Raw genomic sequence first — 57,671 nt, forward strand, 5'->3', positions numbered from 1 at the left:
CCCGCGGCGCGAGAGACCATTGGCTATATTCACCGCCATACGTTCGGCGCCGGCAGCAATCAGGGAATCAATGAGTGTGAGTACCCGCATCGACTTTACAACAATTTAATAAGCGCTTCTTCAAAGGCCTCCAGGTGATAACGGTGCGACCAGTCCATCGCCGCACGGCACCTGTCGTAGTAATCTTGTGACTGCGCCAGCAGTCCCTGAATGGCTTCAGCGACCTGGTCGGGATCGGCCGACACCAGCACCCCTCGTTCAGCGGTGTTGAGCATCTGACGCACGCACGAAACTTCGGTGGTCAGTGGTAAACAAGCCCACCACATGGCCTCGGCCACCACCTTAGGCCAACCTTCCGAGCGCGACAAAAAAACCAGAAAATGAGCCGCACGAAAATATTCTTCCACCACTTCCGGCGCCTGCCGGCCGTGAAAGTGAACGACAGCAACCAAGCCCTTTTCCGCACAAAATTGCTCCAGGGCGACCCGTTGGCGACCGTCCCCAAACAAATCAAGACGGACCTCCAGACCTCTGCCCCTCAGCAGCTCCACAACCTTAATGGCGGTCAGAGGCCCCTTATTCGGCGTGAGTGTCCCTACAAAAATCAAACGCAAAGGCAACTCAGTTAACGAACGGGGCTCCAGGGGAAGGGCCTGCGTTTTGGAATAAGAGGCCGTAAAAAACGGAAGGATGTTTCGACTACTTTCGCCCCAATCGCCATAAACCATAACCTGCATGCGTCTCGACCAAAAGCGCGAACGCAAGAGCCGCTGTTGCAGTCGGTACGATCGGGGCTGACGACTGTTCCAGTCCCAGTTGTTGGCATACTTGGCCGTTTTTCGGGTAAAAGGAAAAAAAACCTGTACCAGAAGTCCCAACAAACCCATATTGGAGGGACAGCGCAGATGAATGTGACTGGCCCATGCCATGCCCTGCAAAAGACGATAAAGCACAAGGGGCAATTTCGAAAGAGAACTCAGTACGTCCTTTTTGTTGGTAAAGCACAGGGCCGGTACGGCGACAAACTCAAGATTGGGATGCGCATAAAAAGTCTCCAAAGCATCGGGTGGCTGCTGCGACAAAGGAGCTATAATGCGGACCCGGTCGACGTGGCGCAACCAAAGATTCATTTCACGCACATAAGGGGTATAACCGCCATAGCGTCCCTCACTGTGCACATGCACCACCGGCGAAACAATCAGAAATTTAAGCATCTTGACCTTCCCCGGCCTCCTCCTTCCCACGTGAAGCCACCCACATAAAGGCCGCTCCAAACACCACGCCGGGCAAAGCCAGGCGCATGGCCGCATGAAACATGGTGAACATACTCAACAAATAAAAAGCAACAAAGAAACATCGCGTCATGGGATCTCGATAGCGAAAAAAGAAGTACAGCGGCAAGCCCAACATGCCCACCAGCATAAAGATCAAGCCTACAACCCCGTGTTCGGACAAAAGTCGGGCAAACTCGGTGTGGGCCGCAGCTTCCGAGCCATAATACCGCGCCCGGTAAATGGCCCCCATTCCGTAACCCACCCCAAACCCAGGATGCTCGGTAAAGACTTTAATGTCGGCCGCAATGATCTTGTCTCTGCCCGTGAGCAAACTCCCTCCCGAACTGCGTTCGCCGGTCAAGGCCTCCGTTGTACTTAACCCCTGATACCGATACAACAAATAATTATTGGTCAGGTGATTGGCAAACAAAAACACCCCCACAAAAAATGCCAGTCCCACCAGCACCCAGGGCAAGGACTGCACCAATCGCCTACGAAACCCGTAGTACGAAAAGTAGAGCACCGCAACAGCTCCCAAAAGAGCCAGCACACTGCCCAGAACGCCGCCCCGCGAAAAGGTCAGCAGGGCCCGGAGCACCAAATAAAAAAGCATCAGCCAGTCGAGCCACTTAAAAGGTGTTATGGCCGCCCCATTGATTTTATAGAGCAAGGCCAGCAGAATGAACCAGCCCAGCACCGTACTCACCTGATTGGGTCCGAAACCACCCGAGGCTGCAGCGCTGGATTGCACACTGGTGAACTCGATGGTGGCCAGACTGGCTACGGTACTTAGGGCCATGATGATGGCGAAGGCCGGCAGAAAGGCCCATTTCAATTGGTGGAAAAAGGTTACAGCGGGTAAGCGGCGCCCGAAAAAATACAAGCCGGAGGCGATGAGACTCAAGGGCCCGGAGATGTTGAACATGATCATGTCCAGTCTGCGTTCCGGATCGCTGTGCTCGGTAAAAAAAATGGCCGGCAGCAACAACACCAGCAAAAAAATAAAAATCCAGGGAAAATACCTGCGGCCCCCTATGACCAAACCCGTAATCAACAAAATAATACTTGCGTACTTTCCCAACTCCCAGGAATAAGGTGCCCCGGCCATGCGGTACAGCATCTCGTACCCCACCAGGTAAAGGGCATAAAAACCCGCCCGGGCATCGCTGTCGAGCCGATACACCACATCCAGCCAAAAAAGCACAAAGAAAAGCGGATAAGCCAGCGCAACAATTCCCGGCGCATACTTTAACATGGACCCCAAGAACAAATGAAGGACAATCAAGGCCACATAGCCGCTTTTATAATCCAACAGTTTAATCACTTCAAAGAACGATAAAATTCAATATTCTTAGCAACAAGTCCCTCCAGTCCAAACATTGCCCGGGCATCTTGCTGGCCCTGCAAAGCCAACTCCTTCATCCGGTCGGGATGCTCAAAGGCATAAATAACCTGCTCCGCAATATCCAGAGGTTCGTAGGGATTACACAAGAGCCCGTTTTCTTTGTGGCGAATGGTCTCCGGACCGGGTCCCTCACGGGTAAAAAGCACCGCTTTGCCCATAAACATAGCCTCAGGGGCCACCAGTCCCTGGGTTTCCATGTGCGAAGGAAAAACGCAAAGCTCAGCTTGTTCGTAACGAGCAGGCATTTCGGACAGGGGAAGGGACCCATGAAAATGAAGGTGCTGCAGTATTTCCTCAGAAAATTGTTCCTTCAGCCACGCTGTGTAGGAACGCTTATCGGGAAAAAACCAATCGCGCCCGTACACATCGAGCTGCACCTCCGGAAACCGCGGAATAACGAGCTCGAGGGCCTGAATCAACTGACGTATACCCTTTTTCTCACACACCGTACCGGCAAAGACCAGGCGATGCTTTTGAGCCAGACCAGGGTCGGACTGCCGAAACAAATCCCCGTCGATGGGAATACGAATGGTGGCAAGCGGTCGCCCTTCGGTCGACAAGTACTTAGCTGTGTGTCGTTTTACATACTCCGAAACCGCAACAAAGGCATCGGCCCTGGCGTAGGAACGGCGCTCCAAAAAGCCCTTCCAGGCGTCGATGGGCCGCTGTTCCGATTCGGCAAAAAAGTGATGGCCCCCATGCATACGTACCACCTTAACGTAAGGGGTTTTGGCGGGCAACATAAACATAAGGGACTCAGTCGATTCAACCACATCAAGAGGCTGTATATCGTGCATCTCCCTCAACTTCCGCCTTATCCGCCAGGCATTCTCAGCAAAGCTGGCCTTTTTGAAAAGACGAGGTGCCGGTAAGCGGTAAATGTCCACCCCCCGATCCTGGAAATACTCCTCCTGTGGCCCTTTGCCGATGCCTACTACCGAGACACGGTGACCGGCACGTACCAGGGCACGGGCAATGGTTTGAATAAAACTGCCGATGCCCCCGGTTCCCCACAAGGGGTATTCGTAGGACAAATAGCAAATATTTAGTGTCTCCATAAGTGAGGAAAGTTTTCTTTAAACAGCGGTCATGATCCGGGCAATCCTTTCGGAAGCCTCCTCCAGTGGGTGCAGCGCCACCACCTTAAACCAGCGGGAGCGGACTTCGGCCGACGGCAGGGGGCCGTACAAGGCACGCCGCACACAGTCGGCGATCTCCGCCCTGCTGTTGAGCCAAACCACACAATCGCGGGTAGGCATGCTTCTGAAATGCTGGTATTGATTATTGACAACGGCCGACCAATGGGTAATGGCGGGCTGATCGTAATTGATGTAAATGGCCGGTTTGTCGTACACCGCAAAATCGTGTGCCATGGTCGACCCTACATTGATTACCGCGTCGGCGTGCAAGGCCACATTAACCAAAAGCCGGATATCATCCAGCGTCGGCACATTAAAATCCCAGCCCCCCCGGTATTTTTTCCAAAGCGGATCGGAGACTTTAATGAGGTCGGGGTAGCGTGCTACCACAGGTTTAAAGCGGCCCGACAAATCTACGGGACAGCGGCGAAGAAGAATCTGGGGCCTTTCCGCTTCCGGCATCTGCATCAGTGCCTCTGCCAGGTCGGACAAATACAGTTCGTCGCAGGGGAAAGTCATATCGTTGCCCGAAAAACACAGCACCTTTTTATTGGGGTCGAGGCCCCATTCGGCAAAAAAATCCCCCCGCTCCTGACGCAGCGAAGGGTTAAAATAAAACTCAAACTGGGGCGTTCCGGTGACAAAGAGGCGGGTCTCGGCAATCTCGGGATAGTAAGTCGCCATCTCCTGCTTCATAAATTCGGACCACAGCACATAACGATCGGTCCGCACCAGCAAACGCGCCTTGGGCAGATTGTCCCAGGAATAGACAGCCCCCAGGGTTGGAATCTCCAGCGAACGCGCAGCCTCTACCACCACCGAACCGTCGAGCGAGCGCTGGTGCGTACTGAACAGCACATCGGGTTGCAGTTGACGCAGCACGCTTTGCTGCTCCTTAAAATAGGCGGTACTGCGCAAGTGTTTTCGGTAACGCTTTTCCAATCGCACTATGCGCCGGTACCTCAAAGAGGCCCACCAGCCCACCAAGGCTGCCAGTGCAAAAAAGAGGCGGGTTAACCAGGCGTATTGTTTGCGGGTCCAGTTGATCATGATGGTGGAATTATCCACCTTGCGGGTGTTGTAGCGCAAGCGCGCATAGGTGATGCTCTCCTTGAGCAATTTCCCCCAAAACGCTTCGCGATAAGTCGTCATGGCTACATGCCTGATCTCTTTTTGGTGAACTTGCTGCACCTCCTGCACCACCTCGGGGGGCAAAACGGTCAACAATATAAGCTCGGCATCCTTAGGAAGCCGGTCGATGAGACTGCTGTACAAATAATTGCGCAGGCCTACCCCGTCGGGTACCAAAAAACAAATCCGCATAAATCCTTAGTATTTTAGCTGCTTAAGTCCTTCCGGCCAAAATGGCCTCCACATACTCCCGCACCACGCCTTCACCCCCTTTTTTGGTGAAAACCCGAATACCGGGAATGGCTTTTACCTTGTCTACCGCATCGGCGGGACAGGCCGGGAAACCCACCCGGGAAAGTAATTCGAGGCAATTCACATCGTCGCCGATGTAGGCCACCTGCGACAGATCCAAACCCTCCTTTTCACAAATATCCAGGGCTGCCGCCAGCTTTCCGCCGTGTTTTTTGCCCTGGTAAAGATGATCGAGGCCCAGCTTTTTAAAGCGGCGGTCGACCATCCGCGTATCCTCCGAAGTCACGATGCCGGTCTTAATGCCCTGGGCCTTCAAAAGCTGCAAGCCCATCCCGTCGCGGGTATTGAACTTCTTGAGCTCATCGCCCTCCTCGGAGTAGTACATGCCCGCATCGGTCAGCACCCCATCCACATCGGTCAGAAAGAGCCGTATTTGAGCATAATCGGGCAAAAGTTGCGGTTGATGCTTGCGCATCAACTGCTCGGCCATCAGCCAATCGTCCTCCTCATCCATCTCAATGGCCGTATATTCAGGCATTTCAAACAAACCAATATGCCCCGAAATGCGCAGTCCCGAAGCTCGAATGGCGGCAATGGTACTCACATAAAAGGCACCATTTTCCATCCATTCGCCATCAAAGTCCTGCCGCCGGGGACGCTGTCTGTAATCGTAGTTTTTAGATTGACCGTCGGCCGTCCAAAAAAAACGTTTGAAACGCACACAGGAAAGCAGACTGTCGAAGCCGCCTTCGGAAAAGTGTTGCAGGGCCCCGGAGAAATCTTCGCGACGGGTAAGCGGCGAAGTGGCCTGGGCAAGGACAAACACATCCTTGTTGGTCCACCTGCTTCCGTCGCGGTCCAGATAGTCAAACATGGCTGTTTCGGTGGACGCGGTATCGCTGGCACTTTCAGCAGAGCGGTCGAACAAGAGCACCTTACTGAAGGCAAACCCTTTCACCACCTCACGAATTTGGGGACTGTCGGTAGCCACCACCACGTGGTCCACTTCCGGCGCTTCTTCCAAAGCTTTCAGATTCCAATAAATGAGGGGACGACCGCAAAAATTGCGGATGTTTTTCAGGGGAATGGATTTACTGCCTCCACGTACGGGTACAAATGCGACTACTGCCATTTCAATTGATTCTTTTTAAGTTTGTTACGTTGCACTTCTTCTATGGCAAGAATGTCGTCCGTTTTGTAAGTAAGGGCTTTGGAAACTGCACGACAATCGCGGGTCAGTCGCCGCAGTCCGTCGGGCTCCAAAGAAGCCGCATGATCGGTACCCTTCCAGGTCCTGTCGAGGGTATAATGCCGCTCTATCCACTCGGCACCCAGGGTCATGGCCGCCACATCCACGGCAATACCCAAATGATGGCCCGAAAACCCGATGGCCTTCACCCGGTGTCCAAACTGTTCCTTAAGTCGATGAATTTCGTAGAGACAAACATCCTCAAAGGGAACCGGATAGCCCGAAGTACAGCTGTAAATAACCAGGTCCTTGCTGCGACCGGCCGCCTCAAACAACTGCACCACCTGCTCTTCCTCCTCACGTCGGGTCATGCCAAACGAAACGTGCACTTCTCCGCCATAGTTTTCACAAAGGTACAAAAGCAGGGCCTTATTCTGGTTGCAGGCCGAGGGAATCTTTATAAGGGCGGGATTCAACGCAGCAATTTCCCGCGCCGAACTCACATCCCAAACCGAAGTGGAATACTCCAGTCCATACTCCTCACACCAGGCTTTCAACTGCCGGTGTTGGTCCACATCAAACTCCAAAAACTCCCGGTGCTCGCCATAGGTCTTCCCATATGCATTTATGGGATTGGGGTGGGGCGAATGGTACTCCTCCTCACTCAACAACTCCCGGTTGTTGCGCTTCTGAAACTTCACCACATCCACTTTGCAAAAAATGGCTGCCGTAACAATCATTTCACGGGCAATTTCCATACTCCCCTTGTGGTTGCAGCCTATTTCAGCGATAATCTTGGGTGCCTGCATAAGTCAAATATTTATTCGTTTATAATGGTTTCTTTTTTACAGCCAGCGCCATTTGCGACCGGCGCGCAGCAAAAGTCGGTTGAGCGGAAGCAGTCGGCGTAAGGCGGCGGGGCAAAACGAGCGACGAAGTGCCGGCCATTCTGCCGTCTCTGCCGGAGTAAGGGCCCGGGCATACCAGTCGAGCGCCGCCTGCGGCACGGTATTGCCCAAATGATAGGCCCACAAGTCGGGCGTGGAAACACGAAGGTAGCCCGCTTTTTCTGCCGCCACATCGAGGTACTCGTGCTCATAGCCGTTTTTGAATACCCAGGGCACTTTATCCTGGTTAAATTGCTGCACCACCTCGCGCCGAAAGGTAGCCAGGGCATGTACCGCCCCCAAAACCACGGTATGCCCATCCCGCCGCAACACGTACTGCTGCTGCCGCCAGCTAAGACCACGCTTAATGCCGGGGCGACTGTACAAACCCGACTCCGGGGAGTGCCCCAGTCCCTGCTCAAACAAGTTCACGTCCTCATCGGACAGCACCTTGCCGGTCTGCCGGGCCGCCCACACCAAATGACTGTTGTAAAAATATGTCAGGTGCGCAGCGGGAAAGGGACTCACCATCCCTGCGCGCGGGAAACGTTGAAACACGCGGGCCACCGCCTGCTCCCAACCCGGCAAAAACAAAAAATCGGCATCGGCCAGGGTCAGATAATCTTCCTGCGCAGCACGCGCCTCGGCCAGCAAGGGATCCAGTTTGCCCCGGTTCTCGGCACAGAGCACGTACTTGTCGATGAGTCCCGCCTGCACAAAGGACTCCGCCACCGCAGTTGCCTCGGCACAGGAATGGTTGTTGATGAGGGTGATGGCGCTTTGCTCCCGATCGATTGAGCGCGTCAGAGAATCGAGACAATAACGCAACACCTCCGGCTGTCCTTTAAAGTAAGGCTCCTCTGCATTGGGAATCCAAAAGGGCAGAATGATCCGATGCACCTTGTGCGACAAGGGCTTCAGTACACTTTTCAAAGGATGCTCGCCTTCACGCATGTTGCAGGTTCAGTGACTGCCTGAGCAGTTCCATATTTTTTCCGGCCAGACGACGTGCCAAGCCCGGTACCACCAAAAAGCCGGGATACATTAAAATACAAGCCCAAAGGGCAGGCAGGAGCATCAACCAGGATCGGATGCCCGTAATTTGCATGCGCAACAACTTGGCTCTCATTAGTTTCCTCCTCTTAAAACTCTTGCAACTCAACCATCTTTCTGAAGCGTGGCGAACGCTCCTGTAGGGTCTCAAAAGTACCCGAAGCTGCGATCCCTCCATTATCGAGTAAATAAATTTCATCGGCTTTTCGCACGGTAGAAAGCCGGTGAGCGATAATCACAATGGTGTACTTGCCCTTCAGGGCATTGATGTTGCCCTGAATGATGCGCTCATTCTCTGTATCCAGGGCAGAGGTCGCCTCATCCATCAGCAAGAGCGAGCAATCGCGGTACAATTCCCGGGCAATGGAAATACGTTGCTTTTGTCCCCCGGAAATCAAAACCCCATTGTCACCCAGCATCGCATCCTCCCTATTCGGCATATCCCCGATGGTAGCGGTGAGTGCAGTTTTTTCCATCACCTCCCAAAACTTTTGCAGGTTTTCGGGCGTCTTCTCTGCCCCAAAAGTCACGTTATTAAAAACGGTATCGTTAAACATCACCGGCTCCTGAGTAATGTAGCCAATCTTGCGTCGCAGGCTCCGCACCTTGTCGTTGCCCAAAGGCACCCCGTCGATGAGCAGTTGGCCTTCCTGTGGCAACAACAAACCCGCCAGCATATTCACCAAAGTGGTTTTCCCCGAGCCACTTTCACCGACAAAGGCGACTGTTTTGTTTTTGGCAATACAAAGCGAAATGCCGTTGAGCACCTTGCGATCGGGCGCCCCGGGATAGGCAAAAACCACCTTTTCAAAACGCAAATCTTTTTGGAGCGGGGGCAATTCCGTTTGTTCCCGGCATTCGGCCTTAGCTTCAAACTCCTCGTAAAGCTCACTCACCGTTTTAATGCCTCCGGAACTGACCAGAAAAGTCTGCCAGGAGCTTTGCAGGGAGAGCAGGCTCACCAAAGAACGGTAGAAAAACATCAAAATCAAGGCAATACTGAACATCGACACTTCAAAAACCACCACCTGGACAAAAATCACGCCTGCCACAATGGCGATGGTTACGGGCTCGCGCAAGGAGCCCGAAATCGCATTCAGTTTACCCATTTTCATAGTCAGATCTTCCACCTCATTAACAAGGCCCTCCAGCTTTTGTCTGTAGCGGGAAATCAAATCAGTGGCTTTCAGGTATTTAAAATTCCACACCGACTCCAGCACTTTCGATTGCAGTCCGTTACCAATATAGGATTGCATCAACGAAGAAGTTTCTACCTTCTTGTTGATGTATTTGTAGACGATGCCACTTAGGAGTCCCGCCACAGTAGTCAACAAAGCAAAGCGAAAATCGGCCAGAAAGGCCAAAGCCAGATAGCCCAAAAGGGTTATCAAGGCCTGCAAGGTGCTGAGATAAGCCAACAAAGCACTTCCTGTCTTTCCAATTTCTCCGGTAACCACATTCTGAATGCGCCCCAGATCAATATTAACAAAGGCAGGGTAACTGATGTTGCATAGTCCGTTGATCAATTGCATCCGCACCCGCTTCATAAACCGCACCCTGATCTGCACCGAAAAGAAATAGTTCACAAAAGTTATCAGGCCCTTAAAGGAAAACATAGCAATCATAAACAGGAGAATGGTGCCAACGGTTATACTGAGTCCCAACCGGGTATAGCCCTCGACAACAAAACTGAGCTTACCCAAATCAGCCGTAGCGGGGTTGCCTGATTCTGCGACCTGAAAAAGGGGGATAAACAGGGCCAGACCTATGCCATCGAGCAGGGCGACAAAAGCACTTAAAGCCAAAAGCACCGGAATACGCCAACGCAAGCGCTGGTAGTAAAAGAGAAAGTATTGGACGGCACTTAAAGAACGAAAGTAAGCCAGCATATAAATTAGTCATTAATGGGTTAAGTGAATCGCAAATCGGCATGGCTCCGCCTCCCTCAGTCCCATCAACAGAGGCAGGTTTTACCTTTGAAACATCAGCTAAGTTAGCACTCAAGCGCCTAACTTTTTTTAAATTATGATTAACCCGTGGAATCCTTTGCCAAAGATGAATTTTCACACGACGAACGAAAACCTGTTTAAATATTGGGCTTATTTAGTCTACAAAAGACCTGATTATCATATATCAGTAAAAATGTTTGCTTGGTCGACAACCATCCAACACCGGTCAAAAAGCAAAACGGAGCTATGAACAAATCACCTATCTTGGCTCAGTGCCTTCGACCCCAACCCTACGCTAAACCCTAAGATATATGAACATAGATAAACAACGCATTAAAGTAGCCATCGCAGGAACGGGTTGCGTGGGAAGAGGCCTGGCCTTGCTCCTGAGCAAATTGCCCGACTTTGAACTAACGGGCATTCTTACGCGCCGTAAGGGCCCCATCAGCGATTTGCTGGTCAATCAGGCCCTGGTGACCAATAATGCCCACCAAGTGATGGAGGGAACCGACGTTTTGGTGGTCAGCACCGGTGATGTGGTTTATTCCACCGAAATCATCCGTTTGGCCTTCAGCTATAAGCTCCCCGTAGTAACCATGGATGCCGACACCCAAATTGTAAGCGGCTCGTGGCTGTCTAAGCAGGGCCGACTGACCGAAGCAGAGGGCGATCAGCCCGGCTGTCTGGCGGCACTAAAAGAGGAAGTTACGGCCATGGGCTTCCAGCCCTTGGTTTTGGGCAACATCAAAGGCTTTCTGAACCAAAACCCGACCATGGAAGAAATGTCCTTTTGGTCGAAGAAACAAGGCTTTTCCTTACACAGTGTGACTTCATTTACCGACGGCACCAAGCTGCAAACCGAACAGTGCCTGGTGGCCAACGGACTGGGCGCCGATATACTAAAGCAGGGACTCACCGGCGAACGGATCGACGACTTGCAAACGGGCGCGTTTCGCCTGGCTGAACAGGCCAGTGCTGCCGGCAAAATCATCAGCGATTACATCATTTCCCCAACGGCCCCTCCCGGGGTGTTTATTGTAGCCGAACACGACCCGGCTCTGGCTGGCGGATTAAAGGCCTACAAAATGGGCGACGGACCCTATTACCTGCATTACAAGCCCTACCACCTCTGTTACTTTGAAGTACCCAAAACCATTCGCCGCTTCGTCCACGAGCAACGGGGACTTCTAGACAATGGCAGCACACCGCACACAGGCGTTGCTGCTGTAGCCAAAAGAGACTTGCAAGCGGGCAGTTTCATTGATACGGGGATTGGCTCGCTCATGGTACGTGGCGAAGCGGTGGAGTTATCGGCACTGCCCAATATGGTACCAATCGGCCTCCTGAATCAGGCCTGGCTTAAAAAGAAGGTGGAAGCGGGACAAGTACTGACTTTCGACGATGTGGAAATTCCGGAGAGTACGGCGCTCACTGCCTGGGAGGAGACCGTGACGCAGCACAAAACCATTTAAGGGGACTTAATAGTTGAAATCCTCCTGTTTGGCCACGAACATTTCATCCAAGTCCGAGTGATGAAACATCCCCCATGGAAATCCGTCATAGAAGCACTCCAATCGACAGTATTGACCTCTGTAGTCAGAATCTTTTCAGACAAAGTTAAGCTTTAATCGGTTTGGCACGCAAACGCCTCAACAACCAAAGCAAGGGATTGAGCAAATTCTGGGGGAAGCACAAAAAATTGGTGGTAGCGCCATATACCCAACGCCTTTGTCCCCCGCGGGCTTCCTTACTTCTTTCCAATCCGGCAGAGCCGGCATCTCCGGTGGCTCCCCCCAAATTGTAAGCACTGTAGCGCTGCAAGCGGTAACTTTCTATGAGCTGATAGTCGGCCAGTCCCGCCAAACCAAAACGGTAAGCCGCACTGTCCGACCCCACCAACAGATTAAAAGCGCGGCCCTCCCGCTCCAGATTAAACAAAATACAATTGGGAGTCGGTGCTCCGGGAAGCTCCACTTTATAATAGCGTCCAGCACCTTCTTTGTAGAGTCTTTCCAGACTCTTGCTGTTCAATAGCGGCAAATAAAAAGGATTGTAGGCCTCCCCGTATTTTGAGCTCCTCTTTTCAAGGGTGGCGCCCAATAAGACCTCCAAGCCGCCCTGCAAATCCTCTCCTTCTGCGAGCATAAAATGCGCCTCTTTTTTCAGCGCCTTTTTCACATTGCGCCTGAAGTTGGTACTGAAATCCGGACCTTCGCCATTTAGGGGGACAACAAACTCACAACGTTTGTTGACAAACCAGCCTTTAACGCGCGGGGCCATGCCGTGTTGCTGATCGTAAGAGGCCATAACCAGGCGCTGGATGCCCTTGCTGCGCGCATAGGCAAGCAGGGCAGCACAACAGTCATCCAGCAAATCCTGCCGGGTTTCCCCTAAAGCAGGGGAGGCATAAAACAACAAACTGCGCCCTTTGAGCCACCCATTCTGCTGCAGCACTCCGGAAACCTTAGCCACAACGGTCTCGCCCTGAACAAAATCAAGAAAAACACTGCTTGCCTGCGTTCCGGCCATTGCCCGGACCCATTCCGGAGTAAGGAAAAGACTGAAAGCAAAAGCGTTCAGGTTTCTTTCCCATATTTCGGGTCGGACAGCGACAACTCTGAGGGGGCTGATTTTTCCTTCGGTAGCATTCTTCATCAAAGCACTAAGAAAAATTAAATAAACGAATAATGCTTCGGCCGATATTCAGCACGGGATGATCGGGGAGTTTCTTGCTCAGCATAATGCACAATGCCCATGCCGTTTTCAAGTAAGTTCGTTAAGGTAGAGCGATTAAAAATAAGCAGACACATTGGATCGTAAGCGTGGCCGTATCTCTCCTTCCTTATCAGGCGGATATCGTCCATATCCTGCTTCCAATCGGACAGGTCAACTTGCTGAATATTGAACGAGGCATTAGTGGGCATAATCAAGGACAGTTTCCTGCAAGATAAAAGGAATGCCCTTAGCTCCTTAATATTTTACACAACCGGCCCCAATTTGTTTACAAACAGCCCAAAAACGCCAACAGGCCGTTTTAAGATCAAGTATTTGGAAAGCGTCCGTAAACCAAAGCTACTTGGGCAAGCGAATTCGATAATCTGTGTGCACCTTACCAACGGTTATGGCATTGAGCTTGCCTTTGATCAACCGCTTACGCAGGGGCGACAGGTAATCGACAAACAACTTACCTTCGATGTGATCGTACTCGTGCTGCACTATGCGTGCCGCAAAACCTTCCAGGACCTCCTCCTGGGGCTGGAAATTTTCGTCCAGATATTTAATGCGGATACGGTGCGACCGTGGAACTTCTTCACGAATGCCGGGGATACTCAGGCAACCTTCAGAATCCCATTCCTTATCGGGTCCGTACTCCAATATTTCGGCGTTGATAAAAGTCTTCTTGAATCCTTCCAGCTCGGGAAACTCATCGGCCATGGGACTGCCATCGATCACAAAGAGGCGAATGGCGAGACCTATTTGCGGTGCCGCCAGTCCCACTCCGTCGGAATGGTACATGGTTTCCCACATGTTTTTGTGCAATTCTTCAAAACCCTCGTAATCGGGCCCAATTTCGGCACCTACTTTACGCAGCACCGGGTGACCATATACATATATCGGTAACAACATGGTAAAAAAATTAATTCTTTTCTCCTCTTCGCTTTAACGCCCCAAACTTTGGGTCTCCATCCAGGACTGTAAGATAATGGTGGCACTGATTTTATCTACCATCGCCTTGTCCTGTCTGGCCTTTCGTCCCAATCCCCCGTCAATCATCGTCTGAAAGGCCAGGCGACTGGTAAAGCGTTCGTCCACCCATTCAACAGTCAGGTGCGGAAACTTGTTCTTAAGACTATTGACAAAAGGGCGTATGTGGGCCATGGATTCGCTGTCGCTTCCGTCACTCTGGCGGGCATAGCCCACTACAAACAAATCGACTACTTCTTGCGACAAATAACGCTGAATATAGGGCAGCGCCTCATGAAACAACAAGGTGGTGAGCCCATTGGCGATCAGGCGTGAGGGATCGGTTACCGCCACGCCAATTCTTTTTTTCCCCACATCAAAAGCCATTACTCTGCCCACTGGTCCTTCGCTTTAAGACACTGATTCTAACTGAAAACAAAACACAAAGGTAAGGAAAATACCCCAAAAGCAGCTGCAGGCATCCGGCAATTTCCAGATACGGACTTCCAGGGACCCAAAACTTACGACCATCACCGCGTCGAAAAAAGGGCGCCCTCCGACCGGAAGACGCCCTCTCTCTCAAAAAGAAACACAATAAAACACTGTCTTATTCAATGGCTGCCTGAGCTGCAGCCAGACGGGCAATAGGCACCCGGTAGGGCGAACAACTGACGTAGTTCATCCCTACACGGTGACAAAACTTGACCGAACTGGGTTCGCCCCCATGCTCGCCACAAATACCCACCTTCAAATCGGGTTTAACGGAACGTCCCTTTTGGGTGCCCATTTGTACCAGTTGGCCCACACCTTCCTGGTCCAACACCTGAAAAGGATCGTGCTTCAAAATCCCCTTATCCAAATAGATGGGCAGGAAGGTGCCAATATCGTCGCGCGAATAACCAAAGGTCATCTGCGTTAGGTCATTGGTTCCAAAAGAAAAGAAGTCTGCTTCGGCGGCCACCAAATCAGCGGTAAGGGCGGCACGTGGAATCTCTATCATGGTGCCCAGCAGGTAGTCGATTTTGTCGCCCCGCTCTTCAAAAACTTTATTGGCGGTACCCCTAATAATGCCGGCCTGCATGTCAAATTCCTTCACGGTTCCAATCAAAGGCACCATGATTTCAGGACGGGCATCGATGCCCTTGGCCTTCAAATTCAGGGCCGCCTCAATGATGGCGCGGGTCTGCATTTCCGTAATTTCAGGGAAGGTATTGCCCAAACGACAACCGCGGTGTCCCAACATGGGGTTAAATTCTTCCAGAGAATCGACCTTGGCTTTGATCACATCGACCGAAACCCCCATTTCCTCTGCCAGCTCACGCTGGGTAGCCAATTGGTGGGGCACAAACTCGTGCAAAGGCGGATCCAGCAAACGTATGGTTACCCCGTAACCGGCCATGGCTTCAAAAATGCCTTCAAAATCTTCCCGCTGATAGGGCAAAAGTTTGTTGAGGGCACGCTTGCGGCCATCAACGGTGGAAGCCAAAATCATTTCGCGTATGGCTTTGATGCGGTGCCCCTCAAAGAACATGTGTTCGGTGCGACAAAGGCCTATGCCTTTGGCGCCAAATTCTTTGGCAATTTGGGCATCCTTGGGCGAATCGGCGTTGGTGCGGACATCCATCTTGGTGAACTTGGCGGCAAGGTCCATGATTAATCCAAAATCGCCACTCATATCGGGCTTACGGGTCAACACTTCTCCTTCATAAACCTCCCCGGTACTGCCGTTGAGTGAAATCCACTCGCCTTCTTTATACACCTTCCCTTCGATGGTCATGGTACGGGCACGGTAATCTACTTTTACACCGCCGGCACCCGATACACAGCATTTACCCATACCTCGGGCAACCACAGCTGCGTGGGAGGTCATGCCACCGCGGGCAGTCAAAATACCACGTGCAATATTCATACCTTCCAAATCTTCGGGAGAGGTTTCTATCCGCACCAAAATACTCTGGGGAAACTTAGCCGCCTCATCGGCAAAGAAAACGATTTGACCGGTTGCTGCCCCGGGGGATGCAGGCAAACCTTTGGCCAACACTTTGGCCGAACGTACGGCAATGCTGTCGAACACCGGGTGCAACAACTCATCCAACTTATTGGGCTCCAAACGCAGGAGCGCTGTCTTTTCATCAATCTTGCCTTCACGCAACAAATCCATAGCAATCTTTACCATGGCGGCAGCGGTACGCTTACCACTCCGGGTTTGCAGGATCCACAGCTTGCCCGACTGGATGGTGAACTCCATGTCCTGCATGTCCTTATAATGCTCCTCAAGCTTTTGCTGAACCGCATCCAGTTCTTTATACAGCTCAGGCATAGTCTCCTCCAGGGAGGGATACCTGGACTTTCGCTCTTCTTCCGAAACACCCTGAAATTCAGCCCAAATGCGACTGCCGACAACATTAATATTCTGCGGTGTACGGGTGCCGGCTACCACGTCCTCACCCTGAGCGTTGATCAGGTATTCGCCATTAAAAACATCTTCTCCTGTAGCGGCATCACGTGTGAAGGCCACACCAGTAGCAGAAGTTTCGCCCATATTCCCAAACACCATAGCCTGCACATTTACGGCAGTACCCCACTCATCAGGAATATTGTTCAGACGACGGTAATAATTGGCTCTGGGATTGGTCCAGCTGTCGAACACCGCCATAACAGCCCCCCAAAGCTGCTCCCATGCGCAGGTTGGGAAATCCTTCCCGGTCTGCTTTTTCACGGCTGCCTTAAAACGCTTTACCAAGTCCTTTAAATCATCAACGGTAAATTCGGTATCGAGCTCGATGCCTTTTGCGTGTTTACGTTCCTCCATGATTTCTTCGAAAGGATCAATGTCCTCCTTGGTTTCGGGTTTCAAACCCAAAACCACATCCCCGTACATTTGCACAAAACGACGGTAAGAATCCCAGGCAAACCAGGCGTTGCCCGATTTGGCAGCAATACCTTCCACAGCCTCGTCGTTCAGCCCCAAATTCAGGATGGTGTCCATCATTCCGGGCATTGACGCTCTGGCACCTGAGCGAACCGAAACCAAAAGGGGATTCTTAGCATCACCAAATTTAGTACCCGTCAGCTGCTCAACATTGGCAATGGCTGCTTCCACCTCCGGCTTCAACAACGCCACCACCTGGTCTCTGCCCAGCTGATTGTATTCGGTACACACCTCGGTAGTAATGGTGAATCCCGGGGGTACTGGCACCCCAATAAGGTTCATTTCGGCCAGGTTGGCACCCTTGCCTCCAAGCAGATTCCTCATGTCTGCTTTTCCTTCGGCTTTACCGTTACCGAAGGTGTAAACACGCTTCTTGCTCATAACTGTTGGTTTTACAGAGTTAAAATCCTTGCTTCATTACAAATAAACTGATTTTTTTCGACTTTTTAACTATACAAACCAAAGCGGCAAGCATAAAATATTGTTAATAATACACAAATTAAGAATACTTAAAACTTGTAAAAATAAAAGGCTGCCCAAAGGCAGCCTTTTCAACAGTCTTTCTGGTACAGCCCAGCGGCCTAATTCACCGGATATTTATCGGTATAGGTCTTAGATTTCATAAGAAAATCGACATACTGTGCCCGCTTATAGGCATAAGGATCGTCCTTGAGACTCGTCCGCGAAAGCTTTCCGCGAAACTCGTCCACCGACTTATAGCCTTTTTGACTCATCCAACTGCTCAATTGCTCCAACATTGCAGCAAGTCCCTTAAAGCCCTGTTTGTAAATAGCACTAACGACCTGCACAGCATCGGCACCGGCCAGCAAAGCAGCAATCATATCCTTCCCTTCCAATATTCCTGTATTGGCACATAAAGAACCACTCACCTTCCCATGCAGCAATCCCATATACCGCAAAGAAAGACGGCTGTCGCCAGGTTGACTCAGATTATAAGGCATTTCAAGCTCCTCGGTATCCACATTAACATCGGGCTGAAAAAGTCGGTTAAAAAGTACAAACCCTGCAGCACCTGCGCCATCCAAACGAGAAATAAAGGAAAGCGGATTGGTATAGTAAGGACTGAGCTTCACGGCTACCGGTATATTTACCTTTTTCAAAACCCGCTTAAGCACTTCCACCTGCTCCGATTCAATAGCCGCGGGGTCCTGGTTGCCATCGCTCAGGGCAGCATAGAAATTCAACTCCAGGGCATCTACTCCTGTTTCGGCCAGATGCTGGGCATAGTCCTCCCAGCTCTCTTTATAAAGACAGTTGAGACTGGCAATAACCGGAATATCCAGGGCCTCCTTGAGTTCACGGAGAGCCAGAAGATGGGCTTTGGGTCCGGCATGTTCCACCTTTGGAAACAAATTAATCATCTCCGCATTGCGATCGTCGTAGGCATGCAAGTCATCGTCCAGTTCCGCCGCCTCCAGATTCAGCTGCTCCTCAAAAAGGGATTTAAAAACAATGGCTGAGGCACCGGCTTTCTGCAACTCCAAAGCCTTCTTAAGATCCAGCGTAAGATTAGAAGCACCGACCATCAGCGGATTTTTCAGCTTCAGGCCCAAATAAGAAATTGAAAGGTCCATATACAAAATTTTAAAGGTTGCTGCGATAAGAAAATACTCTATTAAATTACAAATAACTTACTGAAAGAAAAAGCCTGAACCCAAAAAAGGGCACCTTACGGTGCCCTTTTAACTTATTTACATGTTCTCAAGCTATTCTTCCAGCTTATAATCCAGCACGGACAAACGCTTGTAGGAGCTGTAACGCCACTTGGCATTTTTCTCAGCCGCCACAAACAACTCCTTGGCCGCCTCGGGGAAAGCCTTCAACAACGAAGTGTAACGCACCTCGCCTTTGAGGAAATCCTGGAATTTATCCCATTGCGGCTCCTTGGAATCGAGCACAAAGGGGTTCTTGCCTTCTGCTTCCAACATGGGGTTGTAGCGCCAAAGCGACCAGTAACCACACTCTACGGCACGCTTGGTCTCATCCTGGGCATTGCCCATACCGCGTAATAAGCCGTGACTGATACAGGGTGAGTAGGCGATGATCAGAGAAGGACCGGGATAGGCTTCAGCCTCTTTCAGGGCCTTGAAGTATTGGGCTTGATTGGCACCCATCCCTACCTGGGCCACATAAACGTAACCGTAGGTTGTGGCCATCAGTCCCAAATCCTTTTTACGGATCTGTTTGCCGGCAGCGGCAAACTTAGCCACAGCCCCAACGGGGGTCGACTTGGAGGCCTGACCTCCGGTATTGGAATAAACTTCGGTGTCCATCACAAGAATGTTGATGTCCTTTCCGCTGGCAATTACGTGGTCCAAACCACCGTAACCGATGTCGTAGGCCCATCCGTCGCCACCAAAGACCCAAACCGATTTCTTCACCAGATAGTCTTTGAGTGCCAAGATCTCAGCTGCCACAGCATGCTGCTCACTCTCCAGGGCCTTCAGAACGGCATTGGATACCTCACGGGTCTTGCTGCCGTCTTCCTTGGCTTCTAACCAGGCCTCAAATGCAGCCTTGGTAGCAGGAGCCACTTCAGCCAGGGCAGCCTTCATCTTCAGCTCAATGCGCTCACGCAACTTCTCTACACCGGTGGCCATACCCAAGCCATATTCGGCGTTGTCCTCAAACAAAGAGTTGCCCCAGGCGGGACCACAACCGTTGGCATTGGTGGTATAAGGTGTAGAGGGCGCAGAACCGCCATAAATGGAAGAACAACCTGTTGCGTTGGCAATCATCATGCGATCGCCAAACAATTGGGTAATCAACTTAATGTAAGGCGTCTCACCACAACCGGCACAAGCTCCGGAAAATTCAAATAAAGGCTTGGCAAACTGAGAAGCCTTCAGGTTCATAAATTTGTCCTGAACGGTATCCTTAATGGTCACCTTGTTGGCCATATAGTCCCAACGCTCCACTTCGCCCATTTGCGTATCGAGCGGCTTCATCACGAGCGACTTGGTTTTTGAGGGACAAACCTCAGCACAGTTGCCACAACCGGTACAGTCGAGTACACTTACCTGGATACGGAAGTGCAAACCATCAAAGCCTTTACCGTTGGGCTTGCGCGTAGTTGTTCCGTCCGGCGCCTTCTCCAACTCACTGTCGTCGAGCAGGAAGGGACGAATGGCGGCGTGGGGACAAACATAAGAACACTGGTTACACTGAATACAGTTCTCGTCAATCCACTCAGGAACGTTAACAGCGATGCCACGCTTTTCGTATGCAGCCGTTCCCTGGGGGAAGGTACCGTCTTCTCGACCAACAAAAGCGCTGACCGGCAAATCGTCACCCTTCTGCGCGTTGATGGGGAATACAATGTTCTTGATGAATTCAGGCACATCCTGACCATTGGCTTTTTCATCAGCCAACTTGGTCCATTCGGCAGGAATCTCAATTTTGGTTACATCTCCGCCGCGATCAATGGCTGCGTGGTTCATTTTCACCACAGCCTCACCTTTGCGACCAAAAGACTTAACGACAAACTTCTTCATCTGATCTACGGCCTCATCGTAAGGAATTACGCTGGCAATTTTAAAGAAGGCCGATTGCATAATGGTATTGGTACGGTTACCCAAACCAATTTCTTCTGCGATGGCGGTTGCGTTGATGATGTAGAAATTAATCTCGTTTTTCGCCAAATAGCGCTTCACATCATTGGGCAGGCGTTCCTTGGTCTCCTCAACATCCCAGTGACTGTTCAACAGAAAGGTGCCTCCTTTTTTGAGTCCCTTGAGCATGTCGTAACGACCCAAATAAGCCGGGACGTGACAGGCCACAAAATCAGGAGTGTTCACCAGGTAGGGCGAACGAATAGGGGTATCGCCAAAACGCAGGTGAGAAATGGTAATTCCGCCCGACTTCTTGGAGTCGTAGGAGAAATAAGCCTGGGCATACTTATCGGTATTGTCTCCGATAATCTTAATGGAGTTTTTATTGGCACCCACGGTACCGTCTGAACCCAAACCATAAAATTTTCCGGCAAAGGTACCCGCTGCACTCAAATCCACCTCTTCTTGCAAAGGCAGAGAAGTAAAGGTAACGTCGTCGACAATACCTACAGTAAACTGATTCTTGGGCTCATTCAATTTCAGGTTGTCAAAAACAGAAAGAATCTGAGCCGGTGTAGTATCCTTGCTCGATAAGCCATAACGGCCGCCTACAACCAAGGGGGCATTTTCTTTACCATAGAACAAATCACGCACATCCAGGTACAAAGGATCGCCATTGGCTCCAGGCTCCTTGGTACGGTCGAGCACAGCTACGCGCTTTACGCTCTTGGGGAAGGCTTCCATAAAATATTTGGCTGAGAAAGGACGGTACAAGTGCACCGAGATAAGTCCCACCTTCTCCCCTTTGCTGTTGAGGTAATCAATAGTCTCCTTGATGGCATCGGTCACCGAACCCATCGCCACAATAATGTTTTCAGCATCAGCAGCACCATAATAAGTAAAGGGACGGTATTTTCTTCCTGTAATGTCCGAAATCTTATCCATATAATCGGCAACGATATCGGGAATGGCATTGTAGAAACGGTTGGCCGCCTCACGGGATTGGAAATAAATATCGGGATTCTGGGCGGTTCCGCGGGTCACCGGACGCTCTGGATTCAAAGAATTGTCGCGGAATTTCTTGAGGGCCTCCTGATCGATCAATGCAGCCAGTGCATTCTGATCAATTTCTTCAATCTTCTGAATTTCGTGCGAAGTCCGGAAACCATCAAAGAAGTGCATGAAAGGAATGCGGGTTTTAATGGCGGCCAGGTGAGCAATTCCAGCCAAGTCCATTACCTCCTGAACACTTCCGGTTGCCAGCATAGCAAAGCCACTCTGCCGGGTCGACATAACGTCGCTGTGGTCACCAAAAATGGACAGCGCCTGAGCGGCCAGACTTCGTGCACTCACATGAAAAACGCCGGGCAACAATTCACCGGCAATCTTATACATATTGGGGATCATCAGCAACAATCCCTGTGAAGCAGTAAAGGTAGAGGTCAGGGCACCAGCCTGCAAGGCTCCGTGAACGGCACCGGCCGCACCGGCTTCCGATTGCATTTCCTCCAATTTGACCGTTTCTCCGAAAACGTTCTTTCTGCCACCTGCTGCCCACTCGTCCACATACTCGGCCATAGTGGAAGAAGGCGTAATGGGATAAATTGCAGCCACTTCACTGAACATGTAAGCGATGTGTGCGGCAGCATAGTTCCCATCACAAGTAATGAACTTCTTTGCTTTTGCCATTTGTCTATTCTCTTAACAGTTAAAAAATCATTTAATTATTCTCGTCTATCTTTTACAGGCCAGGCCTGATTAATCCAAAAAACCAAACAACCAAAGGGGCACTTCCCTGCCCCGACCAATTTCTTCCATATCGCAGGCATACCAAAGCTCCTGTCCTTTTGCAGCCTTTCCGGAAGCAAGGGCGGGCCTTCCGACATTAAAAGAAAGGCGGTCGTCTATTAAAAAATCTGCTTTGCGATTATAGGCCACCTGATGCCTTAAGCCCACTTGATTACAAAAAAACGTTTTATGCAACACCTCTGCCGAAACGTCTCCCCTTGCCACAGAGAAAGCCAGATTTGGATTCTCCAAATAAACTTCTGCAGGTTTTTTCAAGGGGTCGGCCTCCCCTTCGTAAAGCAAATGCACCAAACTGGCCTGCTTCAAATACTTCAAATAATTAATAATGGTAGCCCTGCTGGTCTCCACTTCATTGCTCAGACGACTCACATTGGGTTGAAAAGGAGCCGAAGAGGCGATAAGATACAACAGTCTCCTTAATTTTGGAAGGTATTTCAGCTCAATCTGTTGCAGATAACTGATGTCGATCTCCAAAATCAGATTGATGTTTTTAAGGAGGTTTTCCAGATAATTGCTCTTCTCCTGAAAAAAGGGATAGTAACCATGATGGAGATAGTCGTTAAAAAAAGCGAGGGGTTTGATCTTATCAACAATATCGGTGGCGATGGCAACATGATTATTCAACACCTCCTCCAGAGAAATGGGTTTAAAATTATTGCCCGTTACATGATTCAGATACTCCCTTAACGAAAAGCCCTCCAGATTGTAGATCCGCGCCCGACGTTCCAGTTCCGGATTATCCCTATCGGCCAACATCAGCGGTGAGCCACTAAATACAATACGTAAATCACTTAAATTATCGTAACACCAGATCAACTCTTCTTCCCAACCCGGGTACTTAAAAACCTGATCCAAAACCAAGGTCTGCCCGCCTGTTTTCTGAAACTCATCGGCAAAAGAAATCAGAGAACGGTTCGAGAAATAAAGATTGTTCAGGTTCACATACAAGCAGGCCTTATCGCTGCCGTAGGCGGTCTGAATATAATCCAGCAAAAAGGTGGTTTTGCCCACTCCCCGTGTGCCCACAACACCTATCAACCGGTCCTCCCAATTGATCAGGTCCATCAACCCACGATGTACGGGAACATTCAGATGCTCCAGCAGGTATTTATGCGTTTTAAAAAAGGCCTGCATCATAGCTTACAAATATCAACTTGTCTTACAAAGTTAATATTTACCAAGGCACTTTTGCTATATGGAGATAGCAACACAGCCCCCATAATGTTATTTATATCTGGTAAAAATAAGCAGACTTTCGCAAAAATGCCGGCCACCAACACTTTCGAAGCACAAGCTTTATAAATGTTACTTTTTAACGGCCACCCGCCTCAAAGACAGTTTGAAACAAGTCTAAATAAAAAAAGAGGTCCTGCCGGACCTCTTTTCTATTTCATCATCTTGTTTCTTCCTGGCAAAGAAACCGGGAAGACTGATAAACAAGATAAAAGTTAACCATTCATCGAAATAAGGAACTCTTCATTTGAGTTGGTCCTTAACATACGATCCTTTATAAATTCCATAGCCTCCACAGAATTCATATCGGCCAAATGATTGCGCAGAATCCAGATCCTGTTCATCAATTCCTTATCAAGCAGCAAGTCCTCGCGACGGGTGCTTGAAGCCATGATGTCCACAGAAGGATAAACCCGCTTATTGGCCAGCTTACGATCGAGCTGAAGCTCCATGTTACCGGTACCCTTAAATTCCTCAAAAATAACATCGTCCATCTTCGAGCCGGTATCGGTCAAGGCGGTCGCCAAAATGGTCAGCGATCCACCATTCTCAATGTTACGGGCGGCACCAAAGAAACGTTTGGGCTTGTGCAAGGCATTGGCATCCACACCACCCGACAAAACCTTACCCGAAGCGGGAGAAACCGTGTTGTAAGCACGAGCCAAACGGGTAATGGAGTCGAGCAGGATAACCACATCGTGCCCACATTCGACCATACGCTTGGCCTTTTCCAAAACAATATTGGCCACCTTCACGTGCCGCTCAGCCGGCTCATCAAAGGTTGAAGAAATGACTTCTGCATTTACACTTCTGGCCATATCGGTTACTTCCTCAGGCCGCTCATCAATGAGCAGAATAATCATATACACTTCAGGGTGATTGGAGGCAATGGCATTAGCTATATCCTTCAGCAATACCGTCTTACCAGTCTTTGGCTGAGCCACAATCAATCCACGTTGCCCCTTCCCTATGGGTGAAAACAAATCAACCACACGAGAAGAAAAATTGGCTTTGGGTCCGGCAGTAATGTTAAATTTTTGGTCGGGAAAGACAGGGGTCAGGTGATCAAAAGGAACGCGGTCACGCACAAAATCGGGCGTTCTGCCGTTAATCGACTCCACCTTAATCAGCGGAAAATACTTCTCCCCTTCCTTGGGTGGACGAATGGCACCCAAAACCATATCACCGGTCTTCAGGCCAAAAAGCTTTATCTGAGACTGCGAAACATAAATATCGTCGGGCGAATTCAGGTAATTGTAATCCGAAGAACGCAGGAAACCATAACCATCGGGCATAATTTCCAAAACACCCGAAGCAGAAATAATCCCCTCAAACTCAAAGGCCTTGTCTTCCTTACGCTGTTGCTTGTCCTGATGCCTCTGCTTGTTTTGATTTTGATTTTGATTTTGATTCTGGGGCTGCGGCTGGGAAGCGCCGCTATCCTTCTGGCCTTGTGCCTGCTCAGCTTTTGACTCGGCCTGTGGACGCTGTTCGTTTTTGTTCTGTGGCTGGCGCTCATCGCGATTTTTATTGCGACGATTGTCTTCAAAACGACGCGGTTTGCGCTGCTCGTCGGGCGTATTGGCAGGCGATTCAGTGGCGCCCTCAGCAGGAGACTGATTCCTGACCGGTCCGCCCTCCTGAGCTGCAGCCGACTTATCGTTGCCTTTCGCTGGTTCAGGGCGCTTATTCAGCTTGCGCTCATCGGCCACGACCTGCTCTTCTTTACTGCCGGCCTTTGCCTTCTCCGCAGAAGCATCTGCCCTGAACTTCTCTTTTGGCTTGTTCTCTTTATCCTTTTTCTCCTCAGAGGACTTGGGTGAAGGGGCAGCAGCTTCGTCTCTTGCACTGTTGTCCGCAGCAGTTTTGCTCTCTTGGCCCTTCTGCTCTACTTGTTTCTTTGGAGGTCGTCCTCTTCGGCTTCGCTTATCTGAGGGTGCAGCGTCGTCTGAACGCGGCTCCCTTTTGGTTTTCTCAGAAGCCTTTATGGCCTGGGCATCCAGGATTTGATAAATCAGCTCCTGTTTCTTAAATGATTCTACACGCTTAATTTCCAAATCTTTGGCAATAGCACGAAGATCCGGTAACAGCTTCTTGTTTAATTCAAGAATGTCGTACATAATATTGGTAATAAACTTTTGAATAGCAAATTATATTTGTGGGGGTCAGTATAGAATTAATACTGAAACTTGATAATTCCGGATAAGAACCGGGAAAGGCGTTTGAGAAAAGTCAGATAACGAAAACACAACCCTCTGACCTTGCAAACTTAAGCATTACATTTTAACGACCCAAAAAAATGTTATTTTTTTTTAGGCCCCAATCGATAAAACTGAATAACTTGCAGAAATTTTAACAAAAACAAGGAATGAAGGTAACAGCTCCGCCTTTTTTTGTTATACTTACAAAGCCTTTCCACCTATTCAGAACCTAGTAGCTGCTAAAGTTATGAGACAACTCAAAATAACCAAACAAGTAACCAACAGAGAGGCCCCTTCTCTGGATAAATATCTTCACGAAATTGGGAAAGTCCAACTGATTACTGCAGAGGAAGAAGTACAGCTTGCAAAAAAAATAAAACAGGGCGATCAGGCAGCACTTGAACGTCTGATTAAAGCCAATCTTCGCTTTGTAGTATCCGTAGCCAAGCAATATCAAAACCAAGGACTCAGTCTCCCCGACCTCATCAACGAAGGCAACCTGGGCTTGATCAAAGCTGCCCAACGCTTCGACGAAACCAGGGGCTTTAAATTCATTTCTTACGCCGTTTGGTGGATCCGACAGTCGATTCTGCAGGCTCTGGCTGAGCAGGCCCGCATTGTACGCCTGCCCTTAAATAAAATAGGAAGCATCAACAAGGTGAACAACACCTTTGCGCGCCTCGAACAGGAATTTCAACGTGAACCAACACCCTACGAAATAGCCGATATTCTAGACATTGCTCCCAAGGAGGTCAAAGAAGCACTAAAAGTATCTTCACGCCATGTATCGATGGATGCACCGCTGAAACAGGACGAAGAAAACACCCTCTACGATGTGCTTCTCTCCTCTGATGCCAGCAGTCCCGACTCCGAGTTACTGGACGATTCGCTGCGGCGTGAAATCGAGCGCTCCCTTTCGACCCTTTCGACCCGTGAAGCCGACATCGTAAAACTGTATTATGGCCTAAACGGAGAACCCCCCTACTCGCTCGAAGAAATCGGCAAACTCTTCAACCTTACCCGTGAACGGGTAAGGCAAATCAAAGAGAAAGCCATAAAACGACTCAAACACACTTACCGAAGCAAAATACTCAGGTCCTACCTGGGAGATTAGTACCAAAACAAACAGTCACAAAAAAATGCAACATCAAATAGCCCCCTCTTTATTGGCGGCAGATTTCGGCAATCTGGCCGGCGAAGTAGCTGTGATTAACCAAAGTGATGCCGACTGGCTGCACCTCGACATTATGGACGGGGTCTTTGTGCCCAACATCAGCTTTGGAATACCCGTTATTGAAGCGGTAAAGAAAACGGCTACAAAGCCCCTGGATGTACACTTAATGATGGTGCAACCCGAGCGCTATATTGAGGCCTTTAAAAAGGCTGGAGCCGATCTGCTGAATGTGCATTATGAGGCCAGTCCCCATTTACATCGAACCATCGAAAGCATCCACCAACACGGCATGAAAGCCGGCGTAACCCTCAACCCCCACACACCCGTGAGCGTATTGGAGGAGATCATTACGGAGGTCGACCTTGTGTTAATCATGTCGGTGAATCCGGGTTTCGGGGGACAAAAATTCATTCCCGGATCTTTGGGAAAGATTCAAAAACTGAAAGACCTCATCATGAAACGCAACAGCAAGGCCTGGATTGAAGTGGATGGTGGTGTGGACCAGAATAATGCCAGAGAACTGGTTCAGGCAGGAGCCGATATTCTGGTAGCAGGCAGTTATGTGTTTAAAGCACCCGACCCTCAGGAAGCCATCCGAAAAATAAAATACTTTTAAGTAGTTCCCGAAAAAACCTTACCTTTGTAATTCTTAATCACCATGGGGCTGACCTGGATTTGACAGCAAGGCTAAGTGGTAAGTAAGCATGCCGAGCAATGGGATACCGGCTCGTAAATCATGGATCTCAACTTTTTTAACTGGCGAATCTAATTACGCTCTCGCCGCCTAATCGAAGTACAGTAGATGGGCATTATCCTTGCTCCAGGAGCTTGGACGAGACACTTCCCGGGTGCCAATTCCTGAGGCGGCCCGAATCGGAGGTGTAGAAATATCGGGAATAGCCGGCGAGCGGCCTTTGCTCAAGGGCGAAATTTTAAGAGGCTAAGGAGTCGTCCGGGTGTCTGTTCCCAAACGACTCACGAAAATCAACAGCAGAATAAGCATGTAGAAAGCTTATGGCTTACTTGTTTGGACGAGGGTTCGATTCCCTCCAGCTCCACACTCAATAAAAAGCCAGACTAAATCACTACTGCTTGTAGTGATCTGGTCTGGCTTTCCGGTTCATTTCTGCAAGAATTAAGGCAGCGGAGCCCCAACGGCGATGTCGCAGCGATGCCAGGGCTGACCGTGTGGCGGATTTAAAGCCGGTTTTTCTCCGGTTTGGGGAGCCGAATTCTGGCTGGCCTGACCAGCATTAAGTCTTCTGGCATTTTCAATGGTTGGGGCCATCGAGCTGTAAGTCCTGGGGGCCTCGACCTGTGCCGGGGCAGGTGTGGCAGCTGGGGTCTCAGCGACTACGGGACCGTTCAGCGGACTCCCAACAGGAATTTCACAACGATGTCCAGGCTCCCCATGCGGCGGGTTCAAAACAATCTCTTCCCCCATTTCTTCCTCAACATCCGGCAGCTCCGTCTCCAGGGCTTGCGGTTCAGATTGCACCTCCTCCGCTACAGGAACGGTCTCTTTGTGTTGTTTACTGGATTTTGGCGCATCCGCACAGGCCCAAAATATGGAAGGGAACACTGCCCCAAAAGCAAGCATAACTAACCAAGACTTCTTTATCCTTTGCATAAGATCAAATTTCATTTATTATTATACCACTTACTTAACTGAACGCGACCTTTAAACTGCTTAACCTTTTTCCTTCCGGGCTTTGCGCACAGCTCTGAAATTCTGAATGAACGCAATCAGTGCCACAACAGAACTCAGCAGCATAAGCGCCACCCTGGCCACAGCGGGCGCATCGGCCCTATCCCATGCCGCCAGTAAAGGTTTAAACAAACCGATGGTTACCAGCAGGGTCAGCAAAACCGCCAGGTGCGCCTCCAGCTTCTTTTCCTTTTTGAGTCCGGGATTCAGGGCCAATAAAAGCACGCCTGCAAATACAGGAATCAGCGCCGTTAGCGAGGGGGTGTCCGAAACCCAATAGGCCCAGGCCCCCAAAACCATCAGAAGAACGGCGTTTACAAAACTTATCCAATACACTTTCATCGACACAGGTTTTTATGAAACAAGCTCCAAATGATAGAGAAACGTTCAATCACCTGCATTGTTCAAAGCTCAAAAGTGTCAGCGACTCAGTTTTAAAACCGCCCCTGCAATAAAATCCAAAGAAAGGATCTGGCTCTGTGCATTCAGTTTTATTGCCTCATGCGGCATGCCAAAAACTACGCAAGACTGCTCATCCTGTGCAATGGTGTGGGCGCCCGCATTTTTCATTTCCAGCAAACCTTTGGCCCCATCGGCTCCCATCCCAGTCATTATCACGCCAATGGCATTGGCTCCGGCATTTTGCGCCACCGAACGAAACAATACATCTACACTGGGGCGATGACGATTCACCAGTGGTCCATCGGTCACCTCTACAAAATATCTTGCGCCACTTCTCTTTAAAAGCGTGTGCCGGTTTCCCGGGGCAATCAAGACGCGCCCTCGCAAAACCGTATCTCCATCTTCGGCCTCTTTAACACTTACGGAGCAAATCTGATCCAGGCGCTCGGCAAAACTACGGGTAAAACCCTCGGGCATGTGCTGCACGACAACGGTTCCGGGACTGTCGGGAGGCAAGGCCTGCAAAAAAACGGCCAATGCTTCGGTTCCTCCGGTAGAAGCACCCAGGGCCAGTACCTTATCGGTTGTCTTCAACATGCTGTTGCCGGCCCCTTTAGCCGGGAGCACTGCATCTGCCGACAATTTTGGGGCTACAGCAAAGGGGACCGCCGGCCGCCCTCTAAGGGGGCGAAGGCGCGCCTGGGCAGCGGCCTTGATGGCATCACAAATCCGAATGCCTGCTTCTTCAAAAAAAGCCTTGGTATTGAGCTGGGGTTTGGTAATGATTTCCACGGCACCATAATCCAACGCCCGCATGGCGGTCTCGGTCCCCTCGGCCGTGAGACTGGAAATAATAACCACCGGAATAGGATGTTGCGTCATTATTCTTCTTAAAAAAGTCAGGCCATCCATTCTGGGCATTTCCACATCCAGGGTAATCACGTCCGGCACCTCTTCTTTAATTTTTCGCGCAGCGGCATAAGGATCCGAGGCAGTCCCCATCAATTCCAAATCTCCGTCTTGCTCCACAATCCCGGTAAGCGCCTGTCGCACCAGAGCCGAATCGTCAACAATCAAAACCCGTATTTTTTTCGCAGTCCTTTTCATAAACGTTTAAAAACAGTAGAACAGACTTGTTTTAAAGGCAAATCCATACCCAGCAGGGACTCGGAATGGCCATGGAAAAAATAACCTCCGGGCTTTAAGTGCCGGCACAACTTTTGCACCACCGCCTGCTGCACCTCCCTCGAGAAATAAATCAGCACATTTCTGCAAAAAACAACATCGTACAATTGCTTCACCGAATACCTGTCGTCCATAAAATTAAGTCGCTCAAAGCACATCTTTGCACGCAACTCGGGTACCACTCGAAAGGTTTGCCGCTCAGGATCACGACTGGCCATAAAATACCTTCTAATCATAAACTCAGGCACGGCCGAACGCACACGCTCTTCAGAATAAACGGCATTACGTGCCAAGGCCAATACAAAAGACGATAAATCGGTACCCAATATACGAAAATCAAACGCTCCATGTTTACGCAAGTATTCCTGAATAACCATCCCAAGGGTGTAGACCTCCTCTCCTGTAGAACAAGCCGCGCTCCATATTCGAAGCACCTTATCGCTGTTTGCTGCCCCATACTCAGGCAGCACCTTGTTCACCAAAAAATCAAAATGATCTGCTTCTCTAAAAAACTCGGTCTTATTGGTGCTGATGGCATCAAAAACATGTACAACCTCCGTTCGCATCCCCTCCGGCCCAAACAACAAATCGACATAGGACTCAAAATCTATTAAATCAAGGGCTTTCAAGCGACGCTTCAGCCGGGCCTGCACCATCACCTTCTTGTCCCCCGACATTTTTATGCCTGTTTCACGATTAATAAAGGTGCCCAGGCGATCAAAGAGCGCATCGCTCAATTCTGCCCGATAAAGCTTCCGCAGCCGGTCAAAATCCATAAACTCCTAATTTCAGGTACAATTCAGGGCCTTACTTTGCGGTAAGACCCTGAATAAAGACAGCAAAACAAGAACGCTCAGAACCTTTGGTAATCATCGTCCGAGGCCAGGTTTACATCCATTTTCAAATCCACACCGCCCGCAGGCTGCGCAACAGATTTCGAAGGCTGACTTTTACTAGGAGTCGGCGTTGAATTTTCGACAGCCCGCTTTGTTTTCTTAAAACGGCCGCCTCTTTGCTGACCTTCAATTCTAAAAAAGGCCACCACCTCCTTCATTTGCTCTGCCTGCCCCGAAAGCTCCTCAGAACTGCTGGCCATTTCCTCCGAAGCCGCGGCATTTTGTTGTATGACCTGGTTCAACTGCTGTATGGCACCATTGACCTGCTCAGCCCCGGCATTCTGCTCCATACTGGCTGCAGCAATCTCCTGCACCAATTGTGCCGTCCGCTCAATTTCAGGCACAATGGCTGTCAACTGCTGACTGGCCTCTTCAGAAACACTGACCCCGCTCTCAGACAGCTCATCAATTTCCTCCGCGGCGATTTGGCTTCGCTCCGCCAACTTACGCACCTCTTCAGCCACCACTGCAAACCCTTTTCCATGTTCACCGGCCCTGGCTGCCTCAACCGCCGCATTTAACGCCAACATATTGGTTTGATAGGCAATATCACCAATAATGGAAACCTTTTTGGCTATCTCACGCATCGATTTTACCGCCACCTCGGTGCTCGCTGCTCCGCGACGGATGCCCGAAACAGCTTGCAGAGCAATCTTCTCCGTTTCAAGGGCATTGTCGGTGTTCTGCTGAATATTTGCGGCCATTTCTTCCATAGAAGAAGAAACCTCCTCGGCCGATGATGCCTGCTCACTGGCTCCTTGTGACATTTGTTGTGAGGTGCTGCTCATTTGCTGACTGGCCGCAGCAATATTATCGGCCCCTCCCAGAATGTCGGTGACGATATTGCGCAGCTGATGCACCATCTGCTCCAGAGACCGGGACAAAGCACCAATTTCGTCCTTCCTTTGCAACAAGCCGTCCTCAACCCTGGCCACCAAATTACCTGAAGCCACCTCCGTAGCAAAACCAATACCCTTAAGGAGTCCCCCGGTAATGCCCCGGGTAATCAGAAGACTTAACAAAACTGCGCCCCCCATACCCATAAGCAAGACAAAAATCATCCCAAAATTACTGCGCCTCACCACTTGATCGCCGTGTGCAATTTCACTATGGGCTTCTGAGATATTCATGGCCACCAGTGCTTCAATTTCCTCCTTAACTTCTACCAAATATTTCTCTGCATCCACCAACTGCACCTGCTCCATCCTGGAAAAAATCACGTTGGCCTTTTGGGCTTGCTCTTTTAAAAGCCTCAAGGAAGCAAAAACCTCCTCAGCCGCTGGCTCCACCTGGTTCGAAAACACTTGCAGCGCAAGTGCTTCCTGCCCATTTTCGAGTAGGCGTGCCAGCTCCCTGGCACTTTCATGAAACCGGTCGTGTGGCTCCTTCAATTGCTGCACCCAGGCATTCACATTGCTGTTGTTGGTGGTAAAAGACGACAGCCATTTACCCAAAGAACAAGATGCAGCCCCCTGTCCTAAACCACTGCTGTTACCGGCCCGTAGGGCCTTCAACAAACTCAACTCCAAAGCATAATGCTCTTTCTCAAAGACCTCCATATTCTTCAGCATCAGGATCGGATTCTGCACATCCATTTCAATAAGTTGTTCCACATCGGCAGCAAAGCCCTCATTCAACTTTCGCCAGTTTCCCAAAGACAATAAAAAATCGTCGTACAGCAGAACTTCCTCTTCGGAATGACGCAAGTGCTCATAAGCTTCTAAGGCCGAAACATAAGCGGTTCTGGAAGCAACAATTTCTTCCAGCAGATGGGCCCGTTGGCTTGCATCAAGATTGGGATTGAGCAAAGAACGCATATTGATCATGAGAAAAGCAATATTGGCCTCCGCATCCATTAAATGCTGAACCCCGGGCAGGTTTTGACCCGACACCTGATGAAAAGAATTGGCCACATTACGCAAACTTAGCAAACCAACCAAACCAACAACCAGAGCAATAAAGGCTACAGTCATAAACCCAGCCATCATCTTTTGCCCAATTTTTAAATCTTTAAGTTTCATATCCTGACATTTTGATTATATACTACCTCAATTTTCGTCAACATCCTGTTCTTTAATCATCTGCTCGCGCACTTCGGTCAAGGTGGCCAAATCGAGTCCCTCGTCGCTGGAAAAAACAGCGTCCATATCCAGGACTATAAAAAAACGCTCCTTCACTCTGGCCATGTACTGGATGAACTTCGATTCATAAGTCCTCCCAATGCGAGGTGCCGGAAGTAAATCCTCATCTTCCAACTTTAAAACGGAATGAACCGCATCGACCAGAAGGCCCACCATCACACCTTCCCCCTCCAGCATGATCTCAACCACCAGAATGCTGGTCCCTTTGCCGGCTTCAACCGGTGTCATCCCAAACTTTACCCGTGTATCCACCACAGGCAGTACATTTCCTCTGAGATTGATAACCCCCTTCATGTAGTCGGGCGACTGAGGAACCGCTGTTATATTGGTCATCTCCAATATCTTTTGCACCCGACTCACATGAAGTGCAAAAATCTCCTCGCCCAATCGAAACGACAAATAGGAATTGATTGCAGCGCTGCTTTTGTCCTCCATAATTCTTAGTTTAATTAACACTCCTATTTTTACACCCTCACCCTTGCACCTGACGAATTAAAGCACTGGTATCCAACACCAGAGCAATGGACCCATCGCCCATTATAGTGGCCGCCGAAATCATTTTTTGTCCATGAAACAGCTTCCCCAGCGGCTTTAAAACCGCCTGAAATTTTCCCACAACCTGATCCACAACCAAGGCCACAACATGGCCCTCGTATCTGACCACCACAACCTGGCTCCGGGAGGGGACTTCTCCAACAACTCCGAACTCCTTCCGCAGAAAAACATAAGGAATTTGCCGTCCGCCCAGCTCCAAAACATCGATGAAATTATTTTCCAATCTCCGGCTTTCTGTTGCGTAAATTCGATCTACCAGCGATAAAGGAAGTACATAAAGGGTGGCGCCTATACGAACCAGCAGCCCGTCGATGATCGACAGTACCAGAGGCAGGGTTATAGTAAGACAAGAGCCCCTGCCTTTTTCTGACGCAAGCGCCACTTCTCCGCGAACGGCTGCAATGTTCCGCTTCACCACATCCATTCCCACGCCCCGGCCAGACACCTCAGTGACCGCGCCTGCTGTAGAAAAACCTGGGACAAAAAGCAACTGGAGTACTTCCTCACGTGTGAGCACCTCATTTTCGGAAATGAGGCCACGCTCCAAAGCCTTCCTCCTCACCTTTTGCTCATCCACGCCAGCCCCGTCGTCCTTCACTTTAATAACGACATTGGCCCCGGCATATCCAGCCTCCAGAGTTATTTTTCCCACCGGATCTTTTCCTGCCTTTAGCCTTTCGGCAGGGACTTCAATGCCATGATCGAGACTGTTTCGCAAAATATGTAAAAGCGGATCGGTCAAGCTGTCGATCATGGTCTTGTCGAGCTCGGTTTCGGCACCCTCCGCTACAAATTCAACGCGCTTGCCAAGCTGAGTTCCCAAGTCACGAACCAAGCGCTGAAAACGAGCCAACAAACTCGATAAGGGAATCAGACTCATACTAAAGGCACTGTCTCTCAGCTGTCCCGTCAGTTTTTGAACACGCTCGGTAACCATTTTCAGCTCTGGAATTTGATAGCGACCGGCAATCATATTGAGGCGCTCCTGGGTAATGACCAATTCACTCACCAGGTTCATGAGCCCATCAATTTTTTCTGAAGAAACCCTAACTGAAGAAGCAAGCGGTTTACCCAAATCAGGCTTAGCCGTCCCCGTACCTGCTTGCTCAGCAAAAACGGGCTGCCCGCTACCGGTCAGCCCCTTGCTGTCTTCCACAAAACTGTTTAAATCGGTCAGGGTCAATGCCGTTTTTTGATCACAGAGACTCTCCAACTTGCTTACAAAGCCCTTACTTTCAAGCAAATTGCTTTTACTTAAGCGCTGAATTTCGATGACCGACTCATTATCTACGAAAATAAAAACATCACGAATGGCCTCTTTTCCTGCATCGGTAGCCAAAAACAAATCCCAGAACAAATACGAAAAAGTCGGCTTCAAAGCCTCCAGTCCATCGGGCAAATCTATAGCCCGAGGTACCGCGTGAAGCGTCCCCAGCTGGGCCAGATCGTCCAACAAATACAAGAGATTGTTGCCATTTTCCAAGACCTGCTTTCCCGGATAAAAATGAATATACCAAGTGGCTGTTTCACCAGCTTCCCCGCCATCAGAGTCCGAAAGCCCCCTGTCCGAGTCCCCATGCTTTTGTCCTTCAGACTCCTCTTCAAACCAGGTCTTAACCAACTGTAACATGGCCGAACACCTCGACGCCATTTCGTTTGTAGCCAACTTTTCGTGATCAAGTAAATCACGCAACAAATCCACCGAATCGAGTGTAAGCGTCAGCAAAGAAGAAGTAACATTCAGTTTGCCTAAGCGAATCCTGTCGTAAACATTCTCCAAATCGTGTGCAAAAGAACTCAATTGCTCAAACCCAAACATGGCGCCTCCGCCTTTAAGCGTGTGCATAATGCGGAAGACCTTCTCAAGCAACTCCTTGTTTCGTGGCGATAAATCCAACTCCAACAAGGTTTTCTCCAACTCAGCAATATTGTCTAAGGCTTCTTCAACAAATTTGGCCTGAAAATTTTCCAAGGATACATCCATAAGTCCATCTATCTATTGGGCATTACAATTCCATTCGCGTTGCCACGTTATTTTTCATCCTGCTATATATCAACTAACTACAAGGAGGACTCAGATTGATACAACTCCTCCACCCTTTTTAATAAGGCTTGTAAATTCAAGGGCTTTGAAAAAAAATCATCGGCCCCCATCTCCTTTAGCCGCATCGCGGTATCTGCATCACTCAGCGCAGAAACGACAATCACCGGAATCTGGGCAAAAAGCGGCTTTTCCTTTAAGCGCTCCAGCAATTGGAATCCAGAAATTTTAGGCATTAAAAGATCCAATAAAATCAACCGGGGCCGACGCTTATGAATCAAACTCCAAGCCTCCGATGCCGACATGGCCGTGGCGGTCTCATAGCCGACTTCGGCCAACACGGCTTCCAACAAAACATTATTGGTCTGCGAATCATCTACAAGTAAAACATATTCCTCAGTGTTGACCATGTGTTTTTAAATTAAATACAAATCCTATTACGCCAAAGATACACTACTGGATACCCATTCAGGGATGATTTACCTTAGGCCAAACAGGTGATATAAATCACCGAACAGGTAAACGGAGCAATTCCCTAACCACACGCAACAATTCCGTAAGATCAAGTGGCTTAAACAAATAACGATCACAACCTGCTTCGAGTGCGGCATCTCGCTCCGTTGTAAGGGCATAGGCCGACTGGGCAACAATAGGCAAATCAGGTCGCAATTCCCGTATGCGTCGACTGGCTTCAATACCATCCATCAGCGGCATCTTTATATCCATAAGCACCAACGAAAGGTCGGCTGACTCCTTGACCTTCTCTACCGCCTCAAGTCCATTCCGGGCCTGCAGAACGTCAAACTTATACCCCTCTACGCGATGCATGAGCGCATCTTGCAACAACATGAAGTTCACTTCATCGTCCTCAGCGACCAATATCCGATAAGCCGCGCCCTCTTGCACAGCAAGATCGGCCGTGGCGCTGGATGCTTCCGCAGACGTCTGTAGCGCCAATTCAAAATAAAAAAGCGAACCCAGGCCGGGCTTACTCTCTACCAACAACACACTGCCCATTTGTTCAACAATGCGCGAAGCAATGGTTAATCCCAAGCCATTCCCACCATACTCCCGTTCTTCACTTAAATCTACCTGATAAAATGGTTGAAAAACTGCCGTCAGTTTAGAAGCTTCGATACCTATCCCACTGTCCTCAACAAAAAAGCGCAATTTCCCCTGCCCCATATTTTGGTAACCAAAAGAAACCTTTCCATTTGGGGTAAACTTTAGGGCATTGTCTACCAGTTTCTCCAAGACTTGTTGTAGGCGAAATGCATCGCCGATCAAGGTGTGGGACAAACGTTGCGGCGGACTGTGGTAACTCAGAGTCAACTCGGGACGGACGAGACTTAAAAACTTCTCATATACGCCTTTTACCACAGAAGCGGGATTTACTTGTTCTTCTTTAAGCAAGACATCTCCTGCATCCAGGCGACTCAACTCCAGGATGTCGTCCACAATAATCAGCAATTGATTGCTGGATTTGGCAATGTGCTCGATAAACAAACCCCGCTTTTCTTCTTTGAGACTGGGCATTCTGAGCAATTCCACGAACCCCATAATCCCGTTCATAGGGGTACGAATCTCATGCGACATATTCTGCAAAAAGGCTGTTTTTAAACGATCGCTTTCCTCCGCCTTTGCCTTTTGCACCTTCAGATCGGCATTTAATCGGGCCAGCTCATGGTTGTAGTTTTCCAAATCAGAGGCGTACTTATCTGCCTCCTGATACAACCAGGCATTTTTAATGGCCAGAGAAGCCTGCGTCGCCAAAACCTGGCAAACTTCCAGGTCGTTCTTTGCAAAAGAAGATGGACTGCGTGAACTGCCCAAGGCAAGTACGCCCAGCGTTTTTCCATCTAAAACCAAGGGAATAAACACTACAGCTTGTAAGCCCTTGAGTTTAACCAAAGCACGCTCCGCGGGAGTCAAATGCTCCCGATCAAGCTTCGACAGGATAACCACTTCCTGCGTATCAATACAGGATTCCATACAAGGAAAATGGGAGAGATCGTAAGTTTTCAAGAGCCGCTTTTCCTCATCTAAAGGCGCTGGCTTAGCTAACTGAACCTTGACCTGGTTGCCATAAATAAAATAGATGCTGCCCCGCTCCATAACCATCATCCTGGTGGAATGCTCCAGGACAATTTGCAGCAGGGGATCCATCTTTATGGTGGATCCAAAAGCCTGCCCAACCTCCAAAAGAGCAGCCAACCGGTTGCTGTGCTCCATAACGGCACGCTGGGCCAGAATTCGCCCGGTAATGTCTTCCTTGATACCCAAATAGTGGGTGATTTTGCCGACCTCGTTCATCACCGGGGTAATAATGGCGGACTCGTAATACAGCTCACCGTTTTTCTTTCGGTTCACAAATTCACCGTGCCACTCATCGCCTCCGCTGATGACCTGCCACAACTGTCGGTAATCTTCTTCCGAGCTTTGTCCCGACTTCAGTATCCGTGGATTCCGGCCCAGCACCTCCTCTGCCCGGTAGCCGGTTAAGCGACAGAATTTAGGATTCACATACTCAATGCGTCCCGAAACATCGGTCACCAAAATGGAAACGGGACTGTTTTCTATAATGAGTTTATAGACATCAATATTCATCGCTCTTGGTTAAAAATAAGAAATTACGAAAGATGCACTTAGAAGTCAAATAATTTTAAATAAATTTAGTAGGAATTGAAAACCGGAATCGAAAGCAAAGTGATGGAACAAAAGCGCCCTATAAACCTGGAAAACAAGCCCCTGCTCACCTACAAAAAAGGCGATGCACTGATTAAAAAAGGGACCCCTGCCCATCATGCCCTGTTTCTGGAGAAGGGTATAGTCAAAACCATCTTTGAAAACCCTAATGGCAAAGCGACCATCGTGCATATCCTGGGACGTGGACAATGGGCCGGTTTGTTGTGCGCCCTGGAACAAGGGTATCACAACTTTGACACCATTGCGCTGACTCCGGTTCAGGCCCGCTACGTCGAAAGCAGCGAAATCAGACAGTTGATGGCCCATGACCTGAACCAACAAAACGACTTCATCGCCGGCACAGCCGCAGCGGTCAACAACAACATCCGGCGTTTAATCGCCATCAATCACAAACAGCTGCCTGGAAGGGTTGCCGACGTCCTGCTCTTCTTTTATCACTTTTTTGACCGGTCTGCCACATTTGAACTCCCGCTAAGCAGGGAAGAGCTTGCTCAATTTGCAGGAACAACCAAGGAAAGTTTCATTCGTACCCTCACCGAATTTAAAAACGATAAAATAATTCTGCTGGAAGGGAAGACGGTGACCATCAACAGCATGGAGATTGTAACAACCCTGAGCCGACTGGGCTGATCGTCGGGGTGCTTACTTAAAAAACCGACTCCACTTACGAGCCTCCTCAAGATGTTCAAAATAACCGACTTGATCGCCATGACCGGCATCGGCGAACTTTTTCAGAGAAAAGCGGGTAAAAACATCGTGGGGAAGCACAAAAGCCATAGCCTTAAGCCCGTAGCCCAACATCATCCCCAAGACTAAGGCGGCATAATCGGCATCGCTGCCGCTGACGACCTTTTGCTGGGAAGTGTCTGAAATCAACAGATCCACCCGATTGTTCCGCACAAAGGACACCGACAAATCAATTACTTCGCGAAACAATTCTGTGGGGACATAGCCCCGCCAAACTTGCAACAACTCGTAATTATTTGCATCGTAAATCACCTCTACATTATCATTAGCAAACAAGACCATCATTCATCAGTTATTAATTCAATCCGGCAACTACTCCTGAGCACATGCCGCCTGTAAAATGCTTACAACTGTTTCATTCCCTACTTTAAAATCGATGCCCTCAACCAGGGGGTTGTAGCGCACATCAATGCCACACCCCAGCTCATCCGGCAAACCCACATAGCGATTCACCATAGAAAAACCAGCCACCTTCAATTTCTCCACCCATCTAAAAGCAGGTTCATGCTTCTCCGAACGATCAAAGTCCTTTCCGCCAATAATGTCTTCAATCTCCCTTCCAAAAAAGAGCTTGAGTCCATTTTTTTCGCGGCTGCCGGCCGGAAGTTGATCAATCACCTGGAAAATATGAAAAAAGTGATTGTAACAATTTTGAAAGCGCCGGACAAAATCAGGTTCGTAATGATCAACATTGGGTTCGGTAAGAAAAAAAGCCAGCGGATCCAAAGCCCGAACCTTCTGAATGACCTTATGGCGGTCGGCCAAAAATTTAATGTGATGAAGGGCCAGCGACTCATTAACAATTAAGGGCCCCGATACCGCTTCACGAAGTGGTTTTAAAAGCTCAAAATCGAACTGCTCGACAAAGGCACAAAGCGGATGAAACTCAAACAAAAAAGGATAAGATCCGTTTTCAAGCTGCCTGGCACACTCATCCAATGCGTCTTTAAAAGGCTCTATGCCCACCAGAACCACACGCTGCAAACTGTCGACGGCGGCCAGCTCCTTAAGCAAATGCTGCATTTGCACGCCCAGTCCAATACCTATGTCCAGGACCAGCACCTCCTTGTGCCCCCGGGCAAGTTGAGCGATGGACCGATTGACAAGGGACTGGGCTTCGCGCACAAAAGGAAACTCCTTAATCAAAAAATTGAAAAGCTCAATCTGGGGGACCTCAAAAGCACGCAGATAAATGTTCTCATCCGAAACAGAAGGCCCAATATGCTTTCGGATGGCCTTAATAAACAAGGTGCCTAAAAACTTCTCTGAACTTTTTTCCAGACCATGCAGACAATGCTCCAAAAGCGCTTCCACCTCCAGTTTACTTTCCTCGGTAAACTGATCTGGGAAGTTCCTCATGACCAAATGCAGGGCCTCAAAAACAGATGGTAGGGGAAAGGATTGCATAATCCGACTCTTTAAAAATCTTTAGAAAGTAAACAACCACTTTTCTGCTTCTGCAAGGTTATCGAAATACCTCACATTGGGGGGCATGCCCTGTTCACGTGCAAAAGAACTAAGCGCCAACTTGGTGATCACATTCTGAGGAATCACAAAAGCCATCGCCTTTACCCCCGAAGCAAACAATTTTGGCATTACCGATGCGGCATACTTACTGTCCTCAGGACCTACCGGGCGCTGGTTGCTGGTATTGGAGATGATGTAGGCCACCGCCCCAGATTTAACATAATCAACTGTCTTATCGATACCCTCCCTAAACTGCGCGGAAGTGGCATAGCCCTTCCAGTCTTGCGTCAGGACTTTCTTAACCGCATCAAACTCAAGAGAAAGCACTGGAGATGAATAAACTACCATAATTATTGCGTTTTAGATTTTAGATCAACACATGACAAAACTCACCCAAATATAAACAATAGTTTTATTAATAAAAGAAAGCGGCCTGCGAAAAATCGCAGGCCGCCTCCAAGTAAACCGATATATGAACCCTAAATCTATCTCGAAAAATTAGCCAGCTGACTGCTCACCATAAGATTTTTAGTCTGGGCCAGCTCTTCATCCAGGCGAATACCTAATTTGCCTGCTTCCACAGAAAAATTGATGACAGAACCCTGGGGCTGTCGTCCCTGATTCTCGGTCACAACCAGAACCGGACGATTACTAATGGCTGCAGCCATGCGTGAAAAGCTGTTGAGACTGCGATTGGGCACAAATAGCAAATGACAATTGGCTGCTTCTGTGGCCGAACTCAGCTCTACAACTTCAATATTTTTGCCTGCGACAGTACGGCTTCCCATTCCGTCCTTCAACTCCTTGGTAATCTCTTCACCACTGCCCAAAACCCCAATAACAAATGTGGGCTCTTTGTACAACTCAGGCCACTGCACCAGACGGGTGAAATTGTAAATAAAGGTAGCCTGATGCTTCTCCAGCTGCGCAGATGCGTTGTCAACTGCAAAGAAGGCAAGTACCATTAAAAGTAAAAGTGACTTTCTCATAGTGAATTTTGAATAAGTTTTACGCCACAAAAATACCAGGTAAAATAATGTTATTGGACAGATTAATAATTATTAACCTTGCTAAAAATACTTAATGCACAGCCACTTACGAAACAGAACCTCCTCTGCACATCTCAATAAAAACAGGGAAATGCCCGACCACACAGGTCTTTACGGCCCACCGCACAAGACCTTAGTCGTCCACTGAAGTCCCCGAAAAGCACCGGATAAGCATTGCCAAGATTGAAAAACACTTAAAAAAGCACAATCACCGAAACCTTTTGCGCTTACGCATCCATTAAGTTTTCAAAAGCAGAGGTAACGGCTTGCGCATAACTGCGGGAAACAGGTATGGTAAGCTGACCATCTTCGTCCATCCACAACTTAAACTGCCCCTTATCGCGCTTAAGGATTTTAACGCGGTGGATGTTGACCATATAGGAACGATGGCAGCGCAGCAAAGGAAAATCATCCAACATTTGCTCCAAACGTTTTAAGGTGTTGCGCAGCAAAAAGGACTTAACTTTCATCCCTGCCTGAAAATAAATAACGACATAGTTGTCGCTGGCCTCTAAATAAATCAGATCGCTGGATTTAATGGTAAGACGCAGGACTTCATTCTCGTCTCTAAAGAGAATAAACTGAGGCCGCTTACGGATTTGTCGCACCAAGGCATCGAGACTCATTTTCTTTTCGCGCCAGGCAAAAAACAAGAGGCTGATTAAATAGGGAATCAAAAGAATGAGAGATGTGTTTTGCACCGCAACGTACAACAACACGCCGAAAGGACGCACACCCCCCAAGACCACCAGCTCCAGCACAGCGTAGAGTGCGCCCATAAAAAAAATCTCTGCCACAACACTCCAGATGTAATATGCCAGGGTAACCGGACGCCGACGTTTACGCAACTGCATCAACAACCGGCTGAGGATAACCACCACCATACCGGCCATTACCAAGGCGCCCGAAGCCAATAAAAAGGCCCACCAGCGTACGTCGTACCATTCGCCTGCACCAAAGGGTCGATAGATGTTGATAAAGAAAAAGGCAAACAGGGCAGTAAACACTACTTGAAGAATAGTATTTCGTCGACCAACAAAGTACTCCGGAATCACTTTGGAATTTTTCATAATTACGGCTGGCTTCTTTTGCGTGGAGCAAATATACAAGAAAAAACACAGCATTCAATTCGCCCCTAAAAAACAACATTCACCCCAGAAGAAAAACCACTCACCCCTGAACTGCCACAAACACTCCATTTTTGAAGCACTTATTCAGGATTGTTTTTTCTTTGCAGGTACAGGAACATTCAGTTGGTCTTTTCAAAGTGAATGATAATGCATTTGAACACTGCCCGGAGCCATTCCCGCCAGTCTGTTCTCCGGCACGAGGGTCGGTTCTCAAGTGCCAATTCTCTTTTTGAAAAGCAACCAGAAAAAAGCCCCGATTTAGGCAAACGTGCCAACCGGGGCTTTTCTGTGATTTTTTGGGTCGAAAAATTTTGGACAGCAACTTTTTTTTTATATTTTTGCACCGCCTTTCCAAACAAGGAAAGCCGCCAAAAAGCCGATGTAGCTCAGGGGTAGAGCGCTTCCTTGGTAAGGAAGAGGTCATGGGTTCAATTCCCATCATTGGCTCTTTTATTCCTTCACAATTTTCCGATAATACAACGAACGACCAGTACGCATCTGCAGGAAATAGATCCCGGCGGGTAAATCACTCACTGGCCACTCAAAACGGGTATAGACTTCCACTTGCATTTGCCGAACCAGCTTTCCGCCGACATTAAACAATTGCAGCTCCAACAAGCCATACAAACCCTCCACCAACAAAACATCCCAAACCGGGTTGGGCACCACTTTGATGGCTTTGTCGGGAATAGCCAGACTGTCGGTAAGAACCACTTCCATCGTCGAATTTAAGAACACATCTCCGTCCACTTCGAAGCTGCCGCCTTGGGGCACAAAACCAAAAGCACTCACCTCATAAGCATACGTCGCACCTTGCGTCAAACCGCGCACTTCCACCCTTCCTTGCTCATTAGCAAAAAACTCCCGATCGGCCACCTGCAGGCGGGCTCCGGCAATGGGCGCACCCTGCGCATCATAAACCTCCAACAACAACACCCCGCAAGCATCTATAAGAAGGACTGGCGACCAATTACCGGCAGCGCCATAAAGTCGGTCCTGCACCCGCAACTCCACCGTATTATCGAGACAATTCTCCAGTGTGAGAACACTCTGGTTGGAGGAAAATCCTTCCAGGAGGGGATTTGTTGTGCCATTTACGCGCAGCTCATAAGCCCAGCGTCCGGTTGCGACACCCGTATCCGAAACCCTTACTGAGGATACCCCTTTGACAAGAGCAAGCCGTTTGACGGCTGGCAAAGAGGGGGCAACAGACTGCTTATAATCCCCTGACGCTGGCTGTGCAGTCCCCGAAGGGAGTTCCGCTTTGGGTCCCACCACCAAATCGTCCAACAAAAACACAAAGCGATTGTCCGATACATACTGTACCGCAAAACGAATGCGCTTCCCTGCATATTCCGCCAAATCGAAACGGTAGGGGGTCCAGGAGAGCGGAGCCTCCAGGACCTCGGCATTCAAGGGCACGTAGTTGCCCGAACCATCGGTCAGATTGCTGACCAGGACATGAAACTGTTCCAGCCCATATTTATCGGAAACAGAGCGGGCCATGAATTGTAGAAAATCCCCTTCACCAACTTCCAGCTCAGGCGAAATCAACCAATCGTTGTTGGGCACATTACGTGCAGCAAAGGCCGCTAAAACATGACGCCCGCGATGGGCTGAAAAATCGTGTTCCGACTGCAACAAACCTTCATAATAGGGGTCTACCACCATAAAGGAACCGGTATACCCCGAATTGGGGAAGGACAAATCGCGGTAGGTCCAGGTTGCGGCCTGATCCACATCCCTGAAAGTCCACCCCGGCACACTCAGCTCAAACGGCAGATACCCGTCGAAAGACTCATCAACCACAGGATTCCAGAAAACGGTACTTAAGTCACTTTGCTTTTCCGCCCGACTCAAAGTCACAGTCGGTAAGATGAGCGGTCGCAGATCGACCGAGATTTCCTGAGCCGAAAGGGGCTCAAAAGGCTGCCAATGCGTTTCATACCCGGGGGCTTCCACTTGCAATACCTGCTTACTCAGGGTATGTCCGACTGAAAAAGCGACCACGCCCTGTTGGTCGCTCACACCTTCCTGAGTCCCCACCACTACACGCGCACCCTCAAGACTTTCCCCATGGCCATTCACACGCACCGTTAAAGGATAAAACACCTGTTCGGTTACATACTGCCCCCGAAGCGGTGTTAGAGTAGGCACGCCCTCAGCGCCGTAACCAAAAAAGGAAAGATGGTAAACAGAGGAATGATCGAGACCGCTCAAAACAAAACCCTCCGCATTACCCGCATATACCAGTCGCGCCCCGCCGGCCCCCGCCGGTGCCACAGCAAAGTCTGTACTATAAGCCGCGCCCAATCCTACAGGGGGCAAATCAAAAACCCTATCATCTTTGCGAGCCAGGACCAGTATACCCCCTTGCGGATCGGGCAGACTCCAGCTGAAGGACAGGCTGTTTTGATCATACCCAGTCCACTGCACCTCGGAAACTACCGGAGCTGTTTCCAGACCATGCCCCGCCTCATAAACCTTCACCGCATCAAGGGCCAGTCCGTAGCCATAGTAGCTGAGACCTTCAAATGCTATTTCATACCGACCTCCGGCAGCCGGCAACTCCACCCTTCGCTGCGTCCAGTTTACCAACTCCTCATCAAAAAAGGCCAGGGACGTCCATGCTCCCCCCTCTTCTCTGAAAAGCACCCGCAGGTGATCCTGATCCCCATCCCAGGCAGCCTGATAATGCCAGAAATCCATGACATAAGTCCTTCCTGCCTCCAGGGCAAAAACAGGCGACACTAAGCGCGTACTGCGCTCATCGGCAATGCCTGCATGAAAAAAAGCAAATTGTTCACCTTCCAAGGCGACTGCAGGCTCACCGTTTGCGCCCGCACTGCGTTGCTCCCACATAAAACTGCCAGAAACGGGCTCCTGCTGCCAGTCCCACAACCCCCCTTCAAAACCATCAAACCAGGGAAAACTGGTCACCACCGCCGCACTGGTGCGATCCGAGGCATAAAGAGGCGCCGACCATTCGACATCGCCCCGACTCCATAGTGCATAATGATAAACGGTGGCTCCTTCCAAACCAGCATGGTTCATTTCAGAAAGATCGGCACCTGCATACAAAACCTGACCACCTCCAGTGATGGTTTCTCCTACAGCATAAGCAAGCCCATCCTCTGGAACACCAAACACGCCATCGGGACTCCAGGCCAACAACACGGGACGACCTTCCACCGCCGGCTGCCAAGATAGGTTCATTTGATCGGCCGCGACCGCCGAGGCGTGAAGGGACAGCGGGCTCCCATTCTGAATGGCCATAAAGTCAAAGGCAATGCTGTTGCCCTCACTCACAATCCCTGTAAGGCTTCTATTGTAAGGCAAGTCGCTCCATGTCCGCATCGCAGGCGTACTCTCATCGGTCAACTGCGTCACCTGTAGCGAACCCGGAAAAACTGCGGATGCCGCATTGGTCTCACCACCGGCAGCCAAAATCCTTAAGCCTTGATGTGCATAGGCATTGATGGAATTGGCACTCCGGAGTGCAGCAATCTGCTCCTCGTCTACCTGATACACCAGCAAACCGGCCCCGGGCAAGGCACTGTCAAAGCCCTGCAACTGTCTGTTCTCGAGCAAAAGATATTCTTGCGCCTCGGGTCCGTTAACCCGGTAAACCATAGCCGCATCCTGAACCGGGGCCAGCCCAACTGGTCCGGCCGTCTCCAGCACCGTTTCTTCCACCCAGCCCAACTCCATCTTCGACAGCGGATTATGGTGGGCCGGAGAAGAACCAGCCGGCGAACCATTGTAAGATCCCCGGGCCATCATGTCCCACATACCCGTACCGTCAAAATCGTTCTCATCTTCGGTTAGAGTATCGTAATAATCGGGCAAGCCCAGGTTGTGTCCAAATTCGTGCGCAATTACCCCCATGGTATTAAAATCTCCCCGGGCGTTACGCGTTTCGGGTTGAGCGGTATAACTGTCGACCAGCACGCCGTCAAAACTGCGTTGAGAACTGGTAAAACCTGCCGAAGTTAAGGTCCACGAATGCGACCATATGTCCTCCTCACTTCCTGTAACCTCCTTACCCGGTCCCTGATGTATAATGGCGACCCCTTCTACCACACCGTTTCCGTCGTTGTCGAATTCGGAAAAATCAACACCGGCAGCATCGGCTGCCTGAATGGCGTGTAAGGCAAACTCTCCCCATTTTTCTTCCGGTGCATAATAGGCTTTGCTATGGGGCAAACGCACCCAGGCCGTCACCACCGACTCCATAACCAACCGCCCGCCGCTGTTCTCCAGATAGTAATGCCGAAAACTGCCGCTGGCCCCATTCATCAGCTCATCAAAGGCTTCGCGGCTGTAAACGGCTTCGGTATCGCTGAAGGTGGCCAAAATTACCAACATGCGCTGATTGCCTTCGGGTGCAAACAAATGACCGGCCGTGCCACTTTTCAGAAGAGCCTCCCTACGGTCCCGCCGAATTCGGTCTATTTCTTCAGAAGCAACTCCCGACCCCTTGGGCAAAGAGGCCAAAAGGGCTTGCTCGCGGGCGCTGCGCTGCCCTGCGTTGCTGGCCTTTAAACCCGTCAGCTGGGGAGACCCCGACTTAAGTACAGAAACGTATTCATAAACCCCCTCCTGGTTCAGGGCAATGCGATATCCGTCGGCCGTCGCGGTCCAGTGAAACCACTCGTCGCCATGCTGCCTGATGGTCAAAAAACTCGAATCGGCCTGCACCACTTTCTGTGGCCAGGGATAGGCACCTACCGCACCCAGTGTTTGTATAAACAGCCCCTCAAAAACCAAAAGGACCACCAATAAACGGACAAAAGAAAATAAGCCTCGCATCATAAGAAGAAATAAATCAAACAACTGCATCCAAAACCCACAAAGTTTTAAACGCAGTTGTCTCTAAAAAGTTTGTCCATACCCCGCTAATCCATATCCACGATGGTTATTCCCGCGCCGCCAAACTGGACGTGCTCATCGGCAAAACGCCGTACAAAGGGCAGAGTGTTCAAATACTCCCGAATCATGAGACGCAAAGCCCCCGTACCCTTCCCATGCAGGATTTTAACCTGGGCAGCTCCACACATTACCGCTTCATCCAAATGCTGACTGACCCGGTCAAGGGCTTCCTCAGCCCGCAGGCCGCGTACATCAAGATCGGGCTTAAAACTCAACTTTTTATCGCGCATCCGCTGAGCCAGAGAGGCCGACACGGCACTTTCCTGTCGCAGCTCTTTTTTGTAGGCATTGCGACTGAGTTTTTCCAGTCTACTCAGTTTCACGGTGGTAACCAACTGTCCAAAAGCCACCATGGCATTCTTCCCCTTTATTTCCATCACCTCGCCGGCCTGGGCCTGACCCTGCAAACGCACATAGTCGCCCTCCTGCACAGCATCATTTTCAACCACAGTTTTTTTCTCCTTGGGCGCAGCAGCTGAAGCAGGCTCCGCTCCCTCGGCTGCATTCTGCTCACCCCTGGGCTTTGCCCCCTTCTTCCTTTGCTGCAACTTGGCCATCTTTCGCGCCAAACGGGCTTGCTCCTCCGAATCGGTCGCACCTGCTTCACCAAGCTGCTCCTTAAATCCATCCAGGGCCTTGCGTGCCAGGCGGGTCTTCTCCTTCTCTGCCTGGGTTTCCCGAATGACTCTTATGGTGTTTTCAATTTCCTTGTTGGCCCTGGCCAACAAGGCCTCGGCCTCCTTTCGAGCTTTATCGAGCAGTTCACGCCGCTCCTTTTGCAGGTTTTCCAGCTCCTTTTCATACCGTTCCGACACCCCCTCCAGTTTGCGCTCTCTGTCGCGCACCGATCGCCGCTTCTGCTCCCAGTAGCGCTTGTCGCGAATGATCTCGCGCAAGTGCTTATCAAAATGAATGTGATCCTCCCCCAAACGCTCTTTGGCCGCCGCCAGTATGTCCTCCGGCAAACCAATTTTCCGGGCAATCTCAAAAGCAAAGGAGCTGCCCGGCGACCCCACCTCCAGCTTAAACAAGGGGCGCAACTCATGCGTATCAAATTGCATGGCTCCGTTAACCAGTCCCGCCGTTTGCGAGGCAAAATGTTTCAGATTGGTATAATGCGTGGTAATTACCCCATAAGCTCCCTGCCGGTTCAACTGATCCAACACGGCCTCCGCAATGGCGCCACCCAACATGGGTTCTGTACCCGTTCCAAATTCATCAATTAATAAAAGCGTGCGTGCATTGGCCTGTCGCACAAAATTTTTCATATTGAGCAAGTGCGAGCTGTAGGTACTCAAATCATTCTCGATGGATTGCTCGTCGCCCAAATCAAGCAAAATATGCTCGAAAAAACCCATCTGAGAGCCCTCCTCAACCGGGACCGGCAGACCGCATTGCAGCATATACTGAACCAGTCCCACCGTTTGCAAACAAACCGATTTCCCTCCGGCATTGGGCCCGGAAATCAAAACAATTCGCGAATCGGGCGTAAAAGTGATGGACAAAGGAACCACCTCTTTTTGCTGGGCTTTATGCAGCAGATACAATAAAGGATGGCGGGCTTCACGCCATTCAAAATCAGCTTGATTGTGCAACTCAGGCACCCTGCCCGCAATACGGGACGAAAAACGTGCCTTGGCACGAATGAAATCAATCTCTCCTAAAAACTCATAGGCAAAGAGCAACTCCTCCAAATAGGGGCGGATAAAAGAAGATACTTCGGTTAAAATCCGGGTTATTTCACGACGCTCAGCATAGGACAGCTCCCTGATCTCATTGTTGATCTCCACAATTTCGGCAGGCTCAATGTAAGTGGTTTTACCTGTGGCCGACTCATCGTGTACAATTCCGGGCAACTTACGCTTATTGGCCGAAACAACCGGAATAACGGCCCTACCGTCGCGAATACTGATGCTCACATCGGCATCCACCAGTCCGTCTTGTCGCGCCTTTTTTAATATGCTCATCATTTTGCGCGACACGCTCTGTTGCAAATTCAAAACCTCGCGGCGTAAGCGGGCCAACTCAGGCGACGCATTATCCTTCAGTTTCCCCTGCTTGTTCAGCACAGCGTCAATCTGTTCGATAATGGCGGGATACACCATTACATCTGCTGCCAGGGCGTGCAGACGGGGGAAATCCTCTACTTCACGCGACTGGATAAAGCGCAACAAATCGCGAATGGTTCCCAGCGACCGGCGCAAGTCGAACAGCTCCTGCTCCTCTAAAAACAAACCCTCTACCCGAATCTTCTTTAGGGCCGAACGCACATCAATAAAATAGGTCACCGGCAGCTCGGCACCCTCCTCTTCAAGACGCAGCACTTCAGCAGTCTGCTCCAACCAGCACAACACCTCCTCAAAATGGGTCGAAAAACCCATCGCCCCGACCCGCTCCTCGCCCAGGGGACTCAAACAATGCTCGGCCAGGAGACTGCGAATCCGGCCAAAATTCAGCTTCTGTTCAAATGCTTTCGGATAAATCACGTAATAGTTGTTTCAATTTTCAGCCACAAAAATACAAAATACTTTAAGGCCTCCTGCATTTTGCTCAAATCGGGAAGGAATGCATCGACGCTGCGAACAATTCGTTCAAAAAAACTGCGTCAACCACCCCAAATGTCTCCATTTTATCCCAAACCTACCCACCTGCACACTTATTAACGCAGCGCTGACCCTTGAATCCTTACCTTTGTTATCGGCAAGTGATCAATATTTTAACACCACAAATATGCAAGTACACTCCTTTCACATTCCCGTCATGGGAATTGGTTACACTATTGACTCTCCCATTCGGGTTGCCCACCTGGGAATATCTTCAGCCATTTCTTTGGTAGACGATATGCTCACAGAACGCATGCGCGAATTTTACAGCAAAAAATACAGCCTGCCTTTTGCGCCCATTGCCCGTCACGATGAAGACGCAAGAGCCAACCGCATTACCGCCTACCTGAACACCGTTCACCATCTCGTTCAGCAAAAGGTCAGAGATTTTAAAGCACAACTCTTGCACCAGAAGGAAACCCTTCAGCAATACATAGACCTTTTACCCGACACCGCGGAGCTGAAAAAACAATTACAAGCCAATTTACACAGGGGTCAGGAAGCCATCAAGCAGGTATTGGAACAACACTACCGCAGCGGCAGCATCGACGTCAACATCATGACCAAGCTCGACAAGGCCAACTACCGCGATCGCCAACCCCTGCCCATCGAATACAACGATGCCCATGCCTCCTTACGCGGCTTTGCCCAAAGTAAGGTCAGCGGCGCCCTGGTGCTTTCCGCAGGGATGAATGCACGACTGTATTCCTACATGGAGCAATTTGCCGATTTCTACCCCGGGGCAGACGGCAGCTTCAGCAAAAAAATCATCTTAAAGGTATCGGACTACCGTTCGGCCATCGTGCAGGGCAAGATCTTTGCCAAAAAAGGTTTATGGATTTCGGAATTCCGGGTAGAATCGGGCCTCAATTGCGGGGGGCACGCATTTGCCACGCAAGGATTTTTAATGGGGCCCATCCTCGAAGAATTCAGCAACAACCGCGCAGCCCTTCAAAAGGAACTCTTTGAGTTGTACAAGAGGGGATTGGAAGCCAAAGACATCCCGGCACCCGAACACGCACCTGAAATGCGCCTCACCGCCCAGGGAGGGGTAGGTACTGCCGAAGAGCACAACAACCTGATGCAAAGGTACGGACTCGACAGCGTCGGCTGGGGATCTCCCTTTTTGCTGGTACCCGAAGCAGTCGCTATCGACCCGGACACCATTGAGCTATTGGCCAAAGGACAGGAAAAAGATTACTTTCTGAGTCATGTATCTCCTGTGGGTGTACGCTTCAACAATATACGTGGCGCTTCGCGCGACCTGGAGCAACAAGCCCTGGCCAAAGCAGGCAAGCCGGGCGCAGCCTGCACCAAGCAATTCATCCTGCTTAACACAGAATTTACCGAGCGGCCCATTTGTACGGCTTCGAGTCGCTACCAAAAACTCAAAATAGAGGAACTGGACAAACAGAACCTGGATGCCGCAGCTTACCAGAAAGTCTACGATAAAATCGTAGCCAAATCGTGCATCTGCAACGGACTGGGTGTGGCCACCCTTAACTCCCACGACATAGACACCACCCGCGAGGGACAAGGCGTATCCATTTGTCCCGGTCCCAACCTGGCCTACTTTAACCGACAGGCCAGTCTCACCGAAATGCTTGATCACATCTACGGACGCAGCAGTCTGATCAACGAAGCGCAGCGCCCCAACCTGTTTGTTAAGGAACTGGGGATGTACCTCGACTACCTGCAGGAAGAATTTGACGACAGTGAGCAAGTAGATGCCCGACAAATAAAGGGCTGGCAAACCTTCATCCAAAACCTGCGCAACGGCATATCCTACTACCAAAATCTTTTTGATTTGGATGCCAACTGGTCGGAAGCCACGCGGGAGAAAACCCTGGACCAGCTGGACCAGGCAACCGCACGCCTCAACAAACTGGAAGAACATTGGCAAACCTTTAAAGAAAAGGTTTGCATCTAAAAGAGATAAAGGGTTAAACAATGTTTGGCCCTTTATTTTTATACCGGACTGCTGCAAGAATTCCTTATCTTTGTGGATTAAAACTTACAATCATGTCAGTAGCAAAAGAAGGCCCCAAGAAAATCACGACGCACGTACTGAGCGAGATGAAAATGAAGGGGGAGAAAATTGCCATGCTTACCGCCTACGATTACTCGATGGCCAAATTGGTAGATAAGGCAGGGCTGGACGTTGTTTTGGTAGGCGATTCGGCGGCCAATGTAATGGCAGGCTGGGAAACCACCCTGCCCATCACGCTGGACCAGATGATTTACCATGCCGCCTCGGTGGTGCGTGGCGTCAAACGCGCCATGGTGGTGGCCGATTTGCCCTTTGGGAGCTATCAGGGCAACAGCAAAGAGGCGGTGGCCTCAGCCATTCGTATGATGAAGGAATCGGGCGCCGATGCCTTGAAGCTGGAAGGCGGAAAGGAAATTGTTGAATCCATCGAACGCATACTCTCAGCAGGCATCCCGGTAATGGGACACCTGGGCTTAACGCCGCAAAGCATTCATAAGTTTGGCACCTACAGCGTACGCGCCAAACAGGAAGAAGAAGCCAACAAATTGGTAGAAGATGCCCACTTGCTGGAAAAAGCCGGCGCTTTTGCCATTGTACTGGAAAAAATACCGGCCAAACTGGCCGAAAAGGTGGCCAAAGAACTGACCATTCCCGTTATTGGCATTGGTGCCGGAGGGGGCGTGGACGGACAGGTACTGGTGGTGCACGACATGCTGGGCATCAATCAGGAATTTTCACCCCGCTTTTTAAGGAGGTACCACAACTTATACGCAGAAATAGTTGGTGCCGTTGGCAACTACATCGAAGACGTAAAGTCGAGTGATTTCCCCAACGAAAGAGAGCAATACTAACAGCAAGTCATTAAGCGCAGCCATTTATGCAATTGGACATACTTTACGAAGACAACCATCTGATCGCCGTTAATAAAACGGGGCACGACCTGGTTCAGGGCGACGAGACCGGGGACGAACCGCTGGCCGAGAAAGTAAAAGACTACATCAAACACAAATACAACAAACCGGGGGAGGTGTACCTGGGCGTGGTGCACCGACTCGACCGACCGGTTAGCGGAGTGGTACTCTTTGCACGCACCAGCAAGGCACTCACCCGCCTGAACAAAATGTTTCAGGACCACGAGGTGAAAAAGACTTACTGGGCCATAGTTCAAAACCTCCCGGAGGAGGATGAAGCGACCCTGCGCCACTTTATGCTGAAGGACAGCAAAAAGAACAAATCACACGCCTTTCCAAAAATGCGTTCCGGCGCCAAAGAAGGCGTCCTCAGCTACAAACTCATCTCCAGTTCAGCCCGCTATCACTTGTTGGAGGTGGACTTGCAAACGGGGCGCCATCATCAAATCAGGGCCCAGCTGGCTAAAATCGGCTGTCCCATTCGTGGCGACCTCAAATACGGTTCCCCACGCTCCAATCCCGATGGCGGTATTTCACTGCATGCACGCCGCCTGCGTTTCGTTCACCCGGTAAAACAAGAACCGGTGGAAATCATCGCACCGGTTCCTGTTGAAGACAATCTGTGGCGTGAATTTGCCAACGTCGTTAAAAAGTAAATTTCTCGAATCCACGTATTTCATGGGTCCACTAATTTCACGAATTACACTAATTAGGATAAAATTTCGCGTGTGCAAAATTCGTGCAAATTAGTGTAATTCGTGGATCGTAATTCGTGGATCGTAATTAGAACCGCAGCACCATCTGCCCCATAAAATGACGACCAGCCTGCGGAAAATAACCGTCCATGACGCGGCGTTGACCGTTGTATATGTAGCTGTACACCCAGGCGTTGGACAAATATTCCACATCAAAAAGATTGCTCACCTGAAGACCCAGCTCAAGTCCTTTAAAGCTGCCTAAAACCGGACGATAGCGCAGAGTAAGGTCGTTAACCAGGTAAGCATCGAGCCGGCGCTCTGCACTCGAGGTGTTGTCTACATACTGACTGCCCACGTATCTCGTATTCAGCACAGCCTGAAGCTGGGGAATCACCACAGCCTCCAGGCGACTCGCCATGGTCCACTCCGGCGAAAAAGCCAAATCGGTCGTTCCCAGCTCATTCACTTCCTGCCCCCAGGTATCCCAATTGTCGACGTACTCGCTAAAGTTTCTAATTTTGTTGGCCGACCACACCACATTACCGCCCCAATTGAGCCACTGCAACAGGCGGGCCTGAGCCGAAAGCTCCAGTCCGGCCCGGTAACTTTCCGGCACATTATTCATAATGTAGGCCCCAACATTGTTAATTTTCCCGGTAAGCACCAGCTGATCTTCATAATCCATATAAAAACCGTTCAGTTGTATGGCCCACTGACCTCCCTGCCATTCCAGACCCGCCTCATAATCAATCAGGCGCTCAGCCTGAGGCACCACCTCTTCGTCGGCATCCCTAAAATCGCTGCGTGATGGTTCGCGGTTGGCCACAGCAACCGAAGCAAAGGCACGTCCGCCTCTGCCCCACACGTAATTCAAACCCAATTTGGGGTTAAAGAAATCATAACTGGTCGATCGGGTCAAATCGCGCTGATCGTCGTGCACCCCGCTGATTTCATAATTAACATGGCGAAGCTGAGCGTCGCCATAGGTCGTAAAACCAGGCAGCCATTCAACACTCATTTTCAAATAATAACTCAAATCCTCCTTCGAACCCTCGTTAAAGTACCAACGGTAGCCCTCAGCTACGCCCGCATTATAGCCCATCCAAACTACATCGCCATAGTGCTCTCCGTCGTATCGGTTCCAGGCTCCTCCCAAAACCATATGCAGCGGTCCCTGAGCGTAAACACCAGAAAAAGTTGCCCCATAAAAATGATTATCCAGCCATTTTTGGGCAATCAGATCCGTTTTGGTAATGGTATCTCCCTCAAAAACGAGAGCCGGAGTTGACTCACCACCAATCATATGACTGGGCACTGGCAAATTATACTTACCGAACCGTTCATTGTACTTAAAAGATTCGTAATAGCCCTTCCCTCGGGTATAATGCAAGGCGCCATTTAAAAGGATACTGGCCGTAGGTTTGTGCGACAGGTGCAACTGGTAATGGTCCTGCTGATAATTATCGGTTTGATTGTCGTACAAATAACGATTAAAGGTGCGTGCATCCGAAGCGTACAGGTTGGCTGCTTCCTCCGGAGACCAGCCATCGTCGGCGACAAGCTGTTCCATCCCAGCCTGATCGTTTTCCAGCTTTACCTTAGGTACACCATTCCAGGCCTGCATGGTTCTTTCCTGGCCCGAAAAAGTTACCAGACGTACAGAGGTCCGCTCTCCAAACCAGCCGCCCGATAGGTAAAAGGACTTCAAATCCGAAGCAGAGCGATCCACAAATCCATCGGAAGTCACTCTCGACAGCCTTGCATCAAAAGAGAAACCCTTGTCGAGCAGACCGGTTTGCAACTGCACACTGTTGCGCCAGGTTCCAAAAGATCCGAAGGCATTATCAATCAAAACCTGTCGTTCTCCGGCCCCGTTCAGCGTACTGAAATTGACCGAACCGCCAAAAGCAGCCACCCCATTGGTCGAAGTCCCCACGCCACGTTGTACCTGTACCCGGCTGACCGAGGCTGCCAGGTCGGGCATATTTACCCAAAATACACCCTGCGACTCTGCATCATTCATGGGAATGCCATTTACCGTTACATTGATGCGCGTAAGATCCGAACCCCGTATACGCATACCGGTATAACCAATACCTGTTCCAGCATCAGAACTCACGACAAGACCCGGCGTCATATTAAGCAGATAAGGCAGGTCCTGACCAAAGTTCCGCTCGGCCAAATCCTCCTTACTTAACTCACTTTGCGCCACCGGATCGGTTCTTCTGGCACGAATTCCTGCTACGGTAACTTCCCTTGCCATAAAACTGGCCTCTTCCAAAACCAGCTGCAGATCAAGGTCGTGTTCAACATCCAGCCTCTGTTTCAAGACCTCGAATCCCAAAAAACGGACTTCGAGGAGCTGCTGCCCTTCTGCTACCCGGGCAAAAAGAAAACGACCGTCGTTACCGGTCACCGTAGTTTGCTGTCCCACAAGCACTGCGGCTCCGGGCAAGGCCTCTCCGGCCGGATTCAACACTACGCCACTTACCTTATACTGTGCAAAGGCAAGACAACTAACCGCCCACAGGGCGGTCAACACAAAAAACTTCTTCATTTTAAAGCAGTTAAGTTTAAACAATAGGTTATAAACAACTGCAATGAGGATGTAATAGGAGATGTAAACCTTCCCTTACCGGCATTACCCGGTCAGGTTCAGAGGGTATGATCTCAGCCCGTTCATTTAGGGCACCCCATTGGCGCCACAAAGATAAGGAAAAAATGGTCAGGCCCTCCTCAGGCAAAACGATAATCCCTATCCTTACACCCTGCTTTAGATATGGGCAAAAAAAACCACCTCTGTTCGGAGGTGGCTTTTTTATCCTTCTATTGAAGCTTATTTGCTCACTTTCAAAAACTCGCCAATAATGCGCTCCAGCTCTTCCTTTGGCAGCAGGCCACGGGCTCCTGCCGGATCACCATCCATTGGGATAAACAACATGGTAGGATAGGCTGTAACGCCAAAAGCAGCGGCAAGCTCTCTATTGCGTTCAGCATCTACTTTATAAATCTGAATTTTATCGCCGTACTCCTTTTGCAACTCTACAAGAATGGGAGCCAAACGCTTACAAGGTCCACACCAGTCGGCATAAAAATCAATAATGGCCGGTCTTTCGCCCTTAAAAGCCCATTCCGTATTGTTTTTGTAATCAAAAACCTGATCTATAAAGGCGGCATCATCCAGGGCGATAACTTCATGCTGATCAACGGCAACGGGTGCAGCCGTATTGGTCTCGGCTTTAACCTCTGCACGTGTACCGGCAGTACAGGCTGTCGAATAGACCAAAAAAGCCCCTGCCAAAATAGTGAAAAACAAATACTTCATAAAATCTGCTTTAGTCTCTAATTATTCATTCAACGAAATGGAAAACCTTTTGTTTGCGCTCCTAAGCACCTTTAACATGCTATTAAGAGCAGACTTGGTTCCAGCCAAAAAAGCACCGCGCTTACTTCTCCACCTTCAGCACATCACTGATGGCCTTCTCAAAAGTTTCCTTGGGTAAAGCTCCCATAGCCATTTGAGGCTGTCCTTCCATAGGTACAAAAAGGAGGGACGGGATGCTCTGGATACCAAAAACAGCAGCCAATTCCTGCTCTTTCTCAGTATCAATCTTAAAAACATCGAC

44 protein-coding genes, 1 tRNA gene and 1 other RNA gene (2 of these 46 only partly in view) are annotated in these 57,671 nt (G+C 49.8%); 9 read left to right on the top strand and 37 right to left on the bottom strand.

Features of this window, described 5'->3' with window-relative positions; all coding sequences use genetic code 11:
- The 10 genes in view from B4W65_RS04870 to B4W65_RS04915 are tightly spaced (at most 36 nt apart) and all read right to left on the bottom strand, a layout consistent with a single transcriptional unit that may run on beyond the window.
- A protein-coding gene (locus B4W65_RS04870) for a glycosyltransferase (RefSeq protein WP_088653991.1) crosses the window boundary here: on the bottom strand, positions 1-90 show its start. The gene continues 1,002 nt to the left of window position 1, outside the view; only the first 90 of its 1,092 coding nucleotides appear in the window; its start codon is at positions 88-90; its stop codon lies beyond the left edge, outside the window.
- A 5-nt stretch (positions 91-95) separates the two neighbouring features.
- Complete coding sequence (locus B4W65_RS04875; RefSeq protein WP_158522777.1) at positions 96-1,214, bottom strand: glycosyltransferase family 4 protein; 1,119 nt, start codon at positions 1,212-1,214, stop codon at positions 96-98.
- Positions 1,207-2,598 (bottom strand): O-antigen ligase family protein, encoded by a 1,392-nt coding sequence (locus tag B4W65_RS04880; protein WP_088653993.1) that lies wholly within the window; start codon positions 2,596-2,598, stop codon positions 1,207-1,209. The genes B4W65_RS04875 and B4W65_RS04880 overlap by 8 nt, the downstream gene beginning before the upstream one ends.
- On the bottom strand, positions 2,595-3,737 hold the full coding sequence (locus B4W65_RS04885; RefSeq protein WP_088653994.1) for a glycosyltransferase family 4 protein: 1,143 nt from the start codon (positions 3,735-3,737) through the stop codon (positions 2,595-2,597). Before B4W65_RS04885 ends, B4W65_RS04880 begins: the two co-directional genes overlap by 4 nt.
- Before the next feature lie 18 nt (positions 3,738-3,755).
- Positions 3,756-5,141, bottom strand: a complete 1,386-nt coding sequence (locus B4W65_RS04890) for a hypothetical protein (protein ID WP_088653995.1) — start codon at positions 5,139-5,141, stop codon at positions 3,756-3,758.
- A gap of 22 nt (positions 5,142-5,163) precedes the next feature.
- Positions 5,164-6,333, bottom strand: coding sequence for an acylneuraminate cytidylyltransferase (locus B4W65_RS04895; protein ID WP_088653996.1), 1,170 nt, complete (start codon positions 6,331-6,333; stop codon positions 5,164-5,166).
- Complete coding sequence (locus B4W65_RS04900) at positions 6,324-7,199, bottom strand: N-acetylneuraminate synthase family protein (protein ID WP_088653997.1); 876 nt, start codon at positions 7,197-7,199, stop codon at positions 6,324-6,326. Before B4W65_RS04900 ends, B4W65_RS04895 begins: the two co-directional genes overlap by 10 nt.
- Before the next feature lie 36 nt (positions 7,200-7,235).
- The gene (locus tag B4W65_RS04905) at positions 7,236-8,231 is read right to left on the bottom strand and encodes a glycosyltransferase family A protein (protein WP_088653998.1); all 996 of its coding nucleotides are present in this window, start codon (positions 8,229-8,231) and stop codon (positions 7,236-7,238) included.
- Complete coding sequence (locus B4W65_RS04910) at positions 8,224-8,406, bottom strand: hypothetical protein (protein WP_088653999.1); 183 nt, start codon at positions 8,404-8,406, stop codon at positions 8,224-8,226. The genes B4W65_RS04905 and B4W65_RS04910 overlap by 8 nt, the downstream gene beginning before the upstream one ends.
- 13 nt (positions 8,407-8,419) lie before the next feature.
- On the bottom strand, positions 8,420-10,219 hold the full coding sequence (locus B4W65_RS04915) for an ABC transporter ATP-binding protein (protein WP_088654000.1): 1,800 nt from the start codon (positions 10,217-10,219) through the stop codon (positions 8,420-8,422).
- Positions 10,220-10,590: 371 nt separating this feature from the next.
- Between B4W65_RS04915 and B4W65_RS04920 the strand changes: the two genes are divergently transcribed.
- The gene (locus B4W65_RS04920) at positions 10,591-11,751 is read left to right on the top strand and encodes an NAD(P)-dependent oxidoreductase (RefSeq protein ID WP_088654001.1); all 1,161 of its coding nucleotides are present in this window, start codon (positions 10,591-10,593) and stop codon (positions 11,749-11,751) included.
- Between the two features lie 145 nt (positions 11,752-11,896).
- On the opposite strand, the gene B4W65_RS04925 is transcribed toward B4W65_RS04920, so the two are convergent.
- From B4W65_RS04925 to rho, 8 genes are all read right to left on the bottom strand, one after another.
- Positions 11,897-12,934, bottom strand: a complete 1,038-nt coding sequence (locus B4W65_RS04925) for a GNAT family protein (RefSeq protein WP_088654002.1) — start codon at positions 12,932-12,934, stop codon at positions 11,897-11,899.
- Positions 12,935-13,351: 417 nt separating this feature from the next.
- Entirely contained in the window at positions 13,352-13,906 is a 555-nt protein-coding gene (gene def / locus B4W65_RS04935) for a peptide deformylase (protein WP_088654004.1), read from the bottom strand.
- Between the two features lie 33 nt (positions 13,907-13,939).
- Positions 13,940-14,362 carry a Holliday junction resolvase RuvX gene (ruvX, locus tag B4W65_RS04940; RefSeq protein ID WP_088654005.1) on the bottom strand — a complete coding sequence of 141 codons (423 nt, stop codon included), beginning with the start codon at positions 14,360-14,362 and terminating at the stop codon, positions 13,940-13,942.
- Between the two features lie 208 nt (positions 14,363-14,570).
- Positions 14,571-17,276: a pyruvate, phosphate dikinase gene (gene ppdK / locus B4W65_RS04945; RefSeq protein ID WP_088654006.1), complete on the bottom strand. Its 2,706-nt coding sequence runs from the start codon at positions 17,274-17,276 to the stop codon at positions 14,571-14,573.
- Between the two features lie 200 nt (positions 17,277-17,476).
- Positions 17,477-18,490: a dihydroorotate dehydrogenase-like protein gene (locus B4W65_RS04950; protein WP_088654007.1), complete on the bottom strand. Its 1,014-nt coding sequence runs from the start codon at positions 18,488-18,490 to the stop codon at positions 17,477-17,479.
- Positions 18,491-18,622: 132 nt separating this feature from the next.
- A complete protein-coding gene (nifJ, locus tag B4W65_RS04955) occupies positions 18,623-22,156 on the bottom strand; it encodes a pyruvate:ferredoxin (flavodoxin) oxidoreductase (RefSeq protein WP_088654008.1) in 3,534 nt (1,177 codons plus the stop codon).
- 69 nt (positions 22,157-22,225) lie between these two features.
- The gene (locus B4W65_RS04960) at positions 22,226-23,413 is read right to left on the bottom strand and encodes an AAA family ATPase (RefSeq protein ID WP_240509481.1); all 1,188 of its coding nucleotides are present in this window, start codon (positions 23,411-23,413) and stop codon (positions 22,226-22,228) included.
- A 311-nt stretch (positions 23,414-23,724) separates the two neighbouring features.
- Complete coding sequence (gene rho, locus B4W65_RS04965) at positions 23,725-25,629, bottom strand: transcription termination factor Rho (protein ID WP_088654009.1); 1,905 nt, start codon at positions 25,627-25,629, stop codon at positions 23,725-23,727.
- A 328-nt stretch (positions 25,630-25,957) separates the two neighbouring features.
- Between rho and B4W65_RS04970 the strand changes: the two genes are divergently transcribed.
- From B4W65_RS04970 to ssrA, 3 genes are all read left to right on the top strand, one after another.
- Positions 25,958-26,824: a sigma-70 family RNA polymerase sigma factor gene (locus B4W65_RS04970; protein WP_088654010.1), complete on the top strand. Its 867-nt coding sequence runs from the start codon at positions 25,958-25,960 to the stop codon at positions 26,822-26,824.
- A gap of 25 nt (positions 26,825-26,849) precedes the next feature.
- Entirely contained in the window at positions 26,850-27,500 is a 651-nt protein-coding gene (gene rpe / locus B4W65_RS04975) for a ribulose-phosphate 3-epimerase (protein ID WP_088654011.1), read from the top strand.
- Positions 27,501-27,544: 44 nt separating this feature from the next.
- Positions 27,545-27,945: a transfer-messenger RNA gene (ssrA, locus tag B4W65_RS04980) on the top strand.
- Positions 27,946-28,019: 74 nt separating this feature from the next.
- On the opposite strand, the gene B4W65_RS04985 is transcribed toward ssrA, so the two are convergent.
- The 9 genes from B4W65_RS04985 to B4W65_RS05025 form a co-directional block, all read right to left on the bottom strand.
- Positions 28,020-28,514 carry a hypothetical protein gene (locus tag B4W65_RS04985; RefSeq protein WP_146697713.1) on the bottom strand — a complete coding sequence of 165 codons (495 nt, stop codon included), beginning with the start codon at positions 28,512-28,514 and terminating at the stop codon, positions 28,020-28,022.
- 60 nt (positions 28,515-28,574) lie between these two features.
- Entirely contained in the window at positions 28,575-28,934 is a 360-nt protein-coding gene (locus B4W65_RS04990) for a hypothetical protein (protein WP_088654013.1), read from the bottom strand.
- 78 nt (positions 28,935-29,012) lie between these two features.
- Positions 29,013-30,101 (bottom strand): protein-glutamate methylesterase/protein-glutamine glutaminase, encoded by a 1,089-nt coding sequence (locus B4W65_RS04995; protein WP_088654014.1) that lies wholly within the window; start codon positions 30,099-30,101, stop codon positions 29,013-29,015.
- Entirely contained in the window at positions 30,098-30,955 is an 858-nt protein-coding gene (locus B4W65_RS05000; RefSeq protein ID WP_088654015.1) for a CheR family methyltransferase, read from the bottom strand. The genes B4W65_RS04995 and B4W65_RS05000 overlap by 4 nt, the downstream gene beginning before the upstream one ends.
- A 77-nt stretch (positions 30,956-31,032) precedes the next feature.
- Positions 31,033-33,096: a HAMP domain-containing methyl-accepting chemotaxis protein gene (locus B4W65_RS05005; protein WP_088654016.1), complete on the bottom strand. Its 2,064-nt coding sequence runs from the start codon at positions 33,094-33,096 to the stop codon at positions 31,033-31,035.
- 27 nt (positions 33,097-33,123) lie between these two features.
- Positions 33,124-33,651, bottom strand: a complete 528-nt coding sequence (locus B4W65_RS05010; RefSeq protein ID WP_088654017.1) for a chemotaxis protein CheW — start codon at positions 33,649-33,651, stop codon at positions 33,124-33,126.
- A 37-nt stretch (positions 33,652-33,688) separates the two neighbouring features.
- Positions 33,689-35,755 carry a chemotaxis protein CheA gene (locus B4W65_RS05015; protein ID WP_088654018.1) on the bottom strand — a complete coding sequence of 689 codons (2,067 nt, stop codon included), beginning with the start codon at positions 35,753-35,755 and terminating at the stop codon, positions 33,689-33,691.
- Between the two features lie 77 nt (positions 35,756-35,832).
- On the bottom strand, positions 35,833-36,222 hold the full coding sequence (locus tag B4W65_RS05020) for a response regulator (protein ID WP_088654019.1): 390 nt from the start codon (positions 36,220-36,222) through the stop codon (positions 35,833-35,835).
- 97 nt (positions 36,223-36,319) lie between these two features.
- Positions 36,320-38,419, bottom strand: coding sequence for a PAS domain S-box protein (locus tag B4W65_RS05025; RefSeq protein WP_088654020.1), 2,100 nt, complete (start codon positions 38,417-38,419; stop codon positions 36,320-36,322).
- Positions 38,420-38,494: 75 nt separating this feature from the next.
- Between B4W65_RS05025 and B4W65_RS05030 the strand changes: the two genes are divergently transcribed.
- Entirely contained in the window at positions 38,495-39,148 is a 654-nt protein-coding gene (locus B4W65_RS05030; RefSeq protein ID WP_088654021.1) for a Crp/Fnr family transcriptional regulator, read from the top strand.
- Between the two features lie 12 nt (positions 39,149-39,160).
- On the opposite strand, the gene B4W65_RS05035 is transcribed toward B4W65_RS05030, so the two are convergent.
- From B4W65_RS05035 to B4W65_RS05055, 5 genes are all read right to left on the bottom strand, one after another.
- Positions 39,161-39,550, bottom strand: a complete 390-nt coding sequence (locus B4W65_RS05035; protein ID WP_088654022.1) for a hypothetical protein — start codon at positions 39,548-39,550, stop codon at positions 39,161-39,163.
- Positions 39,551-39,577: 27 nt separating this feature from the next.
- Positions 39,578-40,672, bottom strand: coding sequence for a GRAS family protein (locus B4W65_RS05040; protein WP_088654023.1), 1,095 nt, complete (start codon positions 40,670-40,672; stop codon positions 39,578-39,580).
- Positions 40,673-40,693: 21 nt separating this feature from the next.
- Positions 40,694-41,080 carry a hypothetical protein gene (locus B4W65_RS05045; RefSeq protein ID WP_088654024.1) on the bottom strand — a complete coding sequence of 129 codons (387 nt, stop codon included), beginning with the start codon at positions 41,078-41,080 and terminating at the stop codon, positions 40,694-40,696.
- A 137-nt stretch (positions 41,081-41,217) separates the two neighbouring features.
- The gene (locus B4W65_RS05050; protein ID WP_088654025.1) at positions 41,218-41,721 is read right to left on the bottom strand and encodes a YfiR family protein; all 504 of its coding nucleotides are present in this window, start codon (positions 41,719-41,721) and stop codon (positions 41,218-41,220) included.
- A gap of 287 nt (positions 41,722-42,008) precedes the next feature.
- Positions 42,009-42,851: a LytR/AlgR family response regulator transcription factor gene (locus B4W65_RS05055; protein WP_088654026.1), complete on the bottom strand. Its 843-nt coding sequence runs from the start codon at positions 42,849-42,851 to the stop codon at positions 42,009-42,011.
- 435 nt (positions 42,852-43,286) lie between these two features.
- On the opposite strand from B4W65_RS05055, the gene B4W65_RS05065 reads away from it, so the two are divergent.
- A tRNA-Thr gene (locus B4W65_RS05065) sits at positions 43,287-43,358 on the top strand.
- A gap of 3 nt (positions 43,359-43,361) precedes the next feature.
- Here B4W65_RS05065 and B4W65_RS05070 read toward each other — a convergent pair.
- Both B4W65_RS05070 and B4W65_RS05075 read right to left on the bottom strand, forming a co-directional pair.
- A complete protein-coding gene (locus B4W65_RS05070) occupies positions 43,362-47,726 on the bottom strand; it encodes a M6 family metalloprotease domain-containing protein (RefSeq protein ID WP_158522778.1) in 4,365 nt (1,454 codons plus the stop codon).
- Positions 47,727-47,809: 83 nt separating this feature from the next.
- Positions 47,810-50,329, bottom strand: a complete 2,520-nt coding sequence (locus tag B4W65_RS05075; RefSeq protein ID WP_088654029.1) for an endonuclease MutS2 — start codon at positions 50,327-50,329, stop codon at positions 47,810-47,812.
- Between the two features lie 244 nt (positions 50,330-50,573).
- On the opposite strand from B4W65_RS05075, the gene B4W65_RS05080 reads away from it, so the two are divergent.
- The 3 genes from B4W65_RS05080 to B4W65_RS05090 all read left to right on the top strand — a co-directional run bounded on the left by B4W65_RS05080 (position 50,574) and on the right by B4W65_RS05090 (position 54,003).
- Positions 50,574-52,376, top strand: coding sequence for a hypothetical protein (locus B4W65_RS05080; protein ID WP_205741222.1), 1,803 nt, complete (start codon positions 50,574-50,576; stop codon positions 52,374-52,376).
- A 92-nt stretch (positions 52,377-52,468) separates the two neighbouring features.
- The gene (gene panB, locus B4W65_RS05085) at positions 52,469-53,287 is read left to right on the top strand and encodes a 3-methyl-2-oxobutanoate hydroxymethyltransferase (RefSeq protein WP_088654031.1); all 819 of its coding nucleotides are present in this window, start codon (positions 52,469-52,471) and stop codon (positions 53,285-53,287) included.
- 26 nt (positions 53,288-53,313) lie between these two features.
- Positions 53,314-54,003, top strand: a complete 690-nt coding sequence (locus tag B4W65_RS05090) for an RluA family pseudouridine synthase (protein ID WP_205741223.1) — start codon at positions 53,314-53,316, stop codon at positions 54,001-54,003.
- A gap of 127 nt (positions 54,004-54,130) precedes the next feature.
- Here B4W65_RS05090 and B4W65_RS05095 read toward each other — a convergent pair whose 3' ends face one another.
- From B4W65_RS05095 to trxA, 3 genes are all read right to left on the bottom strand, one after another.
- A complete protein-coding gene (locus B4W65_RS05095) occupies positions 54,131-56,602 on the bottom strand; it encodes a TonB-dependent receptor (protein ID WP_146697714.1) in 2,472 nt (823 codons plus the stop codon).
- A gap of 279 nt (positions 56,603-56,881) precedes the next feature.
- Positions 56,882-57,370: a thioredoxin family protein gene (locus B4W65_RS05105; protein WP_088654032.1), complete on the bottom strand. Its 489-nt coding sequence runs from the start codon at positions 57,368-57,370 to the stop codon at positions 56,882-56,884.
- A gap of 121 nt (positions 57,371-57,491) precedes the next feature.
- A protein-coding gene (gene trxA / locus B4W65_RS05110; protein WP_088654033.1) for a thioredoxin crosses the window boundary here: on the bottom strand, positions 57,492-57,671 show its final stretch. The gene runs 180 nt beyond the window's last position; the window shows 180 of its 360 coding nt (coding positions 181-360); its start codon lies beyond the right edge, outside the window — the gene reads right to left on this strand; its stop codon occupies positions 57,492-57,494.

Source organism: Geofilum rhodophaeum, assembly GCF_002210225.1.
GTDB classification, from domain to species: domain Bacteria; phylum Bacteroidota; class Bacteroidia; order Bacteroidales; family Marinilabiliaceae; genus Geofilum; species Geofilum rhodophaeum.

What these genes read in the sequence shown, in the direction of transcription:
- B4W65_RS04875 (WP_158522777.1), bottom strand. Translation starts at nt 1,214, where the DNA reads ATGCTTAAATTTCTGATTGTTTCGCCGGTGGTGCATGTGCACAGTGAG.
- B4W65_RS05035 (WP_088654022.1), bottom strand. Translation starts at nt 39,550, where the DNA reads ATGATGGTCTTGTTTGCTAATGATAATGTAGAGGTGATTTACGATGCA.
- nifJ (WP_088654008.1), bottom strand. Translation starts at nt 22,156, where the DNA reads ATGGCAAAAGCAAAGAAGTTCATTACTTGTGATGGGAACTATGCTGCC.
- B4W65_RS04905 (WP_088653998.1), bottom strand. Translation starts at nt 8,231, where the DNA reads ATGCGTGAAGGCGAGCATCCTTTGAAAAGTGTACTGAAGCCCTTGTCG.
- B4W65_RS05045 (WP_088654024.1), bottom strand. Translation starts at nt 41,080, where the DNA reads ATGGTAGTTTATTCATCTCCAGTGCTTTCTCTTGAGTTTGATGCGGTT.
- B4W65_RS04970 (WP_088654010.1), top strand. Translation starts at nt 25,958, where the DNA reads ATGAGACAACTCAAAATAACCAAACAAGTAACCAACAGAGAGGCCCCT.
- B4W65_RS05090 (WP_205741223.1), top strand. Translation starts at nt 53,314, where the DNA reads ATGCAATTGGACATACTTTACGAAGACAACCATCTGATCGCCGTTAAT.
- B4W65_RS05025 (WP_088654020.1), bottom strand. Translation starts at nt 38,419, where the DNA reads ATGAATATTGATGTCTATAAACTCATTATAGAAAACAGTCCCGTTTCC.
- B4W65_RS04920 (WP_088654001.1), top strand. Translation starts at nt 10,591, where the DNA reads ATGAACATAGATAAACAACGCATTAAAGTAGCCATCGCAGGAACGGGT.
- B4W65_RS05050 (WP_088654025.1), bottom strand. Translation starts at nt 41,721, where the DNA reads ATGAGAAAGTCACTTTTACTTTTAATGGTACTTGCCTTCTTTGCAGTT.
- B4W65_RS05095 (WP_146697714.1), bottom strand. Translation starts at nt 56,602, where the DNA reads ATGAAGAAGTTTTTTGTGTTGACCGCCCTGTGGGCGGTTAGTTGTCTT.
- B4W65_RS04950 (WP_088654007.1), bottom strand. Translation starts at nt 18,490, where the DNA reads ATGGACCTTTCAATTTCTTATTTGGGCCTGAAGCTGAAAAATCCGCTG.
- B4W65_RS04925 (WP_088654002.1), bottom strand. Translation starts at nt 12,934, where the DNA reads ATGAAGAATGCTACCGAAGGAAAAATCAGCCCCCTCAGAGTTGTCGCT.
- B4W65_RS05010 (WP_088654017.1), bottom strand. Translation starts at nt 33,651, where the DNA reads ATGGAGGACAAAAGCAGCGCTGCAATCAATTCCTATTTGTCGTTTCGA.
- B4W65_RS04890 (WP_088653995.1), bottom strand. Translation starts at nt 5,141, where the DNA reads ATGCGGATTTGTTTTTTGGTACCCGACGGGGTAGGCCTGCGCAATTAT.
- B4W65_RS05105 (WP_088654032.1), bottom strand. Translation starts at nt 57,370, where the DNA reads ATGAAGTATTTGTTTTTCACTATTTTGGCAGGGGCTTTTTTGGTCTAT.
- B4W65_RS05080 (WP_205741222.1), top strand. Translation starts at nt 50,574, where the DNA reads ATGCAAGTACACTCCTTTCACATTCCCGTCATGGGAATTGGTTACACT.
- rpe (WP_088654011.1), top strand. Translation starts at nt 26,850, where the DNA reads ATGCAACATCAAATAGCCCCCTCTTTATTGGCGGCAGATTTCGGCAAT.
- B4W65_RS04990 (WP_088654013.1), bottom strand. Translation starts at nt 28,934, where the DNA reads ATGAAAGTGTATTGGATAAGTTTTGTAAACGCCGTTCTTCTGATGGTT.
- B4W65_RS05040 (WP_088654023.1), bottom strand. Translation starts at nt 40,672, where the DNA reads ATGCAATCCTTTCCCCTACCATCTGTTTTTGAGGCCCTGCATTTGGTC.
- B4W65_RS05055 (WP_088654026.1), bottom strand. Translation starts at nt 42,851, where the DNA reads ATGAAAAATTCCAAAGTGATTCCGGAGTACTTTGTTGGTCGACGAAAT.
- ppdK (WP_088654006.1), bottom strand. Translation starts at nt 17,276, where the DNA reads ATGAGCAAGAAGCGTGTTTACACCTTCGGTAACGGTAAAGCCGAAGGA.
- B4W65_RS04960 (WP_240509481.1), bottom strand. Translation starts at nt 23,413, where the DNA reads ATGATGCAGGCCTTTTTTAAAACGCATAAATACCTGCTGGAGCATCTG.
- B4W65_RS05070 (WP_158522778.1), bottom strand. Translation starts at nt 47,726, where the DNA reads ATGATGCGAGGCTTATTTTCTTTTGTCCGTTTATTGGTGGTCCTTTTG.
- def (WP_088654004.1), bottom strand. Translation starts at nt 13,906, where the DNA reads ATGTTGTTACCGATATATGTATATGGTCACCCGGTGCTGCGTAAAGTA.
- B4W65_RS05020 (WP_088654019.1), bottom strand. Translation starts at nt 36,222, where the DNA reads ATGGTCAACACTGAGGAATATGTTTTACTTGTAGATGATTCGCAGACC.
- B4W65_RS04910 (WP_088653999.1), bottom strand. Translation starts at nt 8,406, where the DNA reads ATGAGAGCCAAGTTGTTGCGCATGCAAATTACGGGCATCCGATCCTGG.
- B4W65_RS04985 (WP_146697713.1), bottom strand. Translation starts at nt 28,514, where the DNA reads ATGCAAAGGATAAAGAAGTCTTGGTTAGTTATGCTTGCTTTTGGGGCA.
- B4W65_RS05015 (WP_088654018.1), bottom strand. Translation starts at nt 35,755, where the DNA reads ATGGATGTATCCTTGGAAAATTTTCAGGCCAAATTTGTTGAAGAAGCC.
- B4W65_RS05000 (WP_088654015.1), bottom strand. Translation starts at nt 30,955, where the DNA reads ATGGATTTTGACCGGCTGCGGAAGCTTTATCGGGCAGAATTGAGCGAT.
- panB (WP_088654031.1), top strand. Translation starts at nt 52,469, where the DNA reads ATGTCAGTAGCAAAAGAAGGCCCCAAGAAAATCACGACGCACGTACTG.
- B4W65_RS04885 (WP_088653994.1), bottom strand. Translation starts at nt 3,737, where the DNA reads ATGGAGACACTAAATATTTGCTATTTGTCCTACGAATACCCCTTGTGG.
- B4W65_RS04995 (WP_088654014.1), bottom strand. Translation starts at nt 30,101, where the DNA reads ATGAAAAGGACTGCGAAAAAAATACGGGTTTTGATTGTTGACGATTCG.
- B4W65_RS04915 (WP_088654000.1), bottom strand. Translation starts at nt 10,219, where the DNA reads ATGCTGGCTTACTTTCGTTCTTTAAGTGCCGTCCAATACTTTCTCTTT.
- B4W65_RS04900 (WP_088653997.1), bottom strand. Translation starts at nt 7,199, where the DNA reads ATGCAGGCACCCAAGATTATCGCTGAAATAGGCTGCAACCACAAGGGG.
- rho (WP_088654009.1), bottom strand. Translation starts at nt 25,629, where the DNA reads ATGTACGACATTCTTGAATTAAACAAGAAGCTGTTACCGGATCTTCGT.
- B4W65_RS05005 (WP_088654016.1), bottom strand. Translation starts at nt 33,096, where the DNA reads ATGAAACTTAAAGATTTAAAAATTGGGCAAAAGATGATGGCTGGGTTT.
- B4W65_RS04895 (WP_088653996.1), bottom strand. Translation starts at nt 6,333, where the DNA reads ATGGCAGTAGTCGCATTTGTACCCGTACGTGGAGGCAGTAAATCCATT.